The 46,415-nt window shown below is 56.8% G+C and carries 38 protein-coding genes; 11 read left to right on the top strand and 27 right to left on the bottom strand.

What is annotated here, in order from left to right; translation table 11 throughout:
- The coding region (locus ACLPGZ_RS18295; protein WP_429641804.1) for an FAD-dependent oxidoreductase at window positions 1-524 on the bottom strand (524 nt) is incomplete at its 3' end.
- Between the two features lie 341 nt (window positions 525-865).
- Between ACLPGZ_RS18295 and ACLPGZ_RS18290 the strand changes: the two genes are divergently transcribed.
- Window positions 866-1,507: a TetR/AcrR family transcriptional regulator gene (locus ACLPGZ_RS18290; protein WP_226349376.1), complete on the top strand. Its 642-nt coding sequence runs from the start codon at window positions 866-868 to the stop codon at window positions 1,505-1,507.
- 491 nt (window positions 1,508-1,998) lie between these two features.
- On the opposite strand, the gene ppsA is transcribed toward ACLPGZ_RS18290, so the two are convergent.
- Window positions 1,999-4,365: a phosphoenolpyruvate synthase gene (gene ppsA, locus ACLPGZ_RS18285; RefSeq protein WP_429641802.1), complete on the bottom strand. Its 2,367-nt coding sequence runs from the start codon at window positions 4,363-4,365 to the stop codon at window positions 1,999-2,001.
- Window positions 4,366-4,534: 169 nt separating this feature from the next.
- Here ppsA and ppsR point away from each other — a divergent pair, with 169 nt between their 5' ends.
- Entirely contained in the window at window positions 4,535-5,368 is an 834-nt protein-coding gene (ppsR, locus tag ACLPGZ_RS18280) for a posphoenolpyruvate synthetase regulatory kinase/phosphorylase PpsR (RefSeq protein ID WP_035271714.1), read from the top strand.
- A 188-nt stretch (window positions 5,369-5,556) separates the two neighbouring features.
- Here ppsR and ACLPGZ_RS18275 read toward each other — a convergent pair whose 3' ends face one another.
- From ACLPGZ_RS18275 to rpsB, 17 genes are all read right to left on the bottom strand, one after another.
- Window positions 5,557-7,005: an amidase gene (locus ACLPGZ_RS18275; protein ID WP_239054282.1), complete on the bottom strand. Its 1,449-nt coding sequence runs from the start codon at window positions 7,003-7,005 to the stop codon at window positions 5,557-5,559.
- A gap of 258 nt (window positions 7,006-7,263) precedes the next feature.
- Window positions 7,264-8,046, bottom strand: a complete 783-nt coding sequence (locus ACLPGZ_RS18270; RefSeq protein WP_060185106.1) for a TrmH family RNA methyltransferase — start codon at window positions 8,044-8,046, stop codon at window positions 7,264-7,266.
- A 10-nt stretch (window positions 8,047-8,056) separates the two neighbouring features.
- On the bottom strand, window positions 8,057-8,662 hold the full coding sequence (gene rnhB / locus ACLPGZ_RS18265; protein ID WP_060185107.1) for a ribonuclease HII: 606 nt from the start codon (window positions 8,660-8,662) through the stop codon (window positions 8,057-8,059).
- On the bottom strand, window positions 8,659-9,840 hold the full coding sequence (gene lpxB, locus ACLPGZ_RS18260) for a lipid-A-disaccharide synthase (RefSeq protein ID WP_060185108.1): 1,182 nt from the start codon (window positions 9,838-9,840) through the stop codon (window positions 8,659-8,661). Before lpxB ends, rnhB begins: the two co-directional genes overlap by 4 nt.
- 77 nt (window positions 9,841-9,917) lie before the next feature.
- Window positions 9,918-10,706, bottom strand: a complete 789-nt coding sequence (gene lpxA / locus ACLPGZ_RS18255) for an acyl-ACP--UDP-N-acetylglucosamine O-acyltransferase (RefSeq protein WP_021446558.1) — start codon at window positions 10,704-10,706, stop codon at window positions 9,918-9,920.
- A 3-nt stretch (window positions 10,707-10,709) separates the two neighbouring features.
- Entirely contained in the window at window positions 10,710-11,165 is a 456-nt protein-coding gene (fabZ, locus tag ACLPGZ_RS18250; protein WP_003799758.1) for a 3-hydroxyacyl-ACP dehydratase FabZ, read from the bottom strand.
- A gap of 12 nt (window positions 11,166-11,177) precedes the next feature.
- A complete protein-coding gene (lpxD, locus tag ACLPGZ_RS18245; RefSeq protein WP_060185109.1) occupies window positions 11,178-12,311 on the bottom strand; it encodes a UDP-3-O-(3-hydroxymyristoyl)glucosamine N-acyltransferase in 1,134 nt (377 codons plus the stop codon).
- A gap of 6 nt (window positions 12,312-12,317) precedes the next feature.
- Window positions 12,318-12,872, bottom strand: coding sequence for an OmpH/Skp family outer membrane protein (locus ACLPGZ_RS18240; protein ID WP_003799754.1), 555 nt, complete (start codon window positions 12,870-12,872; stop codon window positions 12,318-12,320).
- 61 nt (window positions 12,873-12,933) lie between these two features.
- On the bottom strand, window positions 12,934-15,276 hold the full coding sequence (gene bamA, locus ACLPGZ_RS18235) for an outer membrane protein assembly factor BamA (protein WP_088450081.1): 2,343 nt from the start codon (window positions 15,274-15,276) through the stop codon (window positions 12,934-12,936).
- A gap of 52 nt (window positions 15,277-15,328) precedes the next feature.
- Complete coding sequence (rseP, locus tag ACLPGZ_RS18230; protein WP_239054284.1) at window positions 15,329-16,651, bottom strand: RIP metalloprotease RseP; 1,323 nt, start codon at window positions 16,649-16,651, stop codon at window positions 15,329-15,331.
- Window positions 16,652-16,662: 11 nt separating this feature from the next.
- Window positions 16,663-17,865: a 1-deoxy-D-xylulose-5-phosphate reductoisomerase gene (locus ACLPGZ_RS18225; RefSeq protein ID WP_239054285.1), complete on the bottom strand. Its 1,203-nt coding sequence runs from the start codon at window positions 17,863-17,865 to the stop codon at window positions 16,663-16,665.
- 40 nt (window positions 17,866-17,905) lie between these two features.
- Entirely contained in the window at window positions 17,906-18,760 is an 855-nt protein-coding gene (locus ACLPGZ_RS18220) for a phosphatidate cytidylyltransferase (RefSeq protein ID WP_239054286.1), read from the bottom strand.
- Window positions 18,761-18,773: 13 nt separating this feature from the next.
- Complete coding sequence (gene uppS / locus ACLPGZ_RS18215) at window positions 18,774-19,538, bottom strand: polyprenyl diphosphate synthase (RefSeq protein ID WP_035271876.1); 765 nt, start codon at window positions 19,536-19,538, stop codon at window positions 18,774-18,776.
- A 25-nt stretch (window positions 19,539-19,563) separates the two neighbouring features.
- Entirely contained in the window at window positions 19,564-20,124 is a 561-nt protein-coding gene (frr, locus tag ACLPGZ_RS18210; RefSeq protein ID WP_009457015.1) for a ribosome recycling factor, read from the bottom strand.
- Between the two features lie 19 nt (window positions 20,125-20,143).
- Window positions 20,144-20,860, bottom strand: a complete 717-nt coding sequence (gene pyrH / locus ACLPGZ_RS18205) for a UMP kinase (RefSeq protein ID WP_003799741.1) — start codon at window positions 20,858-20,860, stop codon at window positions 20,144-20,146.
- A gap of 93 nt (window positions 20,861-20,953) precedes the next feature.
- Window positions 20,954-21,832 (bottom strand): translation elongation factor Ts, encoded by an 879-nt coding sequence (tsf, locus tag ACLPGZ_RS18200; RefSeq protein ID WP_009457016.1) that lies wholly within the window; start codon window positions 21,830-21,832, stop codon window positions 20,954-20,956.
- Between the two features lie 111 nt (window positions 21,833-21,943).
- The gene (gene rpsB / locus ACLPGZ_RS18195; protein WP_021446553.1) at window positions 21,944-22,693 is read right to left on the bottom strand and encodes a 30S ribosomal protein S2; all 750 of its coding nucleotides are present in this window, start codon (window positions 22,691-22,693) and stop codon (window positions 21,944-21,946) included.
- A gap of 645 nt (window positions 22,694-23,338) precedes the next feature.
- Between rpsB and map the strand changes: the two genes are divergently transcribed.
- The 4 genes from map to ACLPGZ_RS18175 are packed head-to-tail and all read left to right on the top strand — an operon-like array spanning window position 23,339 to window position 27,943.
- The gene (gene map, locus ACLPGZ_RS18190; protein WP_009457018.1) at window positions 23,339-24,142 is read left to right on the top strand and encodes a type I methionyl aminopeptidase; all 804 of its coding nucleotides are present in this window, start codon (window positions 23,339-23,341) and stop codon (window positions 24,140-24,142) included.
- Between the two features lie 3 nt (window positions 24,143-24,145).
- On the top strand, window positions 24,146-26,725 hold the full coding sequence (locus ACLPGZ_RS18185) for a [protein-PII] uridylyltransferase (RefSeq protein ID WP_226349372.1): 2,580 nt from the start codon (window positions 24,146-24,148) through the stop codon (window positions 26,723-26,725).
- Window positions 26,725-27,438: a MarC family protein gene (locus ACLPGZ_RS18180; RefSeq protein ID WP_035271732.1), complete on the top strand. Its 714-nt coding sequence runs from the start codon at window positions 26,725-26,727 to the stop codon at window positions 27,436-27,438. The genes ACLPGZ_RS18185 and ACLPGZ_RS18180 overlap by 1 nt, the downstream gene beginning before the upstream one ends.
- A gap of 4 nt (window positions 27,439-27,442) precedes the next feature.
- Window positions 27,443-27,943: a disulfide bond formation protein B gene (locus ACLPGZ_RS18175; protein WP_052159392.1), complete on the top strand. Its 501-nt coding sequence runs from the start codon at window positions 27,443-27,445 to the stop codon at window positions 27,941-27,943.
- A gap of 66 nt (window positions 27,944-28,009) precedes the next feature.
- On the opposite strand, the gene ACLPGZ_RS18170 is transcribed toward ACLPGZ_RS18175, so the two are convergent.
- From ACLPGZ_RS18170 to aceE, 8 genes are all read right to left on the bottom strand, one after another.
- Window positions 28,010-29,227, bottom strand: coding sequence for a serine hydrolase domain-containing protein (locus ACLPGZ_RS18170; RefSeq protein WP_239054287.1), 1,218 nt, complete (start codon window positions 29,225-29,227; stop codon window positions 28,010-28,012).
- Window positions 29,228-29,489: 262 nt separating this feature from the next.
- Window positions 29,490-30,974, bottom strand: a complete 1,485-nt coding sequence (gene purF / locus ACLPGZ_RS18165; protein ID WP_009457026.1) for an amidophosphoribosyltransferase — start codon at window positions 30,972-30,974, stop codon at window positions 29,490-29,492.
- Between the two features lie 23 nt (window positions 30,975-30,997).
- On the bottom strand, window positions 30,998-31,486 hold the full coding sequence (locus ACLPGZ_RS18160; protein WP_009457028.1) for a CvpA family protein: 489 nt from the start codon (window positions 31,484-31,486) through the stop codon (window positions 30,998-31,000).
- Window positions 31,483-32,328, bottom strand: coding sequence for an SPOR domain-containing protein (locus ACLPGZ_RS18155; protein ID WP_035271734.1), 846 nt, complete (start codon window positions 32,326-32,328; stop codon window positions 31,483-31,485). Before ACLPGZ_RS18155 ends, ACLPGZ_RS18160 begins: the two co-directional genes overlap by 4 nt.
- 38 nt (window positions 32,329-32,366) lie before the next feature.
- The gene (folC, locus tag ACLPGZ_RS18150) at window positions 32,367-33,758 is read right to left on the bottom strand and encodes a bifunctional tetrahydrofolate synthase/dihydrofolate synthase (protein ID WP_088450091.1); all 1,392 of its coding nucleotides are present in this window, start codon (window positions 33,756-33,758) and stop codon (window positions 32,367-32,369) included.
- Between the two features lie 92 nt (window positions 33,759-33,850).
- A complete protein-coding gene (lpdA, locus tag ACLPGZ_RS18145) occupies window positions 33,851-35,629 on the bottom strand; it encodes a dihydrolipoyl dehydrogenase (protein WP_429641798.1) in 1,779 nt (592 codons plus the stop codon).
- Window positions 35,630-35,638: 9 nt separating this feature from the next.
- Window positions 35,639-37,339, bottom strand: coding sequence for a dihydrolipoyllysine-residue acetyltransferase (aceF, locus tag ACLPGZ_RS18140; protein WP_115633737.1), 1,701 nt, complete (start codon window positions 37,337-37,339; stop codon window positions 35,639-35,641).
- A gap of 11 nt (window positions 37,340-37,350) precedes the next feature.
- Window positions 37,351-40,059 (bottom strand): pyruvate dehydrogenase (acetyl-transferring), homodimeric type, encoded by a 2,709-nt coding sequence (aceE, locus tag ACLPGZ_RS18135; RefSeq protein WP_060185117.1) that lies wholly within the window; start codon window positions 40,057-40,059, stop codon window positions 37,351-37,353.
- A gap of 267 nt (window positions 40,060-40,326) precedes the next feature.
- On the opposite strand from aceE, the gene ACLPGZ_RS18130 reads away from it, so the two are divergent.
- Genes ACLPGZ_RS18130 through ACLPGZ_RS18110 form a run of 5 tightly spaced genes read left to right on the top strand, consistent with a single transcriptional unit; the run spans window position 40,327 to window position 46,283 of the window.
- Window positions 40,327-42,084, top strand: coding sequence for a PAS domain-containing sensor histidine kinase (locus tag ACLPGZ_RS18130; protein ID WP_035271741.1), 1,758 nt, complete (start codon window positions 40,327-40,329; stop codon window positions 42,082-42,084).
- The gene (locus tag ACLPGZ_RS18125; RefSeq protein WP_042480818.1) at window positions 42,081-42,704 is read left to right on the top strand and encodes a response regulator transcription factor; all 624 of its coding nucleotides are present in this window, start codon (window positions 42,081-42,083) and stop codon (window positions 42,702-42,704) included. The genes ACLPGZ_RS18130 and ACLPGZ_RS18125 overlap by 4 nt, the downstream gene beginning before the upstream one ends.
- On the top strand, window positions 42,705-43,568 hold the full coding sequence (folD, locus tag ACLPGZ_RS18120; RefSeq protein ID WP_026483301.1) for a bifunctional methylenetetrahydrofolate dehydrogenase/methenyltetrahydrofolate cyclohydrolase FolD: 864 nt from the start codon (window positions 42,705-42,707) through the stop codon (window positions 43,566-43,568).
- Window positions 43,569-43,583: 15 nt separating this feature from the next.
- The gene (locus ACLPGZ_RS18115; RefSeq protein ID WP_035271744.1) at window positions 43,584-45,656 is read left to right on the top strand and encodes a M3 family metallopeptidase; all 2,073 of its coding nucleotides are present in this window, start codon (window positions 43,584-43,586) and stop codon (window positions 45,654-45,656) included.
- 15 nt (window positions 45,657-45,671) lie between these two features.
- Window positions 45,672-46,283 (top strand): SCO family protein, encoded by a 612-nt coding sequence (locus ACLPGZ_RS18110; protein WP_239054290.1) that lies wholly within the window; start codon window positions 45,672-45,674, stop codon window positions 46,281-46,283.
- Window positions 46,284-46,415 lie beyond the last annotated feature (132 nt).

The following is a 46,415-nucleotide window of genomic DNA, read 5'->3' as shown; positions in this document are numbered from 1 at the left end:
ATATTGATGTACAGCGGTGCCCCCGGCTCACGCTGCGCGCGGCGTGTCACACTGATCAGCTCATTGAGCAATTTCAAACGAAAACGCTCTGCCTGATGGGTCGAGTCCAAAGCCAGCGCGTGTTCATGGGTGCCAGGCGTACTGAAAAAATTGGATTTGCTACCCACGGCCATCACCAGGGTGCCATAGGACAGGCTGCGTTCCGGAAAGACTTCTTCATGATCGGGCCCCAGGACAGGAGCCAGCGTAATGCTGCGCTGCTCGCGATCTATACCGGTCATTTCACCTTGAATAAAAGTGAAACCACAGTCTCGTGCCAGCATGAAATATGACAGCCCTTCGCGGTGAATATCCAAGGTGCCGGCGGCAACCTCGTGCAAGGACGGTTTCCAGATATGGTCACTGTCTTTGTCGACCAGAAAGATATGCTGACGCCCGAACTGACGTCCTAATTTGGCAGCCAGCTCCAGGCCACCTGCCCCGCCCCCCACGATCACCACTTGATACGACTGCGTAGTAGACATCCAGAACTCCTTGGGACTTGTCTTGAGCAAAGAGAGTATCAGAACCGCCGCCTTATACTTTAAATCAAAACAGATAAGGACTATAGCGATCTGTAGACGCCGCCAGGCGCGCCCAGAAGCGCCGGCCTGTGCTACCACCCGAATATGTGGCTCTTTTGCGCTTTAATAGGCCTTAGATCAAAGACCGGCGCAAACAAATAGGTCCAGCAGCAGTGCATGTCGTAAAATCAAGGGGTTTGGTCTTGCTTCCCCTTAACGATCGAAATAGAGCAGCAGCACAGCAGCTATTGATACGGTATGATGCTGACTTTGTCCTATTCACTTATTTTTTGCCTGCCATTATGCACGACGATGTTCCCCGAAAATCCCAACGCGCGACTCGAAAAGGGCGCGAACGCCGCGACAAAATCCTGGAAGTGGCTTCCGAGGTTTTTCGCGAGAATGGTTTTGAGGCCACATCCATGTCCCAAATCGCTGCATTGGCAGGCGGCTCCAAGGGCACACTCTACAACTACTTCCCCTCCAAAGAAGACCTCTTGCTGGCTGTCCTGCTGACAGGCGCCCAGGAATTTACCGAACAGGTCTTGACCAAGCTGGACTGCGAAGGCGATATTCGCGAAGAACTGAAGCGCTTCTTGCTGCCCATGCTGCGCAATCTTTACTCCAAGCAAACCGCCCAATTGTTGCGTATCGTCGTCTCTGTAGGTGGCCACAGCGATATCGGCAAGCGTTTCATGGAGATGCTGGATGACCAGATCTGGGACGGCGTAAAGTGCTTTTTTGCCCGCCACATCGAACGCGGGACCTTGCGCAAGCTGGACCCGGCATTGATGGTGGAACACTTCCGCTGCCTGAGCGAAGGCGAAATTATTCTCCTGCTAATGGGTGCTATGGAACCCTGGAGCGAAGAACACATTCAAAGCGAAACCGAACATATTCTGGATATGTTCTTGCACGTTTATCAAAACGACACAGCAAACTAAGGCTGTATCAATCGGCGGCAAGCGCTGATTGCCATCTCCCTACGGTTCCCGGCTTTTATGCTCTACAGCTGACAGCGAACCCTTCAAGACAATCTGAATCCATGCCGCCCGATCCAGGGCGGTGACGACGATTCCCTTTTCCCCATCACTACCTTTCACCAGCGCCCTGCCCCTGATCGGTGCCGATCGTCAGGATTGAACCTGTGCTTCTCCCTGCCCTACACCACGAGCACTCGGCGATACTTGTACAAGCTCGCACACCGACTCCAGCCTGCCAATACGGCAACATAGACGCACTATCAGGGTAAAAGAACCACAAAACGAAATCGCCTGAGCACGGACAAGAGCAAGAACAGAAGCGCAGGCAAAAGAAGCGCCCGAAAACGACAACACCCCGACATGGAAGCTCCATGTCGGGGTGTTGAGTCTTGACTGGCTTGACCAGCGTACTGCCAGAGACGTTTCCCTGGCAGTGGCTTAGGTCTTAGTCCTTAGGCCTTGGCCAGACGCTGCCAGGTGTCCACAACCGTGTCAGGGTTCAGCGACAGCGAAATAATGCCTTCTTCGCTCAGCCACTTGGCCAGATCGGGGTGGTCGCTAGGGCCTTGGCCACAAATACCGACGTATTTGTTTTGTGCCAGACATGCCTTGATGGCACGGCTCAACATGAACTTCACGGCTTCGTCGCGCTCGTCGAAGTCAGCAGCCAACAGTTCCATACCGGAGTCACGATCCAGACCCAGGGTCAACTGAGTCATGTCGTTGGAACCGATGGAGAAGCCGTCAAAGTACTGCAGGAACTTCTCGGCCAAAATAGCGTTGGAAGGCACTTCGCACATCATGATCAGGCGCAGGCCGTTTTCGCCACGAGCCAGACCGTGGGAAGCCAGCAGCTCAACCACACGCTCTGCCTGACCCAGGGTACGCACGAATGGCACCATGATTTCGACGTTGGTCAGACCCATTTCGTCGCGCACTTTCTTCAGGGCTTCGCATTCCATCTTGAAGCATTCTGCGAAGTCTTCGGAAAGGTAGCGAGCCACACCGCGGAAGCCCAGCATTGGGTTCTCTTCCTCGGGCTCGTAACGCGAACCACCCACCAGTTTGCGGTATTCGTTGGACTTGAAGTCCGACAAACGCACAATGACGGGCTTGGGATAGAAGGAAGCGGCCAGAGTCGCAATACCTTCAGCCAGTTTTTCCACGAAGAAAGCACGTGGGCTGGCGTAGCCACGAGCCGCCGATTCCACCGCCTTTTTCAGGTCGCTATCCACATTGGGGTAGTCCAGAACGGCTTTGGGGTGAATCGCGATGTTGTTGTTGATGATGAATTCCAGACGGGCCAGACCCACACCATCGTTCGGAATTTGCGAGAAGTCGAAAGCCAGTTGTGGGTTACCCACGTTCATCATGACTTTCAGGCCGATTTCGGGCATTTGGCCCCAGCTGACTTCCTCGATCTCGGTTTCCAGCAGACCGTCGTAAATACGGCCTTCGTCGCCTTCAGCACACGATACCGTCACTTCCTGGCCTTCTTTCAGCACGTCTGTGGCGTTGTTGCAACCGACCACGGCAGGGATGCCCAGTTCGCGAGCAATAATCGCCGCGTGGCAGGTACGGCCGCCACGGTTGGTGACAATAGCCGAAGCCAGCTTCATGATGGGTTCCCAGTTAGGGTCCGTCATGTCGGTCACCAGCACGTCGCCGGGTTTGACCAGATCCATCTCGGAGGCACCCGCCACAATACGGACTTTGCCCGAACCGATCTTCTGGCCAATGGCGCGGCCTGTAACCAACACGTCGCCGGTGGCTTTCAGGCGGTAACGCTCTTGCACATCGTTGCTGCCTTGCTGGGACTTAACCGTCTCAGGACGGGCTTGCAGAATGTAGATCTTGCCGTCGATACCATCACGACCCCACTCAATGTCCATGGGACGCTGGTAGTGTTTTTCAATAATGGTGGCGTAGCGAGCCAGTTCGATCACTTCTTCGTCGCTCAGGGAGTAACGATTGCGCTCGGACACAGGCACGTCCACGGTACGTACAGCGTGATCGGTGGTACGACCTTCGTCAAATTCCATCTTGATCAGCTTGGAGCCGATACGGCGGCTGATGATGGGGTAGTGACCGGAAGCCAGCGTTGGCTTGTAAACGTAGAACTCGTCCGGATTGACCGAACCTTGCACCACAGTTTCGCCCAGGCCGTAGGAGGAGGTCAGAAAAACCACGTCCTTGAAGCCCGATTCGGTGTCCAGGGTGAACATCACGCCGGCGCTGCCCTTGTCGGAGCGCACCATACGCTGGATACCAGCGGACAGAGCCACTTCAGCGTGGGCGTAGCCCTTGTGTACGCGGTAGGAAATAGCGCGGTCGTTGTAGAGGGAAGCAAACACGTGGTGAATCTTGCTCAGCACCTCGTCAATGCCCACCACGTTCAGGTAGGTTTCTTGCTGACCGGCAAAGGAAGCGTCAGGCAAGTCTTCCGCGGTTGCGGAAGAACGCACGGCAAAGGAACCTTTGCCATCGGCGTCCAGCTCAGCAAACGCGTCACGTACGGCTTGTTCAAACTCGGCTGGGAACGGAGTGTCGATGATCCACTGACGGATTTCGGCACCGGCAGCAGCCAGTTCACGCACGTCGTCGGCGTCCAGCGCGTCCAGACGCTGCTGAATGCGCTTGTCCAGATCCTTGTTTTTCAGGAAAACGCGGAATGCTTCGGCTGTTGTGGCAAAACCACCTGGCACGCGCACACCGGCATCAGCCAGCTGGCTGATCATTTCACCCAGCGAAGCGTTTTTACCGCCCACTGTGTCGACGTCCGTCATGCGGAGCTTGTCGAAACCAATTACGTAAGACATAAGTCACCTTGAATAGAAAAAAAAGCGTGTTTGCTTAAGGCAGTGATCCCAGCAGCGCTGTCTGTGTGATCTGTCCTAAGCAAACCTGCCTTTCCATCCCCCGATTCGAGCGGTAAATGGTAATCTTGCAAATTGTACCGTTTCCCGAGCATTGTGCACGACTTATTCCATGTCTTCTTCTCCTATTGAGCGTACCGTCTTTGTCGTTTCCGACAGCACGGGCATTACCGCCGAAACTTTCAGCAACTCCGTCCTGTCGCAATTCGCTCAATTCGAATTTCAGGCCATCCGGATCCCCTTCATCGATACCATCGAGAAAGCCCAGTCTGTCGCTGATCGCATCAACCAATGCGCGCAGGAACAGGGCCAGCAGCCTCTGGTCTTCAGCACCCTGGTTGACCCCAAGATGGCGCACATCATTGGCGCAGCCAATTGCACCTTCCTGGACTTGTTTGGTGCCTTTGTACGACACATTGAACGCGCCCTGGGGGTGAAATCCAGCCGTTCCGTGGGCCGTTCGCACTCCGGTGGCATGTCCAAGCGCTACAACAGCCGCATCGAGGCCATCAACTTCAGTCTGGCGCACGACGATGGTCAGTACGTGAATGGTCTGGAACAAGCCGACGTGATTCTGGTGGGTGTGTCCCGCTGCGGAAAAACGCCTACCAGCTTGTACTTGGCAATGCAGTATGCCGTCAAGGCCGCCAACTACCCCATCATTCCCGAAGACTTCCAGCGCGGTACCCTGCCCGCCACGCTGGCTCCTTACCGGAAAAAGATTTTTGGCCTGTCCATTCATCCAGACCGTCTGTCCGAAGTGCGTAATGAACGCCGTCCGGGTAGCAAATACGCCACCATCGAACAGTGCCGCATGGAAGTGGCCGAAGCCGAGCGCCTGATGCGTATGGAAGGCATTCCTTGGCTGTCCACCACCACCAAATCCATTGAGGAAATCTCCACCAAGATTCTGGATGATGTCGGTTTGGACCGCCGCTCCTACTAAGGATTGAACCCCTACCCCTTCGGGCGTATTCGGACAGCCTCAACATCAAGGCCTGAACCCGGTGTGATACCTGGCGCAGGCCTTTTTGTTTGCTGCGGGTACGGTATCAGGTCTGCTACGCATCCGCTTGCGCCTCTACGGGTGTCGGTTTGCCTATACCGGCTTGCATCCACTATTGTTGCCCCCTCTTAGTCCAGCTTGCCCACCCAAACCTGCGGGTGCTGATCGGCCCAAGGCAAGGCTTGCTCCAATTGCCCAGCCAGCCCGAACAAAAGGCATTCCTGGCCATAGCCGGCTGTAAACATCATCCCTATGGGTAAAGAGGTGGCCACATCCTGCCCAGCAGGCACGGACATGGAGGGCGAACCGCTGATATTGGCCAAAGCAGCAAAAGGCGTTTGCCGGAAGACGTGGGCAATCCAGCCCAGGCCATCCACCTGATCCTGTACCTTGTTGTACTCGCCCACCTTCATGGGCAGCGTAGGTACGGTGGGCGTCATCAGCACATCGTACTTCTGGAAATACGCCCCTAAATTCCGTGAGACTGTATTGCGCACGGCAATCGCCCCCAGAATATCAATCCCGCTAATCTTCTTGCCGTAGGCGTAGGCCGCCAGCGTGGCCTGTTCCAGATACTCCTCGTTCACCGGGCGTCCTGTCGCCGCTGCAATGCTGTCTATCCATGCAGCCGTATTCACGTTCCAGAACTGAGCATTGGCGTGCACAAAAGCCTCCCAACTGACGCCGGAATCAAACACCAGGGGCTCCACCTGATGGCCCAAGGACTCCAACACCGAAGCCATATCAATCGCCTTGGCCGCTATGGCAGATTGGGTTTTATCGCCGCTGGGCGGGTCCATCATCAAGCCGATACGCAAGGAACCCGGATTCTTCTTGACGGCCGATAAAAAGCTCTGCGGGGGCGCCGCGGTGTAATAGGGCTCGCCGATACCGGGACGACTAATCGCATCCAGCAAGGCCGCACTGTCTCGCACACTGCGGCTGACACCCAGGTGGGCCAGCAGACCACTCCACACTTCATCTTGCTGAGGACCGCTGGAGACACGCCCCCGAGTGGGCTTCAAACCAAACAGGCCGTTCACTGCTGCAGGGACACGAATAGAGCCACCGCCGTCAGTTGCATGCGCCACCGGCACCATCCCTGCCGCCACTGCAGCGGCCGACCCGCCTGTAGAGCCGCCAGCATTAAAAGCCGGGTTCCAAGGGTTCAGCGTAGGGCCTACGCAGCGCGCCTCCGTCGTGGTACTGATAGCGAACTCCGAGGTGGTCGTTCGCCCCAGCGTAACCAGTCCCGCCTCCTTGTAGAGGCTCATCAAGGTGCTGTCTGCATCCATCACCATATCTTGCGCCAGCTTGCTGCCCAGCTCGTAGCGCTTGCCCTTCATGGTGATCGCCAAATCTTTAATCAAAAACGGGACGCCGTAGAGTACGGAGTCCCGGTCGGCATGGGGATCAACTTCCCCGTCCCAGCTCTCTACAACCGCATTAATTTTACTGTTCAGGGTGTCGACAGCTTTTTTGCCAACTTGGCTTAATTCTTGAACACTGATTTGTTTCTTGGCGACCAGCTCAGCCAGAGCCAGGGCATCATAGGTCGCGTATTCGCTAAGTTTCATTGTTGACCTCATCTGAAAAAGATTAGGAATCCAGCCGGATACAACGATGCAGCGATAAAGGGAGGGAAAGACGACTCTGCACGAGCCGCTAGCAGACAAGCGCCTACTGCGCCAGGCACTCCGTACTAGCGTACCGATAAGCAGGCGCCTTACTAGATGATTTACTTGATTTTACAAATAGAGACAAGTGCTAGATCAAGACAAAATTAGCCCATACAGGCTAACTCTGCGTGATGCTGTGCAATAAAGCCGCTGGAACTAGCGGCTATGCTGACGACGTTGCTCGTACAGGCACAGTGCGGTGGCAATGGCCACGTTCAAGGACTCAACACCGGGCGCCTGGGGAATGAACAAGCGTTGATTCGCCTTTGCCAGCAAGGCCGGGCTGACACCTTGGCCCTCATTACCAAAAACCCAAATCCCTTGGTCTGGCAGGCTGGACTCGTACAGGTCCTGGGTATTCGGGCCCAGAGAGGTCACCAGCACCGGCAAGGCCGCTTGTTCAAGCAATGCTACTCCATCGACCTGCTCATGGATTTGAATGGAGAAATGAGCGCCCTGCGCACTACGCAGCACTTTCTGTGACCACACGCTGGCACAGCCCGGTGTCAGATACACCGCTTCCAGGCCCACCGCCACGGCGGTGCGCAGCACCGTGCCTACATTGCCCGGATCTTGAACCTGATCCAGCAAGATGGCGCGTTTCGTGGGAGCCGTCCAAGTCTGTCCACGAGGCACGCGGACAATAAAGCCTATGCCCTGCCCCTGGCCGACCTGGGAGACTGCATTCATCAAAGTGGCATTGAAGGTGACGCTGCTATGGCCTGGCAAGAAACGCGCCAGCTCCAGCAACTCGTCGGAGTGGCGGTCCATCTCGAAAACAGCCAGTTCCGGCAAACCACGGCGTTCCAGCCACATTTGGCACAGATGAATGCCTTCCAACCAAATCAGTTGATCGCCCCCGTCCAGCTCGCGTTTATCGTGAGCCAAGCGCTGTACTCGTTTGAACAGCGCATTATCTTTGGATTCAATCAGCCTCATTGTCTTGAACTTACCTAACTAAAGATGCGCGTACCGGCGCGAAACTTCGACGATGCTCGGGACAAGGCCCGTGCTGGGACAAACGATCCAAATGCAAGGCCGTCCCGTAGCCTTTATGCTGGTCGAAACCGTATTCGGGATAGTCTCGGTGCAATTCCAGGCAGACCGCATCCCGCGCTGTTTTGGCCAAAATCGATGCGGCCGCAATGGCGGCATGGCTGGCGTCACCCTTGATGATGGCTTCTGCGGGGCAACACAGGCCGCCTGGAATGCGATTGCCATCCACCAAGGCTTGTTCGGGTTTGATGCTCAGGCCATTACAGGCTCGTTGCATCGCCAACATGGCAGCGTGCAAGATATTGATGTCATCAATTTCTGCCACACTAGCGCTGGCAATTTCCCAGGCTAAGGCTCTTTCCTTGATCAACACAGCCAGGGCTTCACGGCGCTTGGCGGTCAGCTTCTTGGAGTCGTTCAGGCCTTCAATGGGATTGTTCGGGTCCAGAATCACAGCAGCGGCAAAAACGGGACCGGCCAAGGGACCACGCCCTGCTTCGTCCAGCCCCGCCACCAAACCTGCCGAGACATCACTGACTAATAAATCCAGCTGCTTCATGCACGCGCCATATTCAAAATGACCTCGGCCGCCAAGGCGGGGGTATCCCGACGCAAGGTTAAATGCATCTCGGTAAAGACCTGCTCGATATGAGCCACATACTCCTGATCGCTCAAGGCTTTCCAGCACTCCTGCGCCAGCTTCTGAGGTTCGGCATCTTCTTGCAGCAGCTCGGGCACGACAAAATCGCGAGCCAGCACATTAGGCAAACCCACCCAAGGCACATACGGCCTGTCCTGGCCGGACTTCCAACGTATGATGCGCTCCATCATGGGGCTGAGCACATACGAAATAACCATAGGACGCTTGTACAAGGCCGTTTCCAGGCTGGCGGTACCGCTGGCCACCAGCACCGCGTCACTGGCCTCCATCACCGTCCAGGCGGGTGGACGGACCACTCCTTCCGAATCCGGCTGACGAATACCCGCTGTGTTGGCATCAATAATGTGCAAGTTACGGATAGGATGCTGAACCAGAGCCTCTTCAAATTCCTGACGGCGCTTGGGATTGACCATGGGCACCAGAATCATCAGATCCGGGTCCTGGTCCTGCAAAATCTGTACAGCCTGCAAGAAGCGCGGCGACAGCATCTTGACCTCGGAGGAGCGGCTGCCAGGCAACACGCCCAGAATACGACCCGTCTCGGGCAAACCCAGGCGACGACGAGCGTCGGCCTTGTCCGGCTGCAATGGGATATTCGCTGCCAAAGGATGGCCCACATAGGTCACCGGAATGCCTTCCTTTTCATAGATCTCCGTCTCGAAAGGAAACAGCACCAGCATATGGGAAACCGCTTCGCGGATTTTGTGGATACGCTCGTAGCGCCAGGCCCAGATCGAGGGCCCCACAAAGTGCACCGTAGGCACACCAGCCTGACGCAAACGATGCTCCAGGCGCAGATTGAAGTCCGGGGCGTCAATGCCCACAAACACATCGGGACGTTGCCGCAACCATTGATTGCGCATGCCCAAATAGGTGGAGACCAGACCCGGAATACGTTTGAGCGCCTCGACGTAACCAAATACCGTCAAGGCGTCCATGGGATAGTATTGGTGGAATTGCTGGGCGGCCATCTCGGGGCCACCTATGCCTTCTACCTGCACGCCAGGATTGCCCTGGCGCAGCCCTTGAATGATGCGAGCCGCCAGTAAATCGCCAGACGGCTCCCCGGCCACCATTCCTATACGCAGATCCCGCTTGGCCCCTGTTTGCCCCGACCCGTCTGAACGTGCCGCTAATGGGCTGGAGGCGCTGCTCATGGTCGGCAAATACCCCGGCTGGAGTCATTCAAGAAGTCGATCATGACCTGAACCGCGGCACGGCAGTCAGGCTGCGTTTCCTGCAAGGCTTGCATTTGCTCTACCGCCTGCTCCACCGTCAGCTTGCGACGATACAGCAGCTTGTAGCTTTCCTTCACCGCCGAAATCGCTTCAGCCGAAAAGTTACGACGGCCCAAGCCTTCACTGTTGACACCGACAGGACGGAAAGGATCGCCTGCACCGATGACATAAGGAGGAATATCCTGACGCACCGAACTGGTACCACCAATCATGCTGTGCGCACCGATACGACCGAACTGGTGCACGGCAGTCAAACCGCCCAGAATGGCCCAATCGCCAATATGTACGTGGCCGCCCAACTGGACGCTATTGGCAATAATGGTGTGATTGCCAATCTGGCAATCGTGAGCAATGTGGGTGTAAGCCATGATCCAGTTGTCATTGCCAACACGGGTCACGCCCACATCCTGCACCGTGCCGGTGTTGATGGTGACGTATTCACGAACCATATTGCCATCGCCGATTTCCAGGCGAGTCGGTTCTCCAGCGTACTTCTTGTCCTGCGGCATGCCCCCGATGGAGCAGAAACGGTAGAAATGGTTGTTGCGACCAATCGTGGTCACGCCATCTATCACGCAGTGAGGGCCCACTTTGGTGCCCGCCCCTATCGTGACATTGGGCCCGATAATGCTGTAAGGCCCGACCTCGACATCATCTGCAAGCTGAGCGCCTGCTTCGATGATGGCCGTTTCATGAATACGCATAAACTATTCTTCCAATTGACGGATAGCACACATAATTTTGGCTTCGGCAACCACTTGGCCATCGACCAGGGCGCGGCCTGTGTACTTGCACAAAGCGCGGCTGATGCGGTCAGCCGTCACTTCCAGACGCAACTGATCGCCTGGCATCACGGGCTTGCGGAAACGCGCGCCATCCACACCGACCAGGTAATAGGCCAGTTTGTTGTCCACTTTGGCGTACGGATCCTCGGGATCGGTAAAAGAGAACAGTGCGGCTGCCTGAGCCATGGCTTCAATGATCAAGACCCCAGGCATCACCGGCATATGCGGAAAGTGACCTGTAAAAAAGGGTTCATTCATCGACACGTTTTTAATGGCGACGATGCTCTTGCCGGGCACCAGTTCCAAGACGCGATCGACCAGCAGCATCGGGTAACGATGAGGGAGGCGATCCATAATTTGTCGAATGTCGAGTTCCATGTCCTGTCCTGCTTATTTTTGTTTATTGATATGTTCAGATGATTCATTTGCCCCATCCGCCTGCTGACGTTCCAAAGAACGCAGGCGACGGCGCAAACCGCTCAATTGTCCCAATACGGCAGCATTTTTCTGCCAGTCCTGGTGTCCTGCAAAGGGATAAACCCCGGTATAACGTCCGGGCTGGCTGATGTTGGAGGTAACAGCCGTACCGCCAGAGACGTGCACGTCATCCCCCAGAACCAGGTGTCCCGAGAGCATCGCTGCCCCGGCAATCGTACAACGTGCCCCAATCTGGGTAGAGCCGGCCACCCCCACACACGCCGCCATGGCGGTATGTTCACCGACCTGCACGTTATGACCGATCATGATCTGGTTATCCAGCTTGACGCCGTTGGCCAGCACCGTGTCGTCCAGTGCGCCACGGTCCACCGTCGTATTGGCACCGATTTCAACATCGTCACCAATACGTACATGACCGATCTGCGCGATCTTGGCCCACGCCCCCTTCCCTTTCACGGGATCCGGTGCGAAGCCAAAACCATCCGCGCCCAGCACCACACCCGAATGCAGAATGGCGCGTGCACCAATATGCACCTGATGGTAAAGAGTGACACGTGCGTGCAGCAAGCAGTCCTGACCCAAGGTGGAGCCTGCGCCAATTACGCAATGCGCGCCCAAACGGGTGCCCCGTCCGATCTTGACACCGGCCTCGATCACACAGAATGGCCCGACCGACACACCTTCGCCCAAGTCAGCGCTGGCATCAATCACCGCACTGGGATGAATGCCCTGGGGCAAATCCGCCATGCGTACCTGATCAAAACGTTGCGCCAGCAGCGCGTACATCAGATAAGGTTGCGAGCACAAAACCGGGATAAAGGACGGTGCAAAGCCCAGACCTTCATAGACTTGTGGTGTCAGAATCACCACCGCAGCAGAGGTCTGCTCCAGCAGATCCTGCATCTTGGGATTGGACAGAAAGCTGATTTCCTCCGGGCCCGCAGAAAGCAAAGAGCCTAGGCCCCGAATCCGGGGCATAGGCTCTTTAATGCCTTCTGGCAGCTTGCAATCCAGTCCGGTCTTGTTGATGGCGTCTATGAGTTCAGACAGCTGTACAGCCTGATCAACGTTCAGCAATACCGGCATAGTGCATCAACCGCCCAGTGCTTTCAGAACTTCCTCGGTGATGTCCACACGTGGGCTAACCGTAACGGCGTCCTGAATGATCAGGTCGTAGCCTTGGGAGTCAGCAATACGCTTGATGGCGGCATCAGCCTGCTCAACAATGGCCGAGAACTCTTCGTTGCGGCGACGGTTGAAGTCTTCCTGGAATTCGCGACGCTTGCGCTGCAAGTCGGAATCCAGATCAGCCAGCTGACGCTGACGCTTCACACGGTCGGACTCGGACAGCACAGGAGCGTCCTTGTCGAACTTCTGAGCTTGCGAACGCAGGTTGTTGGCCATGCGCTCCAGCTCTTCGTCGCGACGCTTGAATTCTGCTTCGATTTTGGTCTGGGCAGCTTTGGCGGGCTTGGAATCACGCAAGATACGCTCTGTGCTGACAAAACCGATTTTGGTCTGTGCCTGAACAACAGGTGCAGCGGTCATGGCGCCGACACCCAGCGCGGCAGCCAGAACGAGCGCTTTATTGCCACGCGACAAGCTGCGGGCGATGTTTGTAAGTTTTAATGCGATGTTTGACTTCATGAAAAATCTACCTTGCTAATTAGGCTGCAGAATAGTGCAATTGTGCCACTAAACACGAACATCAGAAAGCGGTACCAATCTGGAACTGGAAGGCTTGTTTGTCGTCACCTTCCTTGGCGCGCAAGGCGCGACCGTAGGACAACTGCAGAGGACCGAGTGGGGATTCCCACGACAAGCCCAGACCAGCAGCGTACTTCCAACCGCATGGGTCTTCCGACAGACGATCAGGGCGACCCATTGGGCAACCACCGCTGGTGTTGTCCACTTTGCCGGCATCGGCAAAGACGAACCAACGCAACGTGCGGTCACGTGAGGCACCGGGGAATGGCAGGTACAGCTGGGCGTTGGCGATCATTCGACGCGAACCACCCAGGTAGTCACCCGTCAAGGTATCGCGACCACCCAAGGATGCGCCTTCATAGCCACGTACCGAACCGATACCACCGGCATAGACGTTCTTGATAACCGGGAAGCTCTTGCCACCGATGCTGCGACCATAATCAATGGCACCATTCAGAGCCAGCGTGTAGGCACGGCCCAAGGGAATGTAATGCTGGTGGCTGGCGCGCAGCATGTAGTAGCGCAGGTCCATCGTCCCCATATCCGCCGACAGGCTGGTCAAGCTGCCCTTGTTGGGAGCAATTGCGCTGTCACGGGTGTCCTTAGACCAACCCAGGTTGAAAATAAAGGTATTTGTGCCTTCACCGTACTCATTCACGTAATCCTGGTAGGCACGTGGCGTGTACTGGGGGCTGAGGCGAGAGAGCTTGTTGTGCTCGAAGTTCACGCCCATGAACACACGGTCGAACTCGGAGATTGGCACACCGAAGTTCAAGCCGGCACCGATGGCGGTGTTCTGGTAATCACCCCAACCATCATTGGACTGGTAAGGCGTGGTACGACGGTAGTAAATCGAGGTGGTTTTGCTGATGCCGTCGCCAGTCCAGAAAGGATTGGTGTGGCTGATCACCGCCGCACGGTTCACCTTACTGGTATTGACCTGCAAGGACAGACTATTACCACTACCGAAGATGTTGTCCTGGCTGATACCTGCCGACAACATCAACTTGTCAGTGGAGCCGTAACCAATACCCAGGTTAACCAAGCCGGTGGGCTTTTCTTTCACGTCCACGTTTACGTCGACCTGGTCAGGCGAACCGGGCACAGGTTTGGTGTTCACGTCCACTTCATTGAAGTAGCCCAGACGGTCAATACGGTCACGCGAGAACTTGATGGCGTCCGAGTCATACCAGGCCGCTTCTTGCTGACGCATTTCACGGCGTACCACTTCATCACGAGTACGGACGTTTCCGCCTACCTCGATACGACGCACATACACGCGACGACCGGGATCGACGTAGAAGGTCAAGTCAGCTGTGTGATTTTCGCGATCCAGAACCGGATTCGGATTGGCATTGGCAAACGCATAACCCAGGCCGCCCAAGTACTCGGTAATCGATTTCACAGTGGCGCTGGTTTTGTCCGAGGAGAAGACCTCGCCTTCTTTCTGCTGGACCAGAGGCTGGATCTTGTCCTCCAGACCCAGCAGATCACCCGCCAGCTTGACACTGCTCAGCTTGTAAGGCTGGCCTTCGTGGATGGTCAAGGTGATGAAAATATCTTTGCGGTCCGGGGAAATCGAAACCTGAGGTGCCTCGGCGGAGTACTCCAGAAAGCCGCGGTTCAGGTAGTAGGAGCGGATGCGCTCCATATCGCCTTCCAGCTTCTCGCGGGAGTATTTATCGGTACCGGTGTACCAGGTCATCATGCCCGAAGTCGTCAACTCCATCTGATCGAGCAAGTCACCTTGCGAGACGGCTTCCGTACCGACGATGCGGATTTCCTTGATCTTGGCCAGACCGCCTTCAAAAATGTCAAAGCTGACACCGACGCGGTTACGTGGCAAAGGCGTGATGATAGGTGTGATTTCCACACCGTACTTGCCCTTGGACAAGTATTGTTGTTTCAGCTCGAATTCGGCCCGTTCCAGCATGGAACGGTCAAAAACCCTGCCTTCTCCAAAGCCTACCTGAGCCAGGGAGTTGGTAATATTCTTCGCATCGAACTCGCGCATGCCATTAAAGGACACCGACGCGATGGTTGGACGCTCTTTGACGTTGACGATCAGCACATTGGTGCTGGTGTCAATTTGCACGTCGCTGAAAAAGCCCGTGGCGTACAAACGCTGAATCGCGTCTGCGGCCTGCTCTTCCGAGAAGGACTCACCGACCTTGACAGGCAGGGACGAGAACACGGCGCCGGGGTCGACCCGCTGGATGCCGTTGACTTGAATATCGCGCACGACAAACGGTGCAAATGCATTCGCCAAGGCGGGAGCAAGCAGACTTGCCACCAATACGGGCAGAACACGCAACGCAAAAGTAGGTTTCCGGCTAAACGACATCCTGGACAATCCTTGGTCGGTCAAATGGTTGGAAATTGTATGCCACCCGCCCTCAACTGAAAAGGCGGGTGATGTCATTAAAAAAAGCAATACTCATCAGCAGGGCCAACAAGGCCAGGCCCAGGCGCTGACCGACAAGCATCATACGCTCCGAAGCGGGCTTGCCGCGCACAGCTTCGATGGCATAGTACAGTAGATGCCCCCCGTCCAACATAGGTACGGGTAACAAATTCAGTAAACCGATGCTAATACTGATCAGGGCCAGGAAATTCAGGTAGGCGATCAAGCCAATACGTGCTGTCTGGCCCGCATAATCCGCAATAGTAACCGGCCCGCTGACATTACGTACAGAGACTTCCCCCGTAATCATGCGCCCGATCATCTTCAAAGAGAACCAGAAGGTCTGCCCGGTACGGGTAAATCCGCGTTCCACGCTCTCGATCGGCCCATAACGCACCAGTGTCATGGGCATATCCATAGCCACTTTTGCACCGATACGCCCCTGCGCATTGGCATCACCTTCAGGAGTGAGGAGCAGGCGTTGAATTTCGCCGTCCCGCAGCACGTCAAGCTCCAGTGTCTTGCCTGCGGATTGTTGCACCTTTTGAACGAAAGCCGTGATCCCGGGCTCGATCAAATCATCCAGCCGGACAATAAGGTCATCCTCCCGCAGGCCTGCCTGTTCGGCTGCCGTATCTTTAAACACCTCTTGGACGATGGATCGCGCCGGACGCAGTACCAATCCTGCCTGGGCCATCAAGTCCTGCCCGTCTGGCAAAATCTCGCCCGCCGGTAATCTCAAGTAACGATTTTGTTCCTGTCCAAGCGTGTCCTTGACGCCCACTTCCAGCTCGCCGCCCGAGGACAAGGCGTCCATAAAGGCCCAACGCGCCTGCAACCAGGAGTCCACCGGCTTGCCATCGACAGAGATCAGGCGATCACCAGCCTGGAAACCAGCTTGTGCAGCGGGTGTCCCTTCTGGAACGGGGCCAATTTGCGCAATAGGCTCTTGAGTACCCAGCAAGCCCACAAAAGCGTAGATCACCACGGCCAGAATCAGGTTGGCCATCGGGCCGGCCAGCACAATCGCGGCGCGTTGTCGCAGGGGTTTGTGGTTGAAAGATTCGTCGATCTGGGCCTGCGTGGCATGAGCAGGCGGATCATTTTGCATGGCGACATAGCCGCCCAAGGGCAAGGCCGAGACGGCCCATTCGGTACCATTCTTGTCAAAACGGCGGTACAGCACCTTGCCAAAACCAATCGAAAACCGCTCTACCCGCACCCCGCAACGACGGGCCACCCAGTAGTGACCCAGCTCGTGAAAGGTCACCAGCACGCCCAACGCTACCAAGAAAGCCAGCACGGTAAAGAGCATGTTAAGTCCTGTTAAATACGCGCAGAGCTTCGGCAGTAATCCAGCGCCAGCGAACGGGTTTCGCTATCAAGCTCCAAGACCCCGTCCAGAGCATCCAAGGCCTGGCTGGCACGGCCATTGAGCTTGTCCAGGCAATGCTCGATCACAGCCGGAATCTGAGTATAGCCAATCTGCCGTTCCAGGAAGCGGTCTACGGCGATTTCATTGGCGGCGTTCAAGGTCACGCAGGCGGCCTGACTGCTGCGCAAGGCATCATAGGCCAGTCGCAGACAGGGGAAACGCAGAAAATCAGGCTGCTCAAAATCCAGACGCCCCATTGTGGCCAGATCCAGCAAGCCTACGCCGCTATACAAACGCTCCGGAAAGCCCAGACCGTAGGCAATCGCCGTACGCATGTCAGGCTGACCCAATTGCGCCATGACGGAACCGTCTATGTACTCGACCATGGAGTGAATCACGCTTTGCGGATGCACCACCACATCAATCTGGTCAACAGGCACTGAAAACAGCCAATGCGCCTCGATGACTTCCAGACCTTTATTCAGCATGGTGGCCGAGTCCACCGAAATTTTGCGGCCCATGCTCCAGTTAGGATGCGCGCAGGCCTGCTCGGGTGTCACTCCCTCCAGCTCGAACAGATTGCGCGAGCGGAAAGGTCCGCCGGAAGCGGTTACCAAAAGACGGCGCAGAGCCGCAACTGGCTGACCAGGTTCCGGCGGCAGCTCACCCGCCAGGCATTGGTAGATGGCGCTGTGCTCAGAGTCAATGGGCATCAACTGCGCCCCGCCCTCTTGCACGGCTTGCATGAAGATACGACCCGCAGCAACCAGCGCTTCTTTATTAGCCAGCAGCACACGCTTGCCGGCACGTGCAGCGGCCAGGGCCGAGGGCAAACCTGCGGCGCCGATAATCGCGGCCATGACGGTAGTGACTTGCGGATCGGCAGCCGTGTCGGCCAGCGCCTGAGCACCTACCCGAATCTCCGGCAAGGCACCGCCCTGCCACGCGGCCAGAAAGCGGCTACGCGCGGCTTCATCCGGCACAAGAACAACGCGGGCTGCGCTGTCACGAGCTTGCTCGGCCAGCAGCTCCATACGAGTGTGGCCGCTCACGGCATAAACCGCCATCCGATCGGGATGACGAGCAATCACATCCAGTGTGCTGATACCAATAGAGCCAGTGGCTCCTAACACACAAACATGCTGGAAACTCATGAGTTCTTCCTTGACGCAAACACTTTGAATCCACGCAGGACTAAAAGAGCCACGCCCCACTTAGCAACAAGGCCACGGGAGCAACCGGCAGCAAGGCGTCGATACGGTCGTACACCCCACCATGGCCGGGCAATAATTGACTGGAATCTTTAACAGCGGCACGGCGCTTGAGCAGGGACTCAAACAAATCACCCACGATAGAGAGGGCCGCCAGAGCAACACCCAAAGCAGCCGTGGCCACCCAGCCCCAGCGCTGCTGCACGTCGGCGCCGAAACTGCCGGCCCAATTTGCGCTGATCAACATCCATGCAGCAGCGGCAACCATACCACCGAGCGCTCCAGCCCAGGTCTTGCCCGGACTGACACGCGGGGCCAGTTTGGCTTTACCGAAGGCACGTCCAGCGAAGTAAGCAGCGATGTCTGCCACCCAGATCAGGACCAGCAAGGAGAGCACGTAAACAATGCCCTGTGTATGCAGAAACAGATACAGGCTGGCCCAGGCGACCAAAGGAGCGAGCACACCCATCACGCTAAGCAAGACGCCTTGTGCACGCTGTGTGGCCTGACCTTGCTGTACCAGCCCGGTAGCGCCTACGACCCACAAGGCCGCCATCAGGGGCACCAGACCACGGTAGACCAAATCAGCCGCCTGCCCTTGCGGGCCGGTGTGATACCAGTGCACGCTTAGCCACAGCATCAAGGCACCGTTAAGCAAGGCCAGGGGCCAGGCCCAACGCTGCTGCTCCTGGGACAGGCTCAGGCGCTCCCATTCCCAGCAAGCCAGCGTACTCATCAGGACAAAAATAGCCAGCAATGGCCAGCGCACGGGGGCAAGCATGGCCGCGCCCAGAATGACCAGCAGGATCAGGGCGGTGATGACACGTTGTTTCAACATAGATAAGGCTCCGTCAAGGCGCGGGGCTACCCTGCACCTGGGCACTGGTGCGCCCAAAGCGCCGCTCGCGCCCACGATACCACTCGAAGGCCTGCTCCAGCTGCGCCCGGTCAAAATCCGGCCAGTACGCGTCTGTAAAGTACAGTTCGGTATAGGCCATCTGCCAGATCAAAAAATTGGAAATGCGGCGCTCTCCGCCCGTGCGGATGAACAAATCCGGTTCGGGGGCGTAAGACATCGCCAAATAGGGACTGAACATGGCCTCATCCAGTTGTTCGGGATGATCGACCAAATGGGGATTGGCAGCCAAGGCCTTTCGGGTCGCCTGCAAAATATCCCAACGACCACCGTAATTGGCGGCAATCGTCAAATGCAAGGTGTCGTTATCACGCGTTTGTTCTTCTGCGTCGGCAATCAGCCCGCGCAATTCTTCGCTAAATGCGGATAGCTCACCAATAATATGAAGTCGGACGCCGTTTTTTTTCAGTGTTGCCACTTCTTTTTGCAGCATCTTGACGAACAGCCCCATCAACAGAGACACCTCTTCAGGAGGGCGTCGCCAGTTCTCGGAGCTGAACGCAAACAGGGTCAAATAACGCACGCCGAGCTCGCCACAGGCCTCGACAATACGCCGGACGGTTTGCACACCACGCAAGTGCCCTGCCGTGCGTGGCAAAAGACGACGGGTTGCCCATCGTCCATTGCCGTCCATGACAATCGCCAGGTGGCCAGGAACCTGACCGTGTTCCGGAATAGTTTGGGTAGAACTGAAAGAAATCACCTAGCCACCTGTGCAAAAGCCGTTAGACCGTCATGATCTCGGCTTCTTTCTGGGCGATCAGCTTGTCGACTTCAGCCACATACTTGTCGGTCAGCTTCTGGATTTCGTCCTGGGCGCGACGCTCGTCGTCCTCGGAGATTTCCTTGTCCTTGACTTGCTTTTTGAGCGTGTCATTGGCGTCACGACGCAGGTTGCGAATGGCGACCTTGGCATCTTCGCCTTCGCCACGCACCACTTTGGCCAGATCGCGACGGCGCTCTTCGGTCAGCGCAGGCATGGGCACACGAATGCTCTCGCCCATCGAGATGGGGTTCAGACCCAGCTCGTTATCACGAATGGCTTTTTCAATCGGGCCAGCCATATGCTTTTCCCACACTTGCACGTTCAGCGTGCGAGCATCCACCACCGTGATGTTGCCCACCTGGCTGACCGGCACCATGGAGCCGTAGTACTCAACCTGAATGTGATCGAGCAAGCCTGCAGTAGCACGGCCAGTGCGAATTTTGGCCAGGCCTGTCTTGAGAGACTCGAGGGACTTACCCATCCGGCTGTCGGTCGATGCTTTAATCTCGGAAAGACTCATGGACTAAATTCCTATAACTTTAAACGTGAACCAGGGTGCCTTCATCTTCACCAGAGACCGCGCGCGTCAAGGCGCCGGGCTTGTTGATGGAGAACACTTTGATCGGCAGTTTCTGATCGCGACACAAGGCAAAGGCGGTCGCGTCCATCACTTCCAGACGGCGTACGATAGCCTCATCAAAGCTGATACGCGAGTAACGCGTCGCACCTGGATCTTTATTGGGATCGGCACTGTAGATGCCGTCGACTTTGGTCGCTTTCAGTACGATTTCCGCACCCACTTCGGCGCCGCGCAAGGCTGCTGCCGTATCGGTAGTAAAGAACGGGTTGCCCGTACCGGCTGCAAAAATAACAACTTTGTTTTCTTCCAGGTAACGCAGTGCCTTCGGACGAATGTAAGGCTCTACGACCTGCTCAATATTCAGGGCAGATTGCACACGGGCATCCAGGCCACGGTGCTTCAAGGCATCTTGCAAGGCCAGCGCATTCATGACGGTAGCCATCATGCCCATGTAGTCGGCTGTCGCACGATCCATGCCCTGGGCACCTGGAGCGATGCCGCGAAAGATATTGCCCCCGCCAATCACGATAGCCAGCTGTACCCCCAACTGGGCAACCTGGGCGATCTCCTCCGTCATGCGAATGATTGTGCTGCGATTAATACCGAACGAGTCCTCGCCCATCAGCGCTTCGCCGGAGAGCTTCAACAGAACACGTTTGTAATGAGGGGTAGTCATGGGTGGGATTCCAAGTGACGAAGACAGAAGAGAGTGTAAAGCAGCAGGGCAGGCACCGCCACTACGGTGCCTGCCCTGAAAAAACAAGCTAGATTAGGCTTGGCCGGCAGCAGCAGCTACCTCAGCGGCGAAATCTTCAACACGCTTCTCAATGCCTTCACCCACAACGTACAGGGTAAAGCCAGCGATCGATGCTTTTTTCTCGTCCAGCATTTGCTGCACGCTTTGCTTGTCGTTCTTGACGAAAGGCTGGCTCAGCAGAGTCACTTCTTTCAGGAACTTGGCAACAGCGCCGTCAACCATTTTGGTGACGATGTCAGCAGGTTTGCCGGATTCAGCGGCTTTCTGAGCAGCCACGGAGCGCTCGGCTTCGATCTCGGCAGCGTCAACACCCGAAGCGTCCATTGCTTTAGGACGAGTCGCGGCGATGTGCATGGCCAGGTCTTTACCCACTTCTTCGTCGCCACCGGCGAAATCAACCAATACGCCGATCTTGCCACCGTGAACGTAGCTGGCCAGTTGGCCGGCTGTTTCGTAGCGCTGGAAGCGACGGATAGAGATGTTTTCACCAATTTTGCCAACCAGAGCAGCGCGCACGGTCTCGACATTGCTGTCGGCCAGTGGCAGTTCAGCCAAAGCGGCCAGATCTGCCGGGTTGTTCTTGGCAACCAGTTGGGCGACGTCGTTGATAAAGCCGATGAAGTCATCGTTCTTGGCAACAAAGTCGGTTTCGCAGTTAACTTCAACTACGGAGCCGGTCTTGGCATCGTCAGCGATGTAAACAGAAACCAGGCCTTCAGCGGTAACGCGGGTAGCTGCTTTGCTAGCCTTGCTGCCCAGCTTCACGCGCAAGATTTCTTCAGCACGTGCCATATCGCCGTCGGCTTCGGTCAGTGCTTTTTTGCATTCCATCATGGGCGCGTCGGTTTTCTCGCGCAATTCTTTAACCATCGATGCGGTGATTTGAGCCACGGTTTTCTCCAATTCTGTAGAACATGCCCCGGCAAGCCGGGGCGATACGAAGGGTCACTGTAGCTGTCTGCCATGACAACTGATGGTGTCTGGCAGACAGCGGTGAGCCTGTTACTCCTGGGTGTCAGCCTGAACTTCGACGAACTCTTCGTCAGCGGCGATTTCTTCAACCAGACCATTCAGGTTCTGTTCGCGGCCAGCCAGCACGGCGTCAGCCATGCCACGGGCGTACAGAGCGATAGCCTTGGCCGAGTCATCGTTACCAGGGATCACGTAATCCAGACCTTCTGGCGAGTGGTTGGTATCAACCACGGCCACCACGGGGATACCCAGAGTGCGGGCTTCAGCCACGGCAATCTTGTGGTAGCCAACGTCGATCACGAACAGGGCGTCAGGCAGGTTGTTCATGTCCTTGATACCGCCGATGGCCTTGTTCAGCTTTTCCAGTTCGCGTTCGAACATCAAGGCTTCTTTCTTGCTCATGGTTTCCAGACGGCCTTCAGCCATCTGAGCTTCCATTTCCTTCAGACGCTTGATGGAAGTCTTGACCGTTTTGAAGTTGGTCATCATGCCACCCAACCAGCGGCTGTCGACGTAAGGCATGCCGCAACGTTCGGCCTCAGCAGCCACCAGTTCGCGAGCAGCGCGCTTGGTGCCTACAAACAGCACGTTGCCACCACGGGCAGCCAGTTGACGCACGAATTTGGTTGCTTCTTCGTACTGAACAACCGTTTTTTCCAGGTTGATGATGTGGATGTTGTTACGCTGACCGAAGATGAACGGAGCCATCTTGGGGTTCCAGTAACGGGTTTGGTGGCCAAAGTGCACACCAGCTTCCAGCATTTCACGCATTAAAGACATAAAGTTCTCCAAGGGTTTGGTCTTGTAACTGCCCGGTATCCGGTAAGGGCCGCAGCCTGTGCTGCATTCCAGACACCCCGAGACGGACAGTCACGCGATTTACAACTTAAAACATAAAAACGTTGCCCAACATGAGCGAACGCCTGCACTGCAACGGACTCACGCCTGCAGGCAGACAAGATATCTGCCATCCGGGCCCGAGCCTGAAACTTTTCTGGCTACCGCCTGCATACAGGGTAATGTTCGCAGGTGTATCCTAGAGGATTGCCTGGTCAGCCTCTGTCGAACAAGAACCGGGCTGCTGCCCATGTTGCTTTTGCAACGCTTGTGATCGTGCTGACCCTGTATTCGTTGTGAATTTTGCGTGTTTTTGCTGGCTCGCAGCGCCCTGAGGCGTTTTTTTCAATCTTGGAGCAGACTGTCCTGACCCCTTGCTTGACTCATCAGTTCTGAAGATTCAGAAAGCCTGAGAAAAGCCGGTCAACCCAGGAGAACCTAGATTTAATGCGGTAAACAGCTTCTTGCGCTGCCTGACACCGCCTTGCTTGGAAGCCGCCAGATCACCCCAAACGGGACTGTGCGTAACTGCAAAATTCACAAAAGCCTATAATTCTACTATTTTTCAATAGACCTGTTCAAGTTGCTATGAGTATTCTCGTCACAGACCCCACTGATCTCGAAAAAATGCGCGCTGCTTGCCAGACCGCGGCATCCATCCTTGATTACCTGACTCCCTTTGTCAAAGCAGGTGTCACGACCGGCGAACTGGATCGCCTGTGCATGGAGCGCATCAATGAACTGGGGGTCAAATCTGCCACCGTAGGCTACGCGCCTCCTGGCTACCCACCCTTTCCAGGCTCTATTTGTACCTCCGTCAACCACGTTATCTGTCACGGCATCCCCGGCGACAAAGTGTTGAAAAATGGCGACATTCTGAATATGGACGTCACCATTATTCAAGACGGCTGGTTTGGCGACACCAGCCGTATGTACTACGTGGGCGAGCCCAGCATCCTGGCCCGCCGCCTGACTGAAACCACCTACGAATGCATGTGGCTGGGTATTGATCAAGTCAAACCCGGCGCCACCCTGGGTGATGTCGGCCACGCCATTCAGCAACACGCTGAAAAACAAGGTTTTTCCGTTGTGCGCGAATACTGCGGCCATGGTGTGGGCCAGAAGTTTCACCAGGATCCGCAAGTGCTGCACTACGGCAAACCCGGCACCGGCGTAAAACTGGAACCCGGCATGATTTTCACCATCGAGCCCATGATCAACGCCGGTCGTCGCGAACTGCGCACGCTGGCTGACCAATGGACCGTGGTGACCCGCGACCACAGCCTGTCGGCCCAATGGGAGCACGCGGTGCTGGTAACCGATACCGGCTACGAAGTGCTGACCGTCTCGCCCGGCATGCCTGCCCCTCCAGCCATCATCAACAAGGCCTGAACCATGTCTTTCCTGGCCCAGCTTCGCGACAGAATTGCTTGCCGCCGGGCTAGGGCCTACGAGCGCTTCAGGCAAGACCTGCATTGCGATCGCCTGCTTAAAAGCCTGTGCCAGATTTGCGACCAAGGTCTGCGTGAACTTCTGGTCCGTTACCCCCTGCCCCGCCAAGCCAGCCTGGCGGCCTTGGGGGGGTATGGTCGCGGGGAGCTGTATCCGCATTCGGATGTGGACTTGCTGATCCTGTTGCAGCGCGAGCCCAATGCAGAGGATATAGACCGGATTCAGGCACTGGTTGCCGCCTTGTGGGATATAGGTCTGGCTCCCAGCCATAATGTGGCCACGCCCGCCCAATGCCTGGAACAAGCCAGCCAGGACATCACCACCGAAACCGCCTTGCTGGAAAGCCGCTGGCTGGCGGGTTCCCGATTGCTGCTACGCCACGCCCAACAGCAACTGCAAAGCCAGATGGACCCGCAGGCTTTCTTCCTGGCCAAACAGGCCGAACAGCAGCAGCGTCATGCGCATCTGCAAGACACCCCCTACTCCCTGGAACCCAATTGCAAAGAGTCTCCTGGCGCCTTGCGCGACCTGCAGGTGCTGCTCTGGATGGCACGGGCAGCCGGTTTGGGACGCAGCTGGGTGGATGTCGCGCAATCCGAACTACTGACGGAATCCGAGCTGAAAGCTCTGCAACGCGTGGAAGAAGCCTTCAAGCGTCTGCGTATTGAGCTTCATCTACTGACCGGCCGCGCCGAAGACAGACTGCTGTTTGACCTGCAACCACGTCTGGCTGAAATTTACGGTTTTCAACCCACGGCCACCCGACGCGCCAGCGAACTGCTGATGCAGCGTTACTACTGGGCCGCCAAGATTGTCAGCCAGCTCAATCTGATCCTGATGCGCAGCATCGAGGAACACCTGTTCCCGCAAACCGATCAGGAACCGCTGATCCTGGACAGCCACTTCCAGATTCATCATGGACAGCTGGAACTGCGTCAGCCTGATGGCTTCGAGCAAGACCCCTCTTTGATTTTTGTGGCCATGCTGCATTTGCAGCAACAGCCCAATCTGCGTGGTCTGAAAGCCGATACCTTGCGAGCCCTCTGGCACGCCCGCCGCCTGATCGATGCCAAGTTCCGGGCCGAGCCCCGGAATCGACGTCTGTTTCTGGAAATTCTGCAGCAGAACAAAGGCATCGTGCATACCTTGCGGCTGATGAATCTGCTGAACCTGCTGCCGCGCTATTTGCCAGTCTTTCGACGCGTCGTCGGACAAATGCAGCACGACCTGTTCCACGCTTACACCGTGGACGAGCACACGCTAAAGGTCATACGCAACCTACGCCGCTTCACCATGGCCGAGCACAGCGAAGAGCTGTCCATGGCCAATCAGCTGATGAGCGGTTTTGATCGCCACTGGCTGCTGTATATCGCCGCCCTCTTTCACGACATTGCCAAAGGACGTGGCGGCAATCACTCCGAGCTGGGTGCGCAGGACGCCTTGGCATTCTGTCAGGATCACGGCTTGATGCCGGTGGACGCAGAGCTGGTGGTGTTTTTGGTGCGCGAGCACCTGACCATGTCGCAAGTGGCTCAGAAACGCGATTTGAGCGACCCGAATGTCATTTTCCAGTTCCTGCAAACCGTAGGTACGGAACGCCGCCTGACTGCCCTGTACCTGCTGACTGTCGCCGACATTCGGGCCACCAGCCCAACGGTATGGAACTCCTGGAAAGGCAAGCTGCTGGAAGACCTGTACAAGCTGTCACTGGCAGCTTTAGGACGGCAGGCCAAGGATGGCGTGTCCGTACTGGATCAACGCAAGCGTGACGCCGCTGGCGAAATTCGTCTGGCTGGTCTACTGGATGAAGCCCGCGAGGACTTCTGGCAATGGCTGGACAAGCCCTATTTCCTGCGCCACGACGCCAGTGAAATCGCCTGGCATACCATCCAGCTCTACCACCAGTCCCACAGCCTGACACCCATCGTACGCATACGCCCTGCCGGCCAAACCGACGCCCTGCAGGTGCTGGTCTACACCCAGGACGCCAGCGGCCTGTTCTTACGTATCTGCCGCTACTTTGACAGCCAGGCCGTCAGCATTCAGGACGCTCGCATTTACACGACTCGCCACGGCTGGGCGCTGGACAGTTTCATCGTCATGCTGCCCGCCTACGACCACGCCCTGCGGCGCGACCCTTTGCTGATCGAAACCGAGTTATGCCAGGCACTCCAGCAAGACCTGCTCCCTAGCGAGCCCCCGCACGACCACTACCGCGACATCCGCTCCCGCCGGGCTCGAGTCTTTCCCATTCAGCCCACCGTGGATCTGCGTCAGGAAGAGCAAGGGCAGGACTGGATTTTGACGCTAAGTGCCACAGACCGGCGCGGTTTGTTGTACAGTCTCGCCCAAGTATTCGAGCACCACGAGGTGCGACTGCGCTCGGCCAAAGTCATGACCCTGGGCGATCGCGTGGAAGACGTCTTCATCCTGAGCGGTGCCGCACTGGAACAGAACCGTAATCAATTGCGCCTGGAGCGCGATGTACGTTTAGCCCTCTCTCAACAAGCCACCCCGTCTTAATGGAACTTTCCTCCGTATTTGCTGATGTCAGCCGCAGCTTCCTGTTTGCATTGGCGACGCTATTGCCCATGCTGAACCCGCCTGCGGCCGCTCCCATCTTTCTGACCCTCACCGAAGGCGCCAGCGTGCCTGATCGCGCTCGGCTGGCCAAGAAAGTTGCCATCAATATTTTCATCATGCTGGCCATTGCCATGGTCGCGGGCAATATCGTGCTGAATTTCTTTGGCATTTCCCTGCCCATCATCCGAATTGGCGGGGGCCTGCTGGTGATTGCCACAGCCTGGCGCCTGATCAACGCCTCGGACTTTGACGCTGCCCATGCGCAGAACATGGCCGAGTCCTACTCCTGGGAACAGATCCGCTCCAAAGCCTTCTACCCCCTGACCTTCCCCATGCTCTGCGGCCCCGGCTCCTTGTCTGCGGCACTGACGGTAGGGGCGACCTTGCATGACAACTCGGTCACCGGCACCATGAGCAAGCTGGCTGGCGCGCTGCCTGCTATTGCTGCGGCCAGTTTTATCGTGTTTCTGGCCTTACGTTTTGCATCGCAATTCCTGTACAAACTGGGTAAAAATGGCACGGCTGTCGTGATGCGCCTGTCCGCCTTTATTCTCTTATGCCTGGGCGTGCAGATTACCTGGGCCGGTTTCCATGAACTTTTCCTGGGTTTGCTGCACGAAGCATCTACCTTTCATTCTTTAAGTTCCTCTTGATACCATGGCCGCATCCTCCCGCCAGTCCGCTGCACCCTACTATCTGATCGCCCTGCTCGCCTTTTCCGGCGTAGGCATTGCACTGCTTTCCCAGCATGTATTCAGCATCCCGCCTTGCGCCTGGTGCGTCCTGCAACGCCTGATTTTCATTGTGTTGGGCGTGTTCAGCCTGGTTGCTGGTGTGTTGCGCCAACTGGGGCATCAGCGCAGTTCTACCATTGCCAGCTTGCTGGGTCTGGCTACCTCAGTAGGTGGCATTCTGGCTGCCTGGTATCAGGTATCGGTCGCGCAGCACCTATTCAGCTGCGACCAGACCTTTGCCGATCGCTTCATTACCCAGTCCGGCCTGGAAAGCGGCTTGCCTTGGCTATTTGGTATTTATGCCTCCTGCATGGATGCACGCCAACCTTTGCTGGGGATTGAATACGCTTACTGGAGCTTGGCGCTATTTGTGATCCTGGGCCTGGGTTTGTTGCTGACGCTGTTCAAGCGACGAGGGGCCTAAGCGCCTGGGTAGCCACTACAGCCATGAAGCCCTGCCTTCCAGCAGGGCTTTTTTGTTCCACCCTGCTCAATCAGGCATCAAACCCAAATCGGTATAAACAGCGTCACGAACCTGATCCGGAAATGCACCAAACAGGCCCTCTGGAGCGGTATTGGTCATGCTGACAATGATGAGGTCCTGCTGTCGATCAAACATCCACTTCTGCCCGAATGCACCGACCCACTGCAAGCTCCCAGCAGACATCGGCATGGTCCGCTCAGGCAGCTGTCGTGAAATGGCGGCCCCGTAGGTATAGCCCCAATTTGGCCACATGCATTTGGCAGAATATGGCACATGATCGGTAAACAGCGCTTCGCAATACGGCTTGAAAAGCAAACTCCCATTTCGCAAAGCCAGAAGTATGCGCATCAAATCTGCCCCGGACCCAAGCATGGATGCCCCCGCATAGATCGGCCTGGAGCGCTGTGACAGGCTCTGCTCATCAAACCGCAGCACGCCGATACCCAGATCCAACGCACCATCCACCCGCGTCAAGCAAGCCTCATGATTTCGATACGGCACGGCCATCTGAAAATCATCGCGCTTGTAAAAGGAACAATGTCTCAAGCCCAAGGGACGACTAATGCTGTCCTCCAGTAACTCCGACAAGCCCCGTCCCGAAGCAATTTGCAAAGCCTGCCCCACTACATCCACTCCCAAGGAGTAACGCCAGCCTGTACCCGGTGCAAAACGTAGTGGTACGGAACAAATACGTCGAAAATTCTCTTGCCAGCTCAGTTCTGGATCATCCAGCCCATCACTGACCTGAGCCTGAGCGTAGGCACTCTCCTCACCATCAATAAAACGATAACTAAGCCCCGATGTGTGTGTCAGCAATTGATGAATGGAAATAGGCGGGCAAATGGAATTGAAACTGGGGCCGAAATGGGGAAGATAGCGCGTGATTCTATCTTTCAAAGAAAGCAGTCCCCGCTCAATCAAACGCAAGGCCAGCCAGGAACTGATTGTCTTGCTCAAGGACCCCAAACTGAAGACTGTATCTTCATGTATGGCTTGGGCCCGCTCCTTATTCGCCCAGCCACCACTAAAACGAAATATCAGTTCACCTTGGTAAGCGACCAGCACCACGGCACCCATCACCCGGTTTTGCTCCAGGGCCTGCTCCAGAAAATGATGCAAGGCCGGAAAGTCGATACCAGATTGAATACTGACAGGAATCTGCTCTGTGGGATCAGGATCAGTTAATACCTGATCAGATTCCATATCTTTGCTTGGGTTTTTCATCTTTGATTCCAGATAGAATGCGCACCAAGGCGCATGATTTATCGAAAGAAACAAAGAAAAATATAAGCTGATTATTAAATAATATGAAATTAATCCGTAGATTATAAAATCATCAAAAATTAAAAAACAATAGGTTTAATTTATATAAGAGACTGATAATTAAAGCCTGAAAATAAAATATCCAAAACCACCCAGCAATCATAAATTCAAAAAAAACCCGCTATAAAAGCGGGTTTTTCCAATTGGGCACAAGATCAAGCTATCAGTCCGTTACGTCAGGCACCTCACGGCCATTCTTGCGGCCTTCCGCCAACAGATTCAGATAAGCCTCGTCCACATCCCCCGTAACGTACTCGCCGCTAAAGCAGGAGGACTCAAAGCCGGCAAAGCGTGGGTTCAAGTCACGCAGGGATTGTTCCAGATCGTGCAGGTCCTGATAAACCAGACCATCCACACCAATTTCCTTGGCAACCTGATCCACATCACGACCTGTGGCGATCAGTTCGGAAACCGTAGGCATGTCGATGCCGTACACGTTCGGAAAGCGGACCGGTGGCGCTGCCGAAGCAAAGAACACCTTGTTTGCACCCGCGGCACGGGCCATATCCACAATCTGACGGCTCGTTGTGCCACGCACGATAGAGTCATCCACCAGCAGCACGTTCTTGCCACGGAACTCCATAGGAATAGCACTCAGTTTCTGACGCACCGACTTCTTGCGCACTTCCTGACCGGGCATGATAAAGGTGCGGCCCACGTAGCGGTTCTTGATGAAGCCTTCGCGGTAGTTCAGGTTCAAGTGTGCTGCCAACTGCATGGCCGAAGGACGGGCCGAGTCAGGGATAGGCATGACCACATCGATATCGGCCAGACGCAGGTTCTTGGCGACGTTCTCGGCCAAGTACTCACCCATTAGCAAACGGGCGTCGTAAACCGACACACCATCAACAGTGGAATCGGGGCGGGCGAAGTACACGTACTCAAAGACACAGGGATTCAGGCGCGGGTTCTCGGCGCACTGGCGGCTGCTGAGATTACCGTCCAGATCCACAATGATGGCCTCGCCGGGCTCAACGTCGCGGACCAGCTCGAAGCCGCAACCGGTCAAGGCAACGGACTCGGAAGCAATCATCCATTCTTCACCCTTGGGCGTCACATTACGACCCAGGCACAAAGGACGAATCCCGTTCGGATCACGGAAAGCCACCAGACCGAAATTGGCGATTTGCGAGACTACCGCATAAGCCCCACGTGCACGGCGGTGCACAGCAGCGACGGCTTCAAACACTTCGTCCTGAGTCAGCTCTGGACCCGTGGCAGCGCGTTGCAGCTCGTGGGCATACACATTCAGCAGAACCTCGGAATCCGAGTTGGTGTTGATGTGGCGACGATCAATGGTGAACAGTTCTTCACGCAGCTCACGCCAATTGGTCAGATTGCCGTTGTGCACAAAGCTCAGACCAAAGGGGGCGTTGACGTAAAACGGCTGCGCCTCCTCCACGCTCTGGCTGGAGCCTGCCGTGGGGTAACGCACGTGGCCAATACCGCTATTGCCCGGCAAGGAGCGCATGTTGCGGGTACGGAATACGTCCCGCACCAGGCCAAATGCCTTGTGCATGCTGAAGAACTGGTCGTGCCAGGTCGCCAGCCCCGCAGCATCCTGCCCGCGGTGCTGCAGCAAGAGCAAACTGTCATAGATCAACTGATTTACAGGGCTGCGCGCAACAACCCCTACAACTCCACACATGATTGGTTCCCGTTAGTGTGTTCTCAATAAGGCAGCCATTCTGCCAGAGACGGCGGCAGCATGGCCTTAATCGACTGCACCGCGCGGATCGCAGGCTCGGCCAGCTTGGCCTGCTCCCACCACGGTTCCTTAGGTAAATCGGTATGCCCGGCCAGGATGACCAGAATCAGCACCAGCAGCACCCCGCGAGCCAGTCCGAACAGGCCGCCCAAGCCATGATCGGCGGGCGTCAAACCCGTTTGCTCGATCAAGCTGGCCAACAGCATGTTCAACAGGCCCACCAGCAGCAAGACCATAAAAAAAACGGCTCCGTAGGCCAAAGCCGTACGTAATAAGCCGTTTTCTACCCAGACTTGTATCCAGCCTGATGTGCGTGGCCCCCACCAGATTGCGGCCATGAAGGCCAGCAAATAGGCGCTGAGCGAAAGAACTTCCTTGATCAATCCGCGTATCAGGCCCAGAAGGCCTGATACACCCACAATTCCAAGGACGATATAGTCGAAGCTGCTCACTTAGCCGAGATAAAACTGTTCTCGTAACCGAGCGAGCGCAAGCGGGCCTGGGCTGCCTGAGCCGCTTCACGGGTGGGGAATGGGCCCACACGCAAACGATAGGTTGGCTTGCCACCACTTTGTGCCGTCTCTACATAGGCATTGGTCACACCGGCCGATACCAGCTGATCACGACGCGACTGGGCATCGTTCTGGTTGGAATAGGCGACAATCTGCAAAATGAAGTTGCCTTGTTGCGTAGCCGGTTTAGCGGCAGCAGCAGGGGCTGGTTTACTCGGGACACGGCCTTCCAGCAGGGCCAGCGCGTAGGAGCCGTCATCGGTACGGCCATTTTGTGCAGGCGCTGGGCTTGGCTTGGGTTTTTCGACTGGCTTGGGCTTCTCAACCGGCTTGGGCGTCTCTGGACGTGTGGTCACAGGCGGCGGCGCAGCGGGAGTGCTAGGTGTCGTGACAGGAGCAGGATCGGTTTCCAGACCGGGATTGACCACGGCCAGACCACCGTCGGTACTGGTGGAAGGATCAGTGACCAGCGGCTCGTCAGGTTGTTCGATGACAGGAGCAGGCGTGCCTTCTTGCACCACCAGCTCGCCAGGACGAGTCTGCACTGTGCCCTGCCCCGTTGTCTGACCGATGGGACCCAGGGCCAAAGACTGCTCGGGCTCAGGTGGGGTCTTGTCGGCGGTCAGCATGGGCACCAGCACGACGACGGCCAGAACCAGAGCCAGCGCACCGATCAGACGGCGGCGAGCCCGTCCACGCAGTTCCGATAATTGTGAATCGCTGGAAGCACTGCCGCGGCGACCCGACGATGAGGAAGTATCGTTACGTGAAAATAAACCCATGAGCCCTAGACCTATGAAATAAGCAGTCTTACTGATATTCAGGAAGATGAACGGTCGTTTGCGGCTTCAAGTATTGGTCCTACTGTCGCAAACGAGCCAAACACGACAATTCTATCATTGTCACTGGCCTCTTTTAACGCCGCCTCGTAAGCGAGCTGAGGACTGTTGTAACTGGATACGACCGCTGACGCTTTACTGACCGAAGCGCGGGCAACCGGCCGAACACCTGGGCGATGCGAGCCGGATTCGGCCTCGGGTGCCAACACATCATCAGGCGTCTGACCACTGGCCAGAACCGCGCGTACATGATTGGCCAATTCTTCACCCGACATGCTGCGTGGACCTTCCAGACTGGCACACATCCAGTGGTCGATACGGGTAGCCATGCGGGCGATCACGCCGTCCACATCCTTGTCCTTGTACATACCCACGACTGCAATCGTCTTGGGGTAAGGCGGCATATTGTCCAGGTTCTGCGCCAAGGCAGCCGCCGCATGGGGGTTGTGGGCCACGTCAAAAATCACACAAGGCTGGCCAGGTTGAATCTGGAAGCGGCCCGGCATGTGAGCGCGCAATAAACCGGCACGTACGGCCTGCGCAGGCACAGCCAAACGTGGGTGCAGCGACTCCAGCGCAGCTAATGCCGCAGAAGCATTCAGCAGCTGATTCGCTCCACGCAAGGCCGGGTAAGCCAGGGCAGCGCGGCGCTGATTGCGGCCACCGTAAGCCCATTGCTGACGGTCGCCGGAATAGTTGAAATCTTTGCCAAACAGCCACAATTGGGCACCAATTTCCTGGGCGTAATCCAGCATGGTCTGTGGCGGCACGGGATCGGCACAGATCGCAGGACGATCGGCACGGAAAATATGGGCTTTCTCCCAGGCCACCTGTTCACGGGTATTGCCCAGGTACTCAGCATGGTCGATATCAATGCTGGTAATGATGGAACAGTCCGCATCAATGATGTTGACGGCATCGAGGCGACCACCCAGGCCCACTTCCAGCACCGCGACATCAACACGCTGCTCCTGGAACAGCAACAAGGCAGCCAGCGTGGAAAATTCAAAATAAGTCAGCGTCAGATCGCCACGAGCTTCGTTGATACGGGCAAATTGCGCCGTGATCTGCGCATCTTCGGCCATCTCGCCATTCAAGCGAATGCGTTCGTTATAGCGCACCAGATGCGGAGAGGCGTACACGCCTACCTTGTACGCGGCGGCCAGCAAAATCGCTTCCAGCATGGCGCAGGTCGAGCCTTTGCCGTTGGTGCCCCCCACCGTAATGACGACAGAATCCAGTTTGATGTTCAGACGTTGGGCAACCTCGCGAATCCGGCCCAGGCCCAGATCAATGGCCGAAGGATGCAAAGTTTCCAGATAGGACAGCCAGTCACTCAGCGAGGAGTCGGCTTTCAGAACAGGATGAGTCATGGACAACACCAATTACAAAATAAAAACGGCAGGCGCTGATGATAGCACCTGCCGTGATCCAATACGCCTTAACTATCAGGCGAATACTGGTATTACTTGCGACGCGTTGGAGGCAAGTCCGTGCACGTCCCTTCTGCGACGGCAGCAGCCTTGCTGACCGACTCGCACAAGGTGGGGTGTGGGTGGATGGATTTAGCCAGATCGACCGGGTCCACACCCATTTCGATAGCCAGAACCAGTTCACCAATCAGCTCGCCCGCATTGGTACCGACGATACCGCCACCCACGATACGGTGGGTTTCAGCATCGAACAGAACCTTGGTAAAGCCTTCATCACGGTTGTTCGCAATCGCGCGACCAGATGCAGCCCAGGGGAACACGCCCTTCTCGACCTTGATGCCGTCTTTCTTGGCCTGATCTTCTGTCAGACCCACCCAGGCGATTTCCGGATCGGTGTAAGCCACCGAAGGAATCACGCGAGCGTCAAAGAAGGATTTTTCACCGGCGATGACTTCAGCAGCCACGTGCGCTTCGTGCTCAGCCTTATGTGCCAGCATGGGCTGACCCACGATGTCGCCAATCGCATAGATGTGCGGCACGTTGGTGCGCTGTTGCTTGTCAACCGGGATGAAGCCACGATCTGTCACCTGCACACCGGCCTTCTCGGCACCGATCTTCTTGCCATTGGGCGAACGGCCCACGGCTTGCAGAACCAGGTCGTAACGCTGCGGCTCGGCCGGAGCATTCTTGCCTTCGAAAGTCACCCAGATACCATCTTCGCGCGCTTCGGCGGCCACAGTGCTGGTTTCCAGCATCATGTGATCAAAGCGGTGCTTGTTCATCTTCTCCCACACCTTGACCACGTCGCGGTCTGCTCCTGGCATCAAGCCAGTTTGCATTTCCACCACGTCCAGGCGGGCACCCAGAGCCGAGTACACCGTACCCATTTCCAGACCGATGATGCCACCACCCACGATCAGCATGCGCTTGGGCACAGACTTCAGTTCCAGCGCGCCGGTGGAGTCCACCACGCGTGGATCGTCAGGCAGGAATGGCAGTTTTACCGACTGGCTACCGGCCGCAATAATGGCCGAGCCGAACTTGATCACTTTCTTGGTGCCGTCGTTGGCGGTCACTTCGATGTGGTTGGGGTCCAGGAATTGGCCGTTACCGACCACAACCTGCACCTTGCGGCCCTTGGCCATACCAGCCAGGCCACCGGTCAACTTGCCGATCACCTTGTTCTTGTAATCGCGCAGCGCGTCGATATCGATTTGCGCTTCACCGAACTTGATGCCGTGTGTTGCCAGGGACTTGGCTTCCTCGTAGACCGCTACGGTATGCAGCAAGGCCTTGGAAGGAATACAACCCACGTTCAAACACACGCCACCCAAGGTGTTGTAGCGCTCGACCAGAGCCACTTTCAGGCCCAGGTCAGCCGCACGGAAGGCCGCGTTGTAACCGCCTGGGCCCGCGCCCAGAACGACCACATCCACGGAATCATCCGCGCCGCCCTGATGGCTGGCCGCCTGCGGAGCAGGTGCCGCAGCCGGAGCGGCAGCGGCCGGAGCCGCCGCTGCTTTAGGCGCTTCTTCTTGTTTAGCGGGTGCTGCAGCGGGAGCGGCTTGGCTCTCCGACGCTTCAATCTTGGCAATGGCCGAACCCTGGGAGACTTTGTCACCCACTTTGACCAGCAACTCCTTGATCACCCCTGCCTGAGCGGCAGGGATTTCCATGGAGGCCTTGTCGGACTCCACGGTGATCAGGCTTTGCTCGACCTCGACCGTATCGCCGACTTGCACCAGCACTTCGATGACATCTACTTCACCGGAGTCGCCGATATCCGGGACCGTCAGATCAATCAGACTCATGACAACTCCTTACAGTGCGATGCGACGGAAGTCGGCCAGCATCGTTGCCAGGAAGGCATTGAAACGGGCGGCGGCGGCACCATCGATAACGCGGTGGTCGTAGGACAGGGACAGAGGCAGCATCAGACGTGGCTCGAATTCCTTGCCATTCCAGACTGGCTGCATGGAGGAACGCGACAGACCCAGAATGGCCACTTCGGGCGCATTGATAATGGGTGTGAAGTCCGTACCGCCAATACCGCCCAGCGAGGAAATGGTGAAGCAACCGCCTTGCATCTGAGCGGCGCTCAGCTTGCCATCACGGGCAGCGGCAGCCAGTTCGCCCGTTTCGCGAGCGATGTCCAGAATGCCTTTCTTGTCGGCATCACGGATAACCGGCACAACCAGACCGTTAGGCGTATCCGCTGCAAAACCAATATGGTAGTACTGCTTGAGCACCAGATTGTCGCCGTCCAGCGAAGCGTTGAACTCGGGGAATTTCTTCAGGGCAGCCACGGCAGCCTTGATGACGAAAGCCAGCATGGTGACGCGAGCGCCGGACTTCTTGTATTCCTCGTTCAGCTCTTTACGCAGGGCTTCCAAAGAGGTGATGTCAGCCACATCGTTATTGGTGACATGAGGAATCATGACCCAGTTGCGATGCAGGTTGGCACCGGAAATCTTCTTGATGCGCGACAGGGCCTGAGTTTCGACTGGGCCAAACTTGGCAAAATCGACCTTGGGCCAGGCCAGCACATCCAGACCACCGACTTGAGCAGCGGTACCAGCAGCAATAACCGGAGCAGCGCCGCCCGCCATGACCTGCTTCACAAAGCCACGCACGTCGTCAGCCGTAATACGGCCTTTATCGCCCGAGCCATGAACCTTGGTCAGATCCACACCCAGCTCGCGAGCAAACTTGCGTACGCTAGGCGAGGCATGCGGCAGATTGCGCAAGGAGCCTTCGGTTTCCGCAAAAGCGGCAGTGGGCGAAACACGCTCTGGAGCCGGCGCACCAGCACCGACCACCACCGAGGAGCTGGCAGCAGGAGCGGCCGCTGCTGCAGGAGCAGGTTCGGCTTTAGGGGCGGGAGCGGCCTCGGCCTTGGCGGGTGCAGGGGCTGCAGCAGCTCCTTGCACTGTCAGTTCCAGAATGTCGCTACCCTGGCTGACCTTGTCACCCAGTTTCACTTTGATGGCCGTCACCACACCGGCGTGGGAGGACGGCACTTCCATGGAAGCCTTGTCCGACTCCACGGTGATCAGGCTTTGATCCACTTCAATGGTGTCACCCACTTGCACCATGATTTCGATAACGTCCACATCGCGGGCGTCGCCAATGTCAGGCACTTGGACGGTAACTTGCTGTTCACCACCGGCCGGGGCTGCCGCGGCGGCGGCAGGAGCCGCTGCGGGCGCAGCTTCAGCTTTAGGAGCGGGAGCAGCTTCGGCCTTGGCAGGCTCAGCGGCAGGCGCGGCCTGCGCGCCTTCGGCGGCTTCCAGCTCCAGAACCAGACTGCCTTCCTTAACCTTGTCGCCCAGCTTGACCTTGATCGACTTGACCACGCCAGCATCGGACGAGGGGATTTCCATGGAGGCCTTATCGGACTCCACAGTAATCAGACTTTGCTCGACCTCAATGGTCTCGCCTTCCTTGACCAGGATTTCGATCACTTCGACAGCGTCGTCAGCACCGATATCCGGGATTTTGACTTGAATGATATTGCTCATGGTTCAGTCCCTTATGCGTGCTGCGGGTTGGCCTTGGAAGGATTGATGCCGTATTTGGCAATCGCCTCGGACGCTTTGCTGAACGGAATCTTCCCGTCTTCAGCCAGCGCGCGCAGAGCAGCCAGCACCACGAAGTGACGATCAACCTCAAAGTGCTCGCGCAGCTTGAAGCGGTAGTCGGAGCGGCCAAAACCATCGGTGCCCAGCACTTTGAAGGTGCGATCCTTAGGCACGAACGGACGAATCTGGTCGCCAAAGGCCTTGACGTAGTCGGTGGAGACCACGATAGGACCGTCCGTTTTAGCCAGTTGAGTCGTCACGTAAGGCACGGGCAGATCCTTGCCTTCAGGATTCAACAGCGCAGCGCGTTCGCAATCCAGACCATCACGACGCAGTTCGGTAAAGCTGGTCACGCTCCAAACGTCGGAGCCAATGCCCCAGTCTTTTTCCAGCAATTCTTGTGCTGCGATCACTTCGCGCAAAATCGTGCCCGAACCCATCAACTGAACGCGCAGCTTGCTGTCCTTGGCCACGGATTTGAACTTGTACATACCGCGCAGGATACCGTCTTCGTCGCCTTCGACCAGACCGGGCTGAGCGTAGTTCTCGTTCATCAGGGTGACGTAGTAGTACACGTCTTCCTGGTCCTGAACCATGCGCTTCAAACCATGCTGCATGATGACAGCCACTTCGTGAGCGAAGGTGGGGTCGTAGGATACGCAGTTAGGAATCAGCGAGGACTGAATATGGCTGTGGCCATCTTCGTGCTGCAAACCCTCACCGTTCAAGGTAGTGCGACCGGCAGTGCCGCCCAGCACGAAACCGCGTGCCTTCATGTCACCCGCTGCCCAGGCCAGATCGCCAAAGCGCTGGAAGCCGAACATGGAGTAGTAAATGAAGAACGGAATCATGATGCGGTTGCTGTTGGAGTACGACGTGGCCGCCGCAATCCAGGAGCTGAAAGCACCCTGTTCGTTAATACCTTCCTGCAACAACTGACCATTGGCCGTTTCGCGGTAGTACATGACCTGGTCTTTATCGACCGGGGTGTACTTCTGGCCTTCCGGTGCGTAAATACCGATCTGACGGAACAGACCTTCCATACCAAAGGTACGGGATTCGTCTGCCAGGATAGGTACGGCACGAGGACCCACTTGCTTGTCGCGCAGCAAGGTGTTGAAAAAGCGCACAAACGCTTGCGTCGTGGAAATCTCACGGCCTTCGGCAGTGGCTTCCAGCATGGGCTTGAATGCGTCCAGGGTCGGCACGGTCAGCTGTTCATCGGCCTTGGTGCGACGCTTGGGCAAGTAGCCGCCCAATGCCTGACGGCGGGCGTGCAGGTACTGCATTTCTGGAGAGTCATCAGCGGGCTTGAAGTAAGGCAGCTCTTCCAGTTTGTCATCAGGAACCGGGATGTTGAAACGGTCGCGGAATTCGCGCACGGCGTCCAGATCCAGGCTCTTTTGTTGGTGCGACGGGTTCTTGGCCTGGCCCACGTGGCCCATGCCGTAGCCCTTGATGGTCTTGGCCAGAATAACGGTAGGCTGACCTTCGTGCTTGGTGGCAGCGTCAAACGCAGCGTACACCTTGTGAGGATCGTGACCGCCACGGTTCAGACGCCAGATGTCCTCGTCGCTCATGCGGCTGACCATTTCCAGCAGCTTGGGGTGCTTGCCAAAGAAGTGCTCGCGAACGTAGGCACCGTCGTTGGCCTTGTAGGCCTGGTATTCGCCGTCCACGGTTTCTTCCATGACCTTGCGCAGGATGCCTTCCTTGTCACGGGCCAGCAATGGATCCCAGTAACCGCCCCAGATCAGCTTCAGCACGTTCCAGCCAGCACCACGGAAGGTACCTTCCAGCTCCTGGATGATCTTGCCGTTACCGCGTACAGGACCGTCCAGACGCTGCAAGTTACAGTTCACGATGAAAATCAGGTTGTCCAGTTTTTCACGTGCTGCCAGACCGATGGCGCCCAGGGATTCGGGTTCGTCCATCTCGCCGTCGCCCAGGAACACCCAGACTTTACGGCCGCTGGTATCAGCGATGCCACGGGCATGCAGGTACTTCAGGAAACGAGCCTGGTAGATCGCCATCAATGGGCCCAGACCCATGGATACGGTGGGGAACTGCCAGAATTCGGGCATCAACTTGGGATGCGGGTAGGATGGCAGGCCTTTGCCATCAACTTCCTGACGGAAGTTATTCAGTTGATCTTCAGAGATACGGCCTTCCATGAAGGCGCGGGCGTAAATACCGGGCGAGGAGTGACCTTGGAAAAACACCATGTCGCCGCCGTGATCTTCGGTTTCAGCGTGCCAGAAGTGGTTCTGACCGCAGCCAATCATGGTGGCCAGCGAAGCAAAGGAGGCAATGTGACCGCCCAGACCACCGCCATCAGGAGGGGTTTCGCGGTTGGCGCGCACCACCATGGCCATGGCGTTCCAGCGAATGTAGGAACGGATACGCTCTTCGAGCATCAGATTGCCAGGGTGGGCAGGTTCCAGACCGGGAGGAATCGTGTTCTCGTAAGCCGTGTTGGGCGAGAACGGGATGTGAGCACCGGAGCGACGGGCCAGATCAATCAGCTTTTCGATCAGATCATGAGCACGGGCCGGGCCTTCACGGTCCACCACCGCTTCCAGGGCGTCAAGCCACTCTTTTGTTTCTAGGGCTTGGTCTTGACTGACCTGAGCCGAACTATTGTCTTGGGTTGAGGACATATAGTGTCTCCATATATGTGGTAGTAGTCCGGTCTTGCTCGACGCTGAGCCGCCCATCTAATAAGAAGTAAAGCGATCCTGACCGAAGCGGGTTTTGCGGACTGTGAGCGTTCAAGGCGGGGTACGCCTGCACCAAACCATTCTAGGAAAGAACACAGAAACGCTCAAGCAAAATTTCATTTTATGGTATGTGTTTTCATAATACGAAATATCACTAAAAAAAATAGCCCTACATTACAATCCAGCCATACTTCTTTTCTTGCTGTTATGGCTACTCATCCCAAAAAGTCTCTGATCCCTTCAACCTTCTATGATCAGGCCAAGCAGAATCGGCGTGGATTCTATTGGCTGACACCGGTTGTCGTGCTGTTTCTCTACCTCTGTGTCATGGGGGTATTCCTGTGGCTGCAGCGTTTGCAAAACGATAGCGTCATGTTTGTGACCATCGATCAGGAAACGCGCCAGCAACGCCTGATGATGGTAATTCTGGCCCTGTCCCTGGTGATTGTGGTCAGCTTGCTGGCCCTGTGGCGCTATACCCGCTTCCGGACCCATGCCGAGGCAGCCCAGACCGCCGAAACGGGTTTCCGGCGTGCCATGGAAAACTCCATGTCCACGGGGATGCGCGTTTTTGACATGCAGGGCCGCATTGCTTATGTGAACCCGGCTTTTTGCAGAATGATTGGCTGGAATGAGGCCGATCTGGTCGGTCGCACCGCCCCCTTCCCTTACTGGTTACCCGGTCGTCATCAACAGCATCAGGAAACCCTGGATCTTTTGCTGTCCGGCCGCACGCCCAGCAGTGGTCTGGAAGTGGAGGCTCAGCGCCGCGATGGCTCGCGCTTTACGGCCCGTATGTATGTCTCGCCCTTGCGTGCCCCTAATGGAGAGCAGATCGGCTGGATGACTTCCATGACGGACATTACCGAACCCAAGCGTATTCGCGAAGCCCTGACCGCCGCGCATGAACGCTTCATGACGGTGCTGGAAGGTCTGGATGATGCCATTTCCGTAGTGGCCGATACCTCCGACGGCCTGGAGTTGCTGTTTGCCAACCGTACCTATCGTCGCTTCTTTGGCGCCCAATCCAATGGTCACGCTGAATTGCTGGGTGGCCGCCTGGGTCGCTTTACGGATGAAACCGTAGAGATTTACTCCGAATCGGCGGCCCGCTGGTTTGAAGTCCATCACCGCATGCTGGCCTGGACGGATGGCCGTCGTGTGCGTCTGCAAGTGGCGCGCGATATTACCGACCGCCGCAAGCACGAAGAAGCCTCGCGCATTCAGCAGGAAAAGGTGCAGTTGACCAGCCGCCTGACCACCATGGGCGAAATGGCTTCCTCGCTGGCGCACGAATTGAACCAGCCGCTGACGGCCATCAATAACTACAGCATGGGCGCAGTTGCCATGCTGAAATCCGGTCGCTACCAGCCTGAAACCCTGCTGGCCGCGCTGGAAAAAGCGGCCCAGCAAGCCGAGCGCGCGGGCAAGATCATCAGCCGTATTCGTGAATTCGTGAAACGTAGCGAACCGCGCCGCGTCCGCGTCAAGGTCATGCGTATTGTGGAAAATGCCGTCGGCTTTGCCGAAATCGACGCCCGCAAGCGCCAGATCGAGATTGAATTGAGCATTCCGGACCCCGTTCCTGACGTCATTGCCGACCCCATTCTCATAGAACAGGTATTATTGAATCTGCTCAAAAATGGGATCGAAGCCATGGAACACAGCGAGCATCATGTGCTTCAATTGGTGATTACCCAACAAGAATCGCTTTTGGAGATGGCCGTCATTGATCGCGGTCATGGCTTGAAAGACCCCGAGCGCCTCTTTGAACCGTTTTACAGTACCAAGTCCGAAGGCCTTGGGATGGGCCTGAATATCTGTCGCACAATTATTGAATCGCATCACGGCCGCCTGTGGGCTGTCGGCAATCCAGAGGGTGGAACGATTTTCCGTTTCAGTCTACCTTGTGCGGCACCGGATGTAACGGACACCCTTGATAACAAACTGGAGATACCCGAATGACCAGCCCGCAAATGCCATGCACCATTTACGTAGTCGATGACGACGAAGCCGTACGGGACTCCTTGCGCTGGCTCCTGGAAGCCAACGGCTATCGGGTCCGCTGCTTTGCATCGGGCGAAGAGTTTCTGGGCGCCTACGACCCGGCCCAGGTGGCTGTCCTGATTGTGGACGTGCGCATGCCCGGCATGAGCGGCCTGGAGCTGCAAGAAGCCCTGATCGCTCGCAAGTCGAACATCCCGATTGTGTTCATTACCGGCCACGGTGACGTGCCCATGGCTGTGAGCACCATGAAGAAAGGCGCTATCGACTTTCTGGAAAAACCCTTTAACGAAGCCGATCTGCGCACCATTGTCAGCCGCATGATCGAACAGGCTACGGCGCGTGCCTCGCAAGCGCAGGCGCAAAAAGATCAACAAGAAGTCCTGGGCCGCCTGACAGCGCGCGAGCAGCAAGTGCTGGAACGCATTGTTGCCGGTCGCCTGAACAAGCAGATTGCGGGGGACTTGAACATCAGCATTAAAACTGTCGAAGCGCATCGCGCCAATATCATGGAAAAACTGGAAGTCACTACGGTTGCCGACCTCATGAAAATCGCCCTCACCAAGTCCGAGGATGCGTAAATGAGTGCTCGCATTATTGATGGAAAAAAGCTGTCCACCGCCATCAAGGCGGACGTTGCAGAACGTGTTGCCAAGCTGAAACAAACCCACGGCATTCAAGCCGGTTTGACCGTGGTGCTGGTCGGTGAAGATCCGGCCTCCCAGGTTTATGTACGCAACAAGGGCCTGGCATGCGAAGCCGCCGGCCTGAAATCCGAAATCATCCGTCTGCCTGCCGACACCACCGAAACCAAGCTGCTAGCCCTGATCACTCGCTTGAATCAGGACAGCTCGGTGCACGGCATTCTGGTTCAGTTGCCCCTGCCCGCCCATCTGGACGAGCACAAGGTGATTGAAACCATTGCACCGCACAAGGACGTGGATGGTTTCCACGTCAGCAATGCCGGCATGCTCATGACGGGCAAGCCGCTATTTGCACCTTGCACGCCCTACGGCGTCATGAAAATGCTGGAATCCGAAAACGTGGCACTGCGCGGCGCAGAAGCCGTAGTCGTGGGCGCCAGCAATATCGTGGGCAAACCCATGGCCATGCTCTTGCTGGCTGCGGGCGCTACCGTCACCCTCTGTAACTCCAAAACGCGCGATCTGGCCGCCCAGACACGCCGTGCCGATGTGCTGGTCGCTGCCGTAGGCCGCCCAGGCATCATTACCGGCGATATGGTCAAGCCCGGTGCCGTCGTGATCGACGTGGGTATCAACCGCGGTGCAGACGGCAAGCTGTGCGGCGACGTGGACTTTGCCAGTGCCAGCGAAGTGGCCTCGGCCATTACGCCCGTACCCGGCGGCGTCGGCCCCATGACCATTGCCATGCTGCTGGTCAACACCTTGGAAGCGGCCGAACGTTCGGCCAACATCAGTCTTTAATTTAATCAACGGTTTATGACGACAAATCCCTTACTGGTTCCTATCGACAGCCTTATTGACTATCCCGCCATCCAGCCCGAGCACATCGAGCAGGCGGTGGACCAACTGCTGGCCTTGGCCCGCCAAGCCGTAGACACAGTCTCCAACGACGATAGCGAACCCAGTTGGGACAACATCGTCGAGCCCATCACCGACGCCACCGAAACCTTGTATCGCGCTTGGTCGGTGGCCGGTCACCTGAACTCGGTCATCAATACGCCCGAACTGCGCACGGTGTACAACCAATGCCTGCCGCGCATGAGCGAGTTCTCGACCTGGGTGGGCTTGAACCGTCCTTTGTTCCTGCGTTATCAGGCGCTGGCCGACAGCCCGGCCTTTGCCACCCTGACGCCCCAGCGCCAACGCATCATTACCCTGGCCCTGCGCGATTTCCGCTTGAGCGGCGTGCAACTGGAAGGTCAAGCGCGTGAAGACTACGCCCGTATTTCCGAAGAGTTGGCGCAAACCTCGCAGCAGTTCTCCGAGCATGTACTGGATGCGATTGATCAGTGGCATTACCTGGTCACCGACCAGGCCGAACTGGACGGCATCCCGGACGACGTGTTGGCCGCCGCCCAACGCGCTGCTCAGGAAAACGATCAGCAAGGCTGGCGTCTGACATTGAAAATGCCTTGCTACCTGCCTGTCATGCAATACGCACGCAACCAGACCTTGCGTGAGTTGATGTACCGGGCCTACACCACCATTGCCTCCGATCAGGGCGATGCCCAGTTTGATAACTCCCAGGCGATTGAAACGCTGCTGGATCTGCGTGCCCAGGAAGCCAGCCTGCTCGGTTTTGCCAGCTACGCCCATATGCGTCTGGAAACCCGCATGGCCGACACCCCGGAACAGGTGATGAGCTTCTTGCGCGATCTGGCTGCCAAGGCTCGCCCTTACGCCCGCCAGGACCTGGACGAGCTGCAAGCCTTCGCCAAAAAGGAGCTGGGCCTGGACACCCTGCAAGCCTGGGATGTGCCGTTCAGCGCTGAACGCCTGCGTGAACAGCGCTACGCCTACTCGGAAGACGAGGTCAAACAGTACTTCACGGAACCCGCCGTTCTGAACGGCCTGTTCAAAGTCATTCAGCGCCTGTTTGACGTGACACTGCGCGCCGCTGACGTGCCTGCCTGGCATCCTGCCGTACGCCCCTTTGAAGTCATGGCTTCCGACGGCAAAGTTCTGGGTTATCTGTACATGGACCTGCACGCCCGCCAAGGCAAGCAAGGCGGTGCCTGGGTCGATAGCGAACGCAGCCGTCGCCGTCTGGGTGAAGAACTGTGCCTGCCTATTGCCTACCTGGTATGCAACTTTGCCGAACCCCAGCCCGGTCGCCCCGCCCTGCTCACGCATGACGATGTGATCACCCTGTTCCACGAGTCCGGCCACGCCCTGCACACTCTGCTCTCGCGTGTGGATGATCCAGCCGCCTCGGCCTTCTCCGCCGTGGAATGGGACGCCATCGAATTGCCTTCGCAGTTCATGGAAAATTTCTGCTGGGAATGGCCTGTGGTGCAAATGCTGACGGCCCACGTGGAAACCGGCGAGCATCTGCCCCGTGCGCTCTACAACAAGCTCAATCTGGCCCGCAACTTCCAGAGCGGCATGCAAATGGTGCGCCAGCTGGAGTTCTCCCTGTTTGACATGCTGATCCACTCGCGTGACAGCGGCCTGAGCATTGAAGCCGTCATGGAGATTCTGGATCAGGTTCGCCAGGAAGTCGCCGTGCTGTTCCCGCCTGAGTGGCACCGTTTCCCGCATCAGTTCTCGCACTTGTTTGCGGGTGGCTACGGCGCGGGTTACTACAGCTACAAATGGGCTGAAGTCCTGTCCGCCGACGCCTACTCGGCCTTTGAGGAAAAAGCCTATACCCACTCAGATGGGGCACGTGATACCCTCGACAGCAATACGGGCCATCGCTTCTGGCGCGAGATTCTGTCCGTAGGGGGCGAACGCCCGGCTGCCGACTCCTTCCGTGCATTCCGTGGCCGCGATCCTTCCATTACCGCCCTGCTCCGTCACAGCGGGCTCACTCCAGAGCCTGCTTAAACTCAGAGGACGTCCATGACACCCAGCCCAGTAAAGTCCATTCTTGTCTTGTTAAAACAGTTTGGCCTGACACTGGCGCTGGGCTTGTTCCTGCTGGGCAGCGCTGCCGCTGCCAATCTGCATCCCGTACGTGGCTTCCTGCCCGATCTGCGCTTTTCCCTTCAAGCCGCTGGCCCCAAAACCGTCACCCAGGATGACTTCAAAGATAAAGTCGTCATGATGTTTTTTGGCTATGCCAGTTGTCCGGATATTTGCCCTACCACCTTGGCCCAGCTGGGCCTGGTCATGGAAGAACTGGGGAACGATGCCGAGCAGGTGCGCATCATCTTTGTCAGTGTGGACCCCCACCGCGATACGCCCGACTCCCTGGCCCGTTATGTGGCGGCCTTTGATGGCAAGCACACCACCGGCCTGACAGGCTCTGAAAAGCAGATTGCCGATCTGGCCCGTCGTTACCGGGTAGCCTTCCAGATTGAAAAGCCCGATCCCAAAGCGCCCGAGAACTACGAGGTCTCGCACAGCCGTGGCGTATATATCTTCGATCAGCAAGGCCGAGCGCGGTATCTGGCACCGGACACCGAATCGGTGCAGGTTCTGGCCGATGGGGTGCGCAGTTTGCTGAACTAAACGGGCTTGGCCCTGAATCAAACCTCAGATCAGACTGGCCAACAGCGCCCTCAGCACAACAACAACAACAACAACAACAACAACAACAACAACAACAACAACAACAACAACAACAACAACAACAACAACAAC

Origin of the sequence: Alcaligenes sp. Me129 (genome assembly GCF_050487245.1) — a bacterium.
Taxonomy (GTDB): Bacteria; Pseudomonadota; Gammaproteobacteria; order Burkholderiales; family Burkholderiaceae_B; genus Alcaligenes; species Alcaligenes phenolicus.
The sequence above is the reverse complement of the archived record's forward strand: the minus strand, read 5'-3'. Positions and strand labels throughout refer to the sequence as shown.

What these genes read in the sequence shown, in the direction of transcription:
- lpxD (WP_060185109.1), bottom strand. Translation starts at nt 12,311, where the DNA reads ATGCCGGTATTGCTGAACGTTGATCAGGCTGTACAGCTGTCTGAACTC.
- aceE (WP_060185117.1), bottom strand. Translation starts at nt 40,059, where the DNA reads ATGTCCTCAACCCAAGACAATAGTTCGGCTCAGGTCAGTCAAGACCAA.
- ACLPGZ_RS18180 (WP_035271732.1), top strand. Translation starts at nt 26,725, where the DNA reads ATGGAACTTTCCTCCGTATTTGCTGATGTCAGCCGCAGCTTCCTGTTT.
- lpxA (WP_021446558.1), bottom strand. Translation starts at nt 10,706, where the DNA reads ATGCGTATTCATGAAACGGCCATCATCGAAGCAGGCGCTCAGCTTGCA.
- folC (WP_088450091.1), bottom strand. Translation starts at nt 33,758, where the DNA reads ATGACTCATCCTGTTCTGAAAGCCGACTCCTCGCTGAGTGACTGGCTG.
- ACLPGZ_RS18225 (WP_239054285.1), bottom strand. Translation starts at nt 17,865, where the DNA reads ATGAGTTTCCAGCATGTTTGTGTGTTAGGAGCCACTGGCTCTATTGGT.
- rpsB (WP_021446553.1), bottom strand. Translation starts at nt 22,693, where the DNA reads ATGTCTTTAATGCGTGAAATGCTGGAAGCTGGTGTGCACTTTGGCCAC.
- ACLPGZ_RS18130 (WP_035271741.1), top strand. Translation starts at nt 40,327, where the DNA reads ATGGCTACTCATCCCAAAAAGTCTCTGATCCCTTCAACCTTCTATGAT.
- ACLPGZ_RS18170 (WP_239054287.1), bottom strand. Translation starts at nt 29,227, where the DNA reads ATGAAAAACCCAAGCAAAGATATGGAATCTGATCAGGTATTAACTGAT.
- ACLPGZ_RS18110 (WP_239054290.1), top strand. Translation starts at nt 45,672, where the DNA reads ATGACACCCAGCCCAGTAAAGTCCATTCTTGTCTTGTTAAAACAGTTT.
- ppsA (WP_429641802.1), bottom strand. Translation starts at nt 4,365, where the DNA reads ATGTCTTACGTAATTGGTTTCGACAAGCTCCGCATGACGGACGTCGAC.
- ACLPGZ_RS18155 (WP_035271734.1), bottom strand. Translation starts at nt 32,328, where the DNA reads ATGGGTTTATTTTCACGTAACGATACTTCCTCATCGTCGGGTCGCCGC.
- ACLPGZ_RS18290 (WP_226349376.1), top strand. Translation starts at nt 866, where the DNA reads ATGCACGACGATGTTCCCCGAAAATCCCAACGCGCGACTCGAAAAGGG.
- ACLPGZ_RS18175 (WP_052159392.1), top strand. Translation starts at nt 27,443, where the DNA reads ATGGCCGCATCCTCCCGCCAGTCCGCTGCACCCTACTATCTGATCGCC.
- ppsR (WP_035271714.1), top strand. Translation starts at nt 4,535, where the DNA reads ATGTCTTCTTCTCCTATTGAGCGTACCGTCTTTGTCGTTTCCGACAGC.
- frr (WP_009457015.1), bottom strand. Translation starts at nt 20,124, where the DNA reads ATGAGTCTTTCCGAGATTAAAGCATCGACCGACAGCCGGATGGGTAAG.
- ACLPGZ_RS18220 (WP_239054286.1), bottom strand. Translation starts at nt 18,760, where the DNA reads ATGTTGAAACAACGTGTCATCACCGCCCTGATCCTGCTGGTCATTCTG.
- rnhB (WP_060185107.1), bottom strand. Translation starts at nt 8,662, where the DNA reads ATGAAGCAGCTGGATTTATTAGTCAGTGATGTCTCGGCAGGTTTGGTG.
- map (WP_009457018.1), top strand. Translation starts at nt 23,339, where the DNA reads ATGAGTATTCTCGTCACAGACCCCACTGATCTCGAAAAAATGCGCGCT.
- aceF (WP_115633737.1), bottom strand. Translation starts at nt 37,339, where the DNA reads ATGAGCAATATCATTCAAGTCAAAATCCCGGATATCGGTGCTGACGAC.
- ACLPGZ_RS18115 (WP_035271744.1), top strand. Translation starts at nt 43,584, where the DNA reads ATGACGACAAATCCCTTACTGGTTCCTATCGACAGCCTTATTGACTAT.
- pyrH (WP_003799741.1), bottom strand. Translation starts at nt 20,860, where the DNA reads ATGACTACCCCTCATTACAAACGTGTTCTGTTGAAGCTCTCCGGCGAA.
- lpdA (WP_429641798.1), bottom strand. Translation starts at nt 35,629, where the DNA reads ATGAGTCTGATTGATCTGACGGTCCCGGATATCGGCGACTCCGGTGAA.
- purF (WP_009457026.1), bottom strand. Translation starts at nt 30,974, where the DNA reads ATGTGTGGAGTTGTAGGGGTTGTTGCGCGCAGCCCTGTAAATCAGTTG.
- ACLPGZ_RS18275 (WP_239054282.1), bottom strand. Translation starts at nt 7,005, where the DNA reads ATGAAACTTAGCGAATACGCGACCTATGATGCCCTGGCTCTGGCTGAG.
- ACLPGZ_RS18270 (WP_060185106.1), bottom strand. Translation starts at nt 8,046, where the DNA reads ATGAGGCTGATTGAATCCAAAGATAATGCGCTGTTCAAACGAGTACAG.
- ACLPGZ_RS18125 (WP_042480818.1), top strand. Translation starts at nt 42,081, where the DNA reads ATGACCAGCCCGCAAATGCCATGCACCATTTACGTAGTCGATGACGAC.
- fabZ (WP_003799758.1), bottom strand. Translation starts at nt 11,165, where the DNA reads ATGGAACTCGACATTCGACAAATTATGGATCGCCTCCCTCATCGTTAC.
- ACLPGZ_RS18185 (WP_226349372.1), top strand. Translation starts at nt 24,146, where the DNA reads ATGTCTTTCCTGGCCCAGCTTCGCGACAGAATTGCTTGCCGCCGGGCT.
- folD (WP_026483301.1), top strand. Translation starts at nt 42,705, where the DNA reads ATGAGTGCTCGCATTATTGATGGAAAAAAGCTGTCCACCGCCATCAAG.
- lpxB (WP_060185108.1), bottom strand. Translation starts at nt 9,840, where the DNA reads ATGGTGGCCGGGGAGCCGTCTGGCGATTTACTGGCGGCTCGCATCATT.
- ACLPGZ_RS18240 (WP_003799754.1), bottom strand. Translation starts at nt 12,872, where the DNA reads ATGAAGTCAAACATCGCATTAAAACTTACAAACATCGCCCGCAGCTTG.
- bamA (WP_088450081.1), bottom strand. Translation starts at nt 15,276, where the DNA reads ATGTCGTTTAGCCGGAAACCTACTTTTGCGTTGCGTGTTCTGCCCGTA.
- rseP (WP_239054284.1), bottom strand. Translation starts at nt 16,651, where the DNA reads ATGCTCTTTACCGTGCTGGCTTTCTTGGTAGCGTTGGGCGTGCTGGTG.